General features: G+C 67.6%; 55 protein-coding genes and 2 tRNA genes (2 of these 57 cut by a window edge). 30 read left to right on the forward strand and 27 right to left on the reverse strand.

Features of this window, described 5'->3' with window-relative positions; translation table 11 throughout:
- Together ACSHSS_RS00850 and ACSHSS_RS00855 are read left to right on the forward strand one after the other, a co-directional pair.
- Window positions 1-967: the 3' portion of an AmpG family muropeptide MFS transporter gene (locus ACSHSS_RS00850; RefSeq protein WP_105779154.1), read on the forward strand. Its footprint begins 455 nt before the window's first position; the window shows 967 of its 1,422 coding nt (coding positions 456-1,422); its start codon lies beyond the left edge, outside the window; the stop codon is at window positions 965-967.
- Window positions 957-2,006, forward strand: coding sequence for a M48 family metallopeptidase (locus ACSHSS_RS00855; protein WP_212160619.1), 1,050 nt, complete (start codon window positions 957-959; stop codon window positions 2,004-2,006). The genes ACSHSS_RS00850 and ACSHSS_RS00855 overlap by 11 nt, the downstream gene beginning before the upstream one ends.
- 13 nt (window positions 2,007-2,019) lie before the next feature.
- Here ACSHSS_RS00855 and ACSHSS_RS00860 read toward each other — a convergent pair whose 3' ends face one another.
- Window positions 2,020-2,961, reverse strand: a complete 942-nt coding sequence (locus ACSHSS_RS00860) for an AraC family transcriptional regulator (protein WP_105778350.1) — start codon at window positions 2,959-2,961, stop codon at window positions 2,020-2,022.
- Window positions 2,962-3,190: 229 nt separating this feature from the next.
- Between ACSHSS_RS00860 and ACSHSS_RS00865 the strand changes: the two genes are divergently transcribed.
- Window positions 3,191-4,243, forward strand: coding sequence for an NAD(P)-dependent alcohol dehydrogenase (locus tag ACSHSS_RS00865; RefSeq protein WP_006417238.1), 1,053 nt, complete (start codon window positions 3,191-3,193; stop codon window positions 4,241-4,243).
- 101 nt (window positions 4,244-4,344) lie between these two features.
- On the opposite strand, the gene ACSHSS_RS00870 is transcribed toward ACSHSS_RS00865, so the two are convergent.
- The 5 genes from ACSHSS_RS00870 to gatC all read right to left on the reverse strand — a co-directional run bounded on the left by ACSHSS_RS00870 (window position 4,345) and on the right by gatC (window position 9,527).
- Window positions 4,345-5,115: an exodeoxyribonuclease III gene (locus ACSHSS_RS00870; protein WP_445544474.1), complete on the reverse strand. Its 771-nt coding sequence runs from the start codon at window positions 5,113-5,115 to the stop codon at window positions 4,345-4,347.
- 37 nt (window positions 5,116-5,152) lie between these two features.
- Complete coding sequence (locus tag ACSHSS_RS00875) at window positions 5,153-5,992, reverse strand: polyphosphate kinase 2 family protein (protein ID WP_105810367.1); 840 nt, start codon at window positions 5,990-5,992, stop codon at window positions 5,153-5,155.
- Window positions 5,993-6,107: 115 nt separating this feature from the next.
- Window positions 6,108-7,583 (reverse strand): Asp-tRNA(Asn)/Glu-tRNA(Gln) amidotransferase subunit GatB, encoded by a 1,476-nt coding sequence (gatB, locus tag ACSHSS_RS00880; RefSeq protein WP_035953358.1) that lies wholly within the window; start codon window positions 7,581-7,583, stop codon window positions 6,108-6,110.
- Window positions 7,584-7,585: 2 nt separating this feature from the next.
- Window positions 7,586-9,157 carry an Asp-tRNA(Asn)/Glu-tRNA(Gln) amidotransferase subunit GatA gene (gene gatA, locus ACSHSS_RS00885; protein ID WP_212160613.1) on the reverse strand — a complete coding sequence of 524 codons (1,572 nt, stop codon included), beginning with the start codon at window positions 9,155-9,157 and terminating at the stop codon, window positions 7,586-7,588.
- A 70-nt stretch (window positions 9,158-9,227) separates the two neighbouring features.
- Window positions 9,228-9,527 carry an Asp-tRNA(Asn)/Glu-tRNA(Gln) amidotransferase subunit GatC gene (gene gatC / locus ACSHSS_RS00890; RefSeq protein WP_006407213.1) on the reverse strand — a complete coding sequence of 100 codons (300 nt, stop codon included), beginning with the start codon at window positions 9,525-9,527 and terminating at the stop codon, window positions 9,228-9,230.
- A gap of 364 nt (window positions 9,528-9,891) precedes the next feature.
- Between gatC and ACSHSS_RS00895 the strand changes: the two genes are divergently transcribed.
- From ACSHSS_RS00895 to rodA, 5 genes are all read left to right on the forward strand, one after another.
- The gene (locus ACSHSS_RS00895; protein WP_004189550.1) at window positions 9,892-10,935 is read left to right on the forward strand and encodes a rod shape-determining protein; all 1,044 of its coding nucleotides are present in this window, start codon (window positions 9,892-9,894) and stop codon (window positions 10,933-10,935) included.
- Window positions 10,936-11,060: 125 nt separating this feature from the next.
- Window positions 11,061-12,167: a rod shape-determining protein MreC gene (gene mreC, locus ACSHSS_RS00900; RefSeq protein ID WP_212160599.1), complete on the forward strand. Its 1,107-nt coding sequence runs from the start codon at window positions 11,061-11,063 to the stop codon at window positions 12,165-12,167.
- Complete coding sequence (gene mreD, locus ACSHSS_RS00905; RefSeq protein WP_006401859.1) at window positions 12,164-12,676, forward strand: rod shape-determining protein MreD; 513 nt, start codon at window positions 12,164-12,166, stop codon at window positions 12,674-12,676. The genes mreC and mreD overlap by 4 nt, the downstream gene beginning before the upstream one ends.
- Window positions 12,677-12,778: 102 nt before the next feature.
- Window positions 12,779-15,094, forward strand: a complete 2,316-nt coding sequence (gene mrdA / locus ACSHSS_RS00910; RefSeq protein WP_212160588.1) for a penicillin-binding protein 2 — start codon at window positions 12,779-12,781, stop codon at window positions 15,092-15,094.
- Between the two features lie 11 nt (window positions 15,095-15,105).
- On the forward strand, window positions 15,106-16,254 hold the full coding sequence (gene rodA / locus ACSHSS_RS00915; protein ID WP_006401857.1) for a rod shape-determining protein RodA: 1,149 nt from the start codon (window positions 15,106-15,108) through the stop codon (window positions 16,252-16,254).
- A 42-nt stretch (window positions 16,255-16,296) separates the two neighbouring features.
- Here the strand turns inward: rodA and ACSHSS_RS00920 are convergent, their stop codons facing one another.
- The 14 genes from ACSHSS_RS00920 to def form a co-directional block, all read right to left on the reverse strand.
- The gene (locus tag ACSHSS_RS00920) at window positions 16,297-17,070 is read right to left on the reverse strand and encodes a tetratricopeptide repeat protein (RefSeq protein WP_060111062.1); all 774 of its coding nucleotides are present in this window, start codon (window positions 17,068-17,070) and stop codon (window positions 16,297-16,299) included.
- On the reverse strand, window positions 17,067-17,852 hold the full coding sequence (locus ACSHSS_RS00925; RefSeq protein WP_006401855.1) for an HpcH/HpaI aldolase family protein: 786 nt from the start codon (window positions 17,850-17,852) through the stop codon (window positions 17,067-17,069). The genes ACSHSS_RS00920 and ACSHSS_RS00925 overlap by 4 nt, the downstream gene beginning before the upstream one ends.
- Window positions 17,853-18,072: 220 nt before the next feature.
- Window positions 18,073-18,525, reverse strand: a complete 453-nt coding sequence (gene queD, locus ACSHSS_RS00930) for a 6-carboxytetrahydropterin synthase QueD (protein ID WP_060042330.1) — start codon at window positions 18,523-18,525, stop codon at window positions 18,073-18,075.
- A gap of 19 nt (window positions 18,526-18,544) precedes the next feature.
- Window positions 18,545-19,177 (reverse strand): 7-carboxy-7-deazaguanine synthase, encoded by a 633-nt coding sequence (gene queE / locus ACSHSS_RS00935; RefSeq protein ID WP_006401853.1) that lies wholly within the window; start codon window positions 19,175-19,177, stop codon window positions 18,545-18,547.
- A 74-nt stretch (window positions 19,178-19,251) separates the two neighbouring features.
- Window positions 19,252-19,986 carry a 7-cyano-7-deazaguanine synthase QueC gene (queC, locus tag ACSHSS_RS00940; RefSeq protein WP_006401852.1) on the reverse strand — a complete coding sequence of 245 codons (735 nt, stop codon included), beginning with the start codon at window positions 19,984-19,986 and terminating at the stop codon, window positions 19,252-19,254.
- A 325-nt stretch (window positions 19,987-20,311) separates the two neighbouring features.
- Window positions 20,312-20,387: transfer RNA gene (locus tag ACSHSS_RS00945), tRNA-Phe, on the reverse strand.
- A gap of 62 nt (window positions 20,388-20,449) precedes the next feature.
- A complete protein-coding gene (esaR, locus tag ACSHSS_RS00950) occupies window positions 20,450-21,151 on the reverse strand; it encodes a response regulator transcription factor EsaR (RefSeq protein ID WP_006401851.1) in 702 nt (233 codons plus the stop codon).
- Window positions 21,152-23,605, reverse strand: a complete 2,454-nt coding sequence (esaS, locus tag ACSHSS_RS00955; protein WP_012214364.1) for a sensor histidine kinase EsaS — start codon at window positions 23,603-23,605, stop codon at window positions 21,152-21,154.
- On the reverse strand, window positions 23,595-24,185 hold the full coding sequence (locus ACSHSS_RS00960) for a DUF4390 domain-containing protein (RefSeq protein ID WP_006401849.1): 591 nt from the start codon (window positions 24,183-24,185) through the stop codon (window positions 23,595-23,597). The genes esaS and ACSHSS_RS00960 overlap by 11 nt, the downstream gene beginning before the upstream one ends.
- Window positions 24,182-25,585 (reverse strand): 16S rRNA (cytosine(967)-C(5))-methyltransferase RsmB, encoded by a 1,404-nt coding sequence (gene rsmB, locus ACSHSS_RS00965; protein ID WP_212160583.1) that lies wholly within the window; start codon window positions 25,583-25,585, stop codon window positions 24,182-24,184. The genes ACSHSS_RS00960 and rsmB overlap by 4 nt, the downstream gene beginning before the upstream one ends.
- Before the next feature lie 183 nt (window positions 25,586-25,768).
- Window positions 25,769-26,626: a zinc metalloprotease HtpX gene (gene htpX / locus ACSHSS_RS00970; protein ID WP_006401847.1), complete on the reverse strand. Its 858-nt coding sequence runs from the start codon at window positions 26,624-26,626 to the stop codon at window positions 25,769-25,771.
- A 99-nt stretch (window positions 26,627-26,725) separates the two neighbouring features.
- Window positions 26,726-27,367, reverse strand: a complete 642-nt coding sequence (locus ACSHSS_RS00975; RefSeq protein ID WP_212160578.1) for a LysE family translocator — start codon at window positions 27,365-27,367, stop codon at window positions 26,726-26,728.
- A gap of 121 nt (window positions 27,368-27,488) precedes the next feature.
- Window positions 27,489-28,472 carry a methionyl-tRNA formyltransferase gene (gene fmt / locus ACSHSS_RS00980; RefSeq protein ID WP_212160577.1) on the reverse strand — a complete coding sequence of 328 codons (984 nt, stop codon included), beginning with the start codon at window positions 28,470-28,472 and terminating at the stop codon, window positions 27,489-27,491.
- A gap of 34 nt (window positions 28,473-28,506) precedes the next feature.
- On the reverse strand, window positions 28,507-29,010 hold the full coding sequence (gene def / locus ACSHSS_RS00985; RefSeq protein WP_006410713.1) for a peptide deformylase: 504 nt from the start codon (window positions 29,008-29,010) through the stop codon (window positions 28,507-28,509).
- Window positions 29,011-29,196: 186 nt separating this feature from the next.
- Between def and dprA the strand changes: the two genes are divergently transcribed.
- From dprA to ACSHSS_RS01000, 3 genes are all read left to right on the forward strand, one after another.
- Window positions 29,197-30,519 carry a DNA-processing protein DprA gene (gene dprA / locus ACSHSS_RS00990; protein ID WP_212160576.1) on the forward strand — a complete coding sequence of 441 codons (1,323 nt, stop codon included), beginning with the start codon at window positions 29,197-29,199 and terminating at the stop codon, window positions 30,517-30,519.
- A gap of 37 nt (window positions 30,520-30,556) precedes the next feature.
- Window positions 30,557-30,937, forward strand: coding sequence for a thioredoxin family protein (locus ACSHSS_RS00995; protein ID WP_212160575.1), 381 nt, complete (start codon window positions 30,557-30,559; stop codon window positions 30,935-30,937).
- A gap of 203 nt (window positions 30,938-31,140) precedes the next feature.
- Window positions 31,141-33,738 carry a DNA topoisomerase III gene (locus ACSHSS_RS01000; protein ID WP_006401840.1) on the forward strand — a complete coding sequence of 866 codons (2,598 nt, stop codon included), beginning with the start codon at window positions 31,141-31,143 and terminating at the stop codon, window positions 33,736-33,738.
- 139 nt (window positions 33,739-33,877) lie between these two features.
- Here the strand turns inward: ACSHSS_RS01000 and ACSHSS_RS01005 are convergent, their stop codons facing one another.
- A complete protein-coding gene (locus tag ACSHSS_RS01005; RefSeq protein WP_212160574.1) occupies window positions 33,878-34,927 on the reverse strand; it encodes a LysR family transcriptional regulator in 1,050 nt (349 codons plus the stop codon).
- Window positions 34,928-35,350: 423 nt separating this feature from the next.
- On the opposite strand from ACSHSS_RS01005, the gene ACSHSS_RS01010 reads away from it, so the two are divergent.
- On the forward strand, window positions 35,351-36,364 hold the full coding sequence (locus tag ACSHSS_RS01010; protein ID WP_006401838.1) for a D-2-hydroxyacid dehydrogenase family protein: 1,014 nt from the start codon (window positions 35,351-35,353) through the stop codon (window positions 36,362-36,364).
- Between the two features lie 19 nt (window positions 36,365-36,383).
- Here ACSHSS_RS01010 and ACSHSS_RS01015 read toward each other — a convergent pair whose 3' ends face one another.
- Together ACSHSS_RS01015 and ACSHSS_RS01020 are read right to left on the reverse strand one after the other, a co-directional pair.
- Window positions 36,384-37,250: a patatin-like phospholipase family protein gene (locus ACSHSS_RS01015; protein ID WP_006401837.1), complete on the reverse strand. Its 867-nt coding sequence runs from the start codon at window positions 37,248-37,250 to the stop codon at window positions 36,384-36,386.
- Between the two features lie 8 nt (window positions 37,251-37,258).
- Window positions 37,259-37,663 (reverse strand): PaaI family thioesterase, encoded by a 405-nt coding sequence (locus ACSHSS_RS01020; protein WP_054317191.1) that lies wholly within the window; start codon window positions 37,661-37,663, stop codon window positions 37,259-37,261.
- A 190-nt stretch (window positions 37,664-37,853) separates the two neighbouring features.
- Between ACSHSS_RS01020 and ACSHSS_RS01025 the strand changes: the two genes are divergently transcribed.
- From ACSHSS_RS01025 to ACSHSS_RS01035, 3 genes are all read left to right on the forward strand, one after another.
- A tRNA-Lys gene (locus ACSHSS_RS01025) sits at window positions 37,854-37,929 on the forward strand.
- 282 nt (window positions 37,930-38,211) lie between these two features.
- Window positions 38,212-38,790, forward strand: coding sequence for a hypothetical protein (locus tag ACSHSS_RS01030; RefSeq protein ID WP_257765258.1), 579 nt, complete (start codon window positions 38,212-38,214; stop codon window positions 38,788-38,790).
- Window positions 38,791-38,811: 21 nt separating this feature from the next.
- Window positions 38,812-39,048, forward strand: coding sequence for a helix-turn-helix domain-containing protein (locus tag ACSHSS_RS01035; protein WP_257765259.1), 237 nt, complete (start codon window positions 38,812-38,814; stop codon window positions 39,046-39,048).
- Window positions 39,049-39,080: 32 nt separating this feature from the next.
- On the opposite strand, the gene ACSHSS_RS01040 is transcribed toward ACSHSS_RS01035, so the two are convergent.
- The 3 genes from ACSHSS_RS01040 to ACSHSS_RS01050 all read right to left on the reverse strand — a co-directional run bounded on the left by ACSHSS_RS01040 (window position 39,081) and on the right by ACSHSS_RS01050 (window position 47,128).
- Window positions 39,081-44,051, reverse strand: a complete 4,971-nt coding sequence (locus ACSHSS_RS01040) for an AAA family ATPase (RefSeq protein WP_257765260.1) — start codon at window positions 44,049-44,051, stop codon at window positions 39,081-39,083.
- A 142-nt stretch (window positions 44,052-44,193) separates the two neighbouring features.
- Window positions 44,194-46,749: a type IV secretion system DNA-binding domain-containing protein gene (locus ACSHSS_RS01045; RefSeq protein ID WP_257765261.1), complete on the reverse strand. Its 2,556-nt coding sequence runs from the start codon at window positions 46,747-46,749 to the stop codon at window positions 44,194-44,196.
- A 16-nt stretch (window positions 46,750-46,765) separates the two neighbouring features.
- Window positions 46,766-47,128 (reverse strand): hypothetical protein, encoded by a 363-nt coding sequence (locus tag ACSHSS_RS01050; RefSeq protein WP_257765262.1) that lies wholly within the window; start codon window positions 47,126-47,128, stop codon window positions 46,766-46,768.
- A 301-nt stretch (window positions 47,129-47,429) separates the two neighbouring features.
- On the opposite strand from ACSHSS_RS01050, the gene ACSHSS_RS01055 reads away from it, so the two are divergent.
- From ACSHSS_RS01055 to ACSHSS_RS01115, 13 genes are all read left to right on the forward strand, one after another.
- Window positions 47,430-47,777, forward strand: coding sequence for a hypothetical protein (locus ACSHSS_RS01055; RefSeq protein ID WP_257765263.1), 348 nt, complete (start codon window positions 47,430-47,432; stop codon window positions 47,775-47,777).
- A 117-nt stretch (window positions 47,778-47,894) separates the two neighbouring features.
- Window positions 47,895-48,044, forward strand: a complete 150-nt coding sequence (locus ACSHSS_RS01060; protein WP_257765264.1) for a hypothetical protein — start codon at window positions 47,895-47,897, stop codon at window positions 48,042-48,044.
- 132 nt (window positions 48,045-48,176) lie between these two features.
- On the forward strand, window positions 48,177-48,641 hold the full coding sequence (locus ACSHSS_RS01065) for a hypothetical protein (protein ID WP_257765265.1): 465 nt from the start codon (window positions 48,177-48,179) through the stop codon (window positions 48,639-48,641).
- Window positions 48,638-48,934, forward strand: coding sequence for a hypothetical protein (locus tag ACSHSS_RS01070; RefSeq protein ID WP_257765266.1), 297 nt, complete (start codon window positions 48,638-48,640; stop codon window positions 48,932-48,934). The genes ACSHSS_RS01065 and ACSHSS_RS01070 overlap by 4 nt, the downstream gene beginning before the upstream one ends.
- Before the next feature lie 62 nt (window positions 48,935-48,996).
- Entirely contained in the window at window positions 48,997-49,869 is an 873-nt protein-coding gene (locus ACSHSS_RS01075; RefSeq protein WP_257765267.1) for a hypothetical protein, read from the forward strand.
- A gap of 14 nt (window positions 49,870-49,883) precedes the next feature.
- Window positions 49,884-50,447, forward strand: coding sequence for a hypothetical protein (locus ACSHSS_RS01080; protein ID WP_310495760.1), 564 nt, complete (start codon window positions 49,884-49,886; stop codon window positions 50,445-50,447).
- A gap of 142 nt (window positions 50,448-50,589) precedes the next feature.
- On the forward strand, window positions 50,590-50,856 hold the full coding sequence (locus ACSHSS_RS01085) for a hypothetical protein (RefSeq protein WP_060043521.1): 267 nt from the start codon (window positions 50,590-50,592) through the stop codon (window positions 50,854-50,856).
- Between the two features lies 1 nt (window position 50,857).
- Window positions 50,858-51,247, forward strand: a complete 390-nt coding sequence (locus ACSHSS_RS01090) for a hypothetical protein (protein ID WP_059890118.1) — start codon at window positions 50,858-50,860, stop codon at window positions 51,245-51,247.
- Entirely contained in the window at window positions 51,244-51,480 is a 237-nt protein-coding gene (locus ACSHSS_RS01095) for a hypothetical protein (protein WP_155632163.1), read from the forward strand. Before ACSHSS_RS01090 ends, ACSHSS_RS01095 begins: the two co-directional genes overlap by 4 nt.
- A gap of 14 nt (window positions 51,481-51,494) precedes the next feature.
- Entirely contained in the window at window positions 51,495-51,812 is a 318-nt protein-coding gene (locus ACSHSS_RS01100) for a hypothetical protein (protein ID WP_257765270.1), read from the forward strand.
- On the forward strand, window positions 51,809-51,943 hold the full coding sequence (locus ACSHSS_RS01105; protein ID WP_257724553.1) for a hypothetical protein: 135 nt from the start codon (window positions 51,809-51,811) through the stop codon (window positions 51,941-51,943). Before ACSHSS_RS01100 ends, ACSHSS_RS01105 begins: the two co-directional genes overlap by 4 nt.
- A 65-nt stretch (window positions 51,944-52,008) precedes the next feature.
- Complete coding sequence (locus tag ACSHSS_RS01110; protein ID WP_257765271.1) at window positions 52,009-52,662, forward strand: ankyrin repeat domain-containing protein; 654 nt, start codon at window positions 52,009-52,011, stop codon at window positions 52,660-52,662.
- A complete protein-coding gene (locus ACSHSS_RS01115; protein ID WP_310495761.1) occupies window positions 52,659-53,348 on the forward strand; it encodes a hypothetical protein in 690 nt (229 codons plus the stop codon). The genes ACSHSS_RS01110 and ACSHSS_RS01115 overlap by 4 nt, the downstream gene beginning before the upstream one ends.
- Window positions 53,349-53,362: 14 nt before the next feature.
- On the opposite strand, the gene ACSHSS_RS01120 is transcribed toward ACSHSS_RS01115, so the two are convergent.
- On the reverse strand, window positions 53,363-53,758 hold the full coding sequence (locus ACSHSS_RS01120; RefSeq protein ID WP_257765274.1) for a helix-turn-helix domain-containing protein: 396 nt from the start codon (window positions 53,756-53,758) through the stop codon (window positions 53,363-53,365).
- A 109-nt stretch (window positions 53,759-53,867) separates the two neighbouring features.
- On the opposite strand from ACSHSS_RS01120, the gene ACSHSS_RS01125 reads away from it, so the two are divergent.
- Window positions 53,868-55,115, forward strand: coding sequence for a hypothetical protein (locus ACSHSS_RS01125; RefSeq protein WP_257765275.1), 1,248 nt, complete (start codon window positions 53,868-53,870; stop codon window positions 55,113-55,115).
- Window positions 55,116-55,192: 77 nt separating this feature from the next.
- Window positions 55,193-55,800 carry the 5' portion of a hypothetical protein gene (locus ACSHSS_RS01130; RefSeq protein WP_258898190.1) on the forward strand. The gene runs 142 nt beyond the window's last position, so the window shows 608 of its 750 coding nt (coding positions 1-608); its start codon is at window positions 55,193-55,195; its stop codon lies off the right edge, out of view.

The raw sequence follows: 55,800 nt of genomic DNA on the forward strand, positions 1-55,800 counted from the left end.
ACTGCTGCGCGACACCGAACAGGGGCTCGGCAATGCGGTGCACGTGAACGCCTACAAGATCGCCGCGCTGATTCCCGGCTCGCTGTCGCTGATCCTCTCCGATCATCTGCCGTGGGACGTCGTGTTCGCGGTCACCGGCGCGTTCATGCTGCCCGGCATCCTGATGACGCTCGTCGTGCGCGAGCCCGACGTGGTCGGCTCGCCGCCGCGCAGCCTGCGCGACGCGATCGTGCTGCCGTTTCGCGAATTCATCCAGCGCGACGGCTGGGCCGGCGCGCTGCTCGTGATCGCGTTCATCTTCCTGTTCAAGGTCGGCGATACGATGGCCACGACGCTGTCGACGTCGTTCTTCCTCGACGTCGGCTTCACGCGGACCGAAATCGGCATCGTCGCGAAAACGACCGCACTCGTCGCGAGCGTGGCCGGCGGCATCATCGGCGGCGTATGGCTCGTGAAGATCGGGATCGGCCGCGGGCTGTGGATCTTCGGCGTGCTGCAGATGGTGTCGACGCTCGGCTTCGCCTGGCTCGCGCAGCTCGGCCCCGGTTCGCCGGTGCTCGCGGTGCTCTACGACTTCACGGTCGCGGCGAGCCATGCGATCGCGTCGGGGCTGTCGATATTCGGCATCGCCGTCACGCCGCAGTTCAGCCCGATGACGGTCGCGCTCGCGATCGTCTACGGCGCGGAGACGTTCGCGACGGGCCTGACGATGGCCGCGTTCGTCGCGTATATCGCGAGCACGACCGATCCGCGCTACACGGCGACGCAGTTCGCGCTGTTCACGAGCCTCGCATCGGTGCCGCGCACGCTCGCGTCGGCCGCGAGCGGCTTCATCGTCGCGAAGATCGGCTGGTTCGACTACTTCCTCGTCTGCACCGCGCTCGGCATCCCCGGCATGCTGCTGCTGTTCTGGATAGCGCCGTGGAACGGCACCGCACGCAACGGCGAGGCCAGCCGTGCGCAATGATCGGCTGCGCGCGCTCGCGCGTCTCGTCGCGTCGCTGAGCGTCGGCGCGGCTGCGCTCGGCGTACCGGCCGCGCAGGCGAGCGACACGGCCGGCAACGCAACGGGCAATGCAACCGGTGCGGCACCGTCCGCCGCACCGGCGCCCGCCGCGGCCACGCCCGCACCGCCGCTCGCGGCCGACGCGACACAGCCGAGCGGCGCGGCGGCGTCCGCGAAGGCGTATACGCCGGCGCCGCAGCAGGTGCGTCTCGGCAACGCGATCGCGTTTCGCTCGCTGATTCCGTCGCCGCTGCTCGAACAGCTCACCGCGAGCGAATACGCGCAGATCGTGCAGACGGCCGCCGACGAGAAACGGCTGCTGCCCGCGAGCCAGCCGCGGATGAAACGGCTGCATGCGATCGTCGCGAAGCTCGCGCCGTACTCGGTCAAATGGAACGATCGCGTGAAGGGCTGGACCTGGGACGTCAACGCGATCCGCTCGCGCGAGATCCGCCTCACGTGTCTGCCGGGCGGCAAGATCCTCGTGTATACGGGCCTGCTCGACCGCGTGCGCCTGAACGACGACGAGCTCGGCGTGCTGATCGCACACGGCATCGCGCACGCGCTGCGCGAACATGCGCGCGGCAACTTCGGCGCGACGTCGCAGACGTCGCTGCGCGCGGCGACGCTGCCGCCGCTGTTCGGCGTCGGCGATCCGCTGCCGCAGTCGCTGCATCTCGGCGAACGTCTGCAGACGCTGCGCTACGATCCGACCGACGAGACCGAGGCCGACGTGATCGGCGGCGACATCGCCGCGCGCGCCGGCTTCGATCCGCGCGCGGCGATCACGCTGTGGGACAAGCTCGCGGCCGCCACGCGCGCGAACAAGACGGCCGGCTTCATCTATACGCATCCGTACGGCGCATCGCGCCGCCAGGATCTGCTGAACCGGCTGCCGGACCTGATGCCGCTCTACGCGAAGGCGATCGGCAAGCGCGTCGATGCGCTGCCCGACTACGCGGGCATCAGCGCGCAGCGGCGCAAGGTCGTGCGGCGCTGAGCGGCGCGCGCGCCTATCGCTGCGCCGCGGCGGCCGCGCGATCGCTGCTGTCGCGCATCGCGCGCACCTCGTCGCCGGGGCTGCGGCCGAACAGCCGCTTGAACTCGCGGCTGAACTGCGACGCACTGGCATAGCCGACGCGCGCGGCCGCGGCGCCCGCGCCAAGACCGTTCTGCACCATCATCAGCCGCGCCTGATGCAGCCGCGCGGTCTTCACGTACTGCATCGGCGACGTCGCCGTCACGTGCTTGAACTGCGCATGGAACACCGCGAGGCTCATTCCGGCCTCGCGGGCGAGCGTCTCGACGTCGAGGTCGGCCCGCAGGTCCGCATGAATGCGCCGCAGCGCCTTTGCGATCCGGCCGAAGTGATGCTGCTGGACGAGCGCCGCGCGAATCGCGTCGCCCTGCGCGCCGGTCAGCACGCGATACGCGATCTCGCGCATGATCGACGGCCCGAGCACGCGCGTGTCGTGCGGCGACGCGAGCGTCTCGAGCAGCCGCAGCACCGCGTCCGCGAGCGGCGCGTCGAGCGGCGTCGAATAGACGCCGTGCGGTTCGCTGACGGCCGCGCCGAGCGTCTCGTCGAGCAGGATCGCGAGCTCGGCGATCACGGCGAGATCGACGCGGATCGAGATCGCGAGGAACGGCTCGTCGGCGCTCGCGTGCGTCTCGCATTCGAACGGCAGCGGCACCGACAGCACGAGGTACTGCTGCGCGTCGTACACGAACGAACGCTCGCCGAGATAACCGAGCTTGCGACCCTGACAGACGACGACGATGCTCGGCTCGTAGAGCACCGGCAAGCGCGGCGCCGGCCGGCTCACGCGGATGAAGCGCACGCCGTCGATCGCGGCCGGCGTGTCGCCCTCGTCCGGCGCGAGGCGCGTATGCAGCTCGATCATGCGGCGCCGCACGCGGTCGGCCGAATCGGCAAAAAGGGGCTGGAAACTCATCGGCAAGTTCCTGTACTGCAAGAGAATCTGGCTCGCAATTTAGCACCGTGTCGGCGTTTCCACGGCCTTTCGCGAGAAATTCAAGAGGAATAGGCAAAGGTTCGAGACCTTCGTGTATTTCATCGCGGCGCCGCGCTCCTTACGATGGGGACCTGTCTCGCCGCGTCGCCACACCGCGCGGCGTGCCGTCCGTTTTGCCGGATGTTTAACCGGACAAGGAGCCTTACGCATGAGCACCACCTATGCCTACGCGGCGACCGACGCGCAATCGCCGCTCGCCCCGTTCGAATTTCAGCGCCGCGCGCTGCGCGACCTCGACGTGCAGATCGAGATCCTCTACTGCGGCGTCTGCCATTCCGACCTCCATCAGGCGCGCAACGAATGGCGCAACACGATCTATCCGGTCGTCCCGGGCCACGAGATCGTCGGGCGCGTAACGGCAACCGGGCCGCAGGTCTCGCGCTTCAAGGTCGGCGAGCTGGTCGGCGTCGGCTGTCTCGTCGATTCGTGCCGCACTTGCGCAAGCTGCGCGGAAGGCCTCGAGCAGTATTGCGAGAACGGCTTCGTCGGCACCTACAACGGCCAGGATCGCGTGACGGGCGACATCACGTACGGCGGCTACTCGACGCAGATCGTCGTCGACGAAGCGTTCGTGCTGCGCGTACCCGACACGCTCGACGCGGCCGGCGCCGCGCCGCTGCTCTGCGCGGGGATCACCACGTATTCGCCGCTGCGTCAGTGGAACGTCGGGCCCGGCAAGAAGGTCGGCATCGTCGGCCTCGGCGGGCTCGGCCACATGGGCGTGAAGCTCGCTCGCGCGATGGGCGCGCACGTCGTGCTGTTCACGACGTCGCCGTCGAAGATCGAGGACGGCAAGCGCCTGGGCGCGCATGAAGTCGTCGTGTCGAAGGACGAAGCGCAGATGAACGCGCACCTGAACAGCTTCGACTTCATCCTGAACACGGTCGCTGCGCAGCACGACCTGAATCCGTTCCTGCATCTGCTCAAGCGCGACGGCACGATGACGCTCGTCGGCGCGCCCGAGCACGATCACCCGTCGCCGCAGGTGTTCAACCTGATCTTCAAGCGCCGCCGCCTCGCCGGCTCGCTGATCGGCGGGATCGCGGAAACGCAGGAAATGCTCGACTTCTGCGCGCAGCACGGCATCACGTCCGATATCGAAATCATTCCGATGCAGCAGATCAACGCCGCGTACGAGCGGATGCTGAAGAGCGACGTGAAGTACCGGTTCGTGATCGACATGGCGTCGATCAAGCAGTAAGCCGCACCGGCGAAACGAGACGGGCCGCATGTGCGACATGCGGCCCGTTTTTCGTTGCTACGATGCGGCGCGATCGAGCGCGCGCCGCACGGCGCGAGCCGTCACGCGTAGTCGTAATCCACCGTCAGCGGCGCGTGGTCGCTGAACTTGATGTCCTTGAAGATCGACGTGCTTTTCGCGGTCGACGCCACGCCCGGCGTCGCGATCTGGTAATCGATCCGCCACCCGACGTTCTTCGCATACGCCTGCCCGCGGTTGCTCCACCACGTGTACTGCTCGGGCCGCGGATCGAGCGTGCGGAACACGTCGACGTAGCCGACGTCGTCGAACAGCTTCGAGAGCCACGCGCGCTCTTCGGGCAGGCACCCGGAGTTCTTCTCGTTGCTCTTCCAGTTCTTGATGTCGATCTCCTTGTGGACGATGTTCACGTCGCCGCAGAGGATCACCTCGCGCGTCTTCTTCAGCTCCGCGAGATGCGGCATGAATTCGTCCATGAAGCGGTACTTCGCCTGCTGGCGCTCGTCGCCGCTCGAGCCGGACGGCACGTACACCGACACGACCGACAGCTTGCCGTAGCGCGCCTCGACGTAACGCCCTTCGGGATCGAATTCGCTGCTGCCGAAGCCGATGATCACGTCGTCGGGCTCGCGGCGGCTGTACAGGCCCGCGCCGCTGTAGCCCTTCTTCGCGGCATGGTGGAAATAGCTCTTCAGGCCGTGCGGCGCGACGAATTCGGCCGGCAGATCGTCGGCCGACACCTTGATTTCCTGCACGCAGACGCAATCGGCGTTCTGTTCGCCGAGCCAGTCGAAGAAGCCCTTCTTCGCGGCCGAGCGGATGCCGTTCAGGTTGGCGGTAATCACACGCATCATGTCGGGTTCCGTTTCAGTTCAGTATTCGGGTGGCGGCTCAGCGGACTTTCACGCCCTCGAGCTCCGGTTTCGGCGGCGGATATTGCAGCTTCATCTCGGTCATCGCGCGCAGCAGCAGTTCGGCGATCATCACGTTGCGATGCGTCTTCGAGTTCGCCGGAATCACATACCACGGCGCATGCTCGGCCGACGTCGCGGCGAGCGCGTCGCGGTACGCGGCCTGGTATGCATCCCAGTGCTTGCGCGCGTCGAGATCGGCAATGTCGAACTTCCAGTGCTTGGTCGGATCGTCGATGCGCGCCTGCAGCCGCTCGCGCTGCTCGTCCTTCGAGATGTGCAGGAAGCATTTGACGATCGTCGTGCCGTTCTCCGCGAGCATCGTCTCGAAATCGCGGATCTGCCGGTAGCGGCGCTCGCATTCCTTGTCGTCGATCGTGCCGAGCACGCGCGGCACCAGCACGTCCTCGTAATGGCTGCGATTGAAAATCGCGAGCTCGCCTGCGGCCGGCACCTGCGCGTGCACGCGCCAGAGGAAGTCGTGCGCGGCCTCGATCGGCGTCGGCGCCTTGAACGGCACGATGCGCAGCCCGAGCGGATCGACGTCGCGGAACACCGCGCGCACGGTGCCGTCCTTGCCGCTCGTGTCCATCCCCTGCAGCACGAGCAGCACGCGCTTTTTCTGCTGCGTGTGCAGCCGCTCCTGCTGCACGTCGAGCTCGGTCGATACGATCGACAGCCGGTCGCGGTCGGCATCCTTCGAGCCCGACGAAAACGGCTTCGCCGACGGATCGAACGCGTCGAGCCGGAATGCGGCGGCATCCTTGCCGTGCTTGAAGTACGGCACGCGGAAATCGTCGAGCGACGGTTGTTTCGCCATTCGTTCCTCCTTGTACGACGCGGCGCGCGGGCGCTCGCATCGAAACGCGACGGGCCGCGCCGAACAGGTTCGGCAGCGGCCCGTCGTCAGGCGCGGTTCAGGCGCGCGGTCATGTTCAGCCGAGCTTCTTCTTCAGCAGTTCGTTGACCTGCTGCGGATTGGCCTTGCCCTTGGTCGCCTTCATCGCCTGGCCGATCAGCGCGTTGAACGCCTTTTCCTTGCCCGCGCGGAATTCCTCGACCGACTTCGCGTTTGCCGCGAGCACCTCGTCGATGATCGCTTCCAGCGCGCCGGTGTCGGAGATCTGCTTCAGGCCCTTCGCGTCGATGATGCGATCGGCCGCGCCGTCGTCGCTCGCCTTCTCTTCCCACATCGTCGCGAACACTTCCTTCGCGATCTTGTTCGAGATCGTGCCGTCGGCGATACGCTGCAGCAGCAGCGCGAGCTGCGCGGCCGATACCGGAATCGCGTCGATCTCGATGCCGTCACGGTTCAGCTGCGACGACACGTCGCCCATCAGCCAGTTCGCGGCGATCTTCGCGTTCGCGGCGCCCGCCTTCGCGACGACGGCCTCGAAGTACGCGGCCATCGCCTTCGTCGACGTCAGCACGCCGGCGTCGTACGCGGACACGCCATATTGCTCGACGAAGCGCTGCTGCATCGCGGCCGGCAGCTCGGGCATCCCGGCCTGCACGCGCTCGACCCAGTCGCGGCCGATCACGAGCGGCATCAGGTCGGGATCGGGGAAGTAGCGGTAGTCGTGCGCGTCTTCCTTGCTGCGCATCGAGCGCGTTTCGCGCTTGTCCGGATCGTACAGACGCGTTTCCTGCACGACCTCGCCGCCGTCCTCGATCAGCTCGATCTGGCGACGCACTTCGTAGTTGATCGCTTCCTCGAGGAAGCGGAACGAGTTCAGGTTCTTGATCTCGGCGCGCGTGCCGAACTTTTCCTGACCGACCGGACGCACCGACACGTTCGCGTCGCAGCGGAACGAGCCTTCCTGCATGTTGCCGTCGCAGATGCCGAGCCACACGACGAGCGCGTGCAGCGCCTTCGCGTAGGCGACGGCTTCGGCCGCGCTGCGCATTTCCGGCTCGGTGACGATCTCGAGCAGCGGCGTGCCCGCGCGGTTCAGGTCGATGCCCGTCATGCCGGCGAAGTCTTCATGCAGCGACTTGCCTGCATCTTCCTCGAGGTGCGCGCGGGTCAGGTTGACGGTCTTCTCGTACGCCGGCTTGCCGGCCTTCTCGTTGGCCGGCACCTGGATCGTGATCGCGCCGCCCTGCACGACCGGAATCTCGTACTGGCTGATCTGATAGCCCTTCGGCAGATCGGGATAGAAATAATTCTTGCGCGCGAAGATGCTGCGCGGCGCGATGGTCGCGCCGATCGCGAGGCCGAAGCGGATCGCACGCTCGACCGCGCCGCGGTTCAGCACCGGCAGCACGCCGGGCAGCGCGAGATCGACGGGGCAGGCCTGCGTGTTCGGCTCGGCGCCGAACTGCGTCGAGGCGCCGGAGAAAATCTTCGAGACGGTCGACAGTTGCGCGTGCGTCTCGAGACCGATGACGACTTCCCATTGAGTAGACATGTTCATGCCTCCCGCCGAGCCGCCTCAAGGGAGGCATGCGCCCCCTCGGGGGGCAGCGAACAAAGTGAGCGTGGGGGCTCATTCCCCCCCCCTGCCGGAACTTGCTTGTGCCAGTCGGTCGCGCGCTGGAACGCGTCGGCGACCTGCAGCATCCGGGCTTCGTTGAAATAGTTGCCGATGATCTGCAGGCCGACCGGACGCTTCGCGTTCGCGCCCGCGCCGAAGCCGCACGGCACGCTCATGCCGGGCAGGCCGGCGAGGCTCACCGACAGCGTGTAGATATCGGCCAGATACATCTGCACCGGATCGTCGCCCTTCGCGCCGAGATCCCATGCGACCGTCGGCGACGCCGGGCCCATGATCACGTCGCAGGACTTGAATGCTTCCTGGAAGTCGTTCGCGATGATGCGGCGGATCTTCTGCGCCTGCAGGTAATACGCGTCGTAGTAGCCGTGCGACAGCACATACGTGCCGACGAGAATGCGGCGCTTCACTTCGGGCCCGAAGCCTTCGGCGCGCGACTTCTTGTACATGTCGAGCAGATCGCCGTACTGCGCGGCGCGATGGCCGAAGCGCACGCCGTCGAACCGCGACAGGTTCGACGAGGCCTCGGCCGGCGCGATCACGTAGTACACGGGAATCGACAGCTCCGTCTTCGGCAGCGACACCGGCACGAGCGTCGCGCCGAGCGCTTCATATTGCTTGAGTGCCGCGTCGATCGCCGCGCGCACGTCGTCGGCGAGACCGTCGCCGAAATACTCGTTCGGCAGGCCGATGCGCAGGCCGGCGAGCGGCTTGCCCGCGTCGTTGCCCGGCGCCCACGGCTGGCCGAGGTGGCGCGCGAAGTCTTCGTCGTCGCGCTCGAGGCTCGTCGAGTCGCGCTCGTCGAAGCCGGCCATCGCGTTGAGCAGCAGCGCGCAGTCGGACGCGCTCTGCGCCATCGGGCCGCCCTGGTCGAGCGACGACGCGAACGCGATCATGCCGTAGCGCGACACGCGGCCGTAGGTCGGCTTGATGCCGGTCACGCCCGCGAACGACGCCGGCTGGCGGATCGAGCCGCCGGTGTCGGTGCCGGTCGCGGCCGGCGCGAGACGCGCGGCCACCGCGGCCGAGCTGCCGCCCGAGCTGCCGCCCGGCACGGCGTTCGTGTCCCACGGGTTCTTCACCGCGCCGAACGCGGAATTCTCGTTCGACGAGCCCATCGCGAACTCGTCCATGTTGGTCTTGCCGAGCGTGACCATGCCGGCCGCCTGCAGGCGGGCGACGACCGTCGCGTCGAACGGGCTCTCGTAATTGGCGAGCATCTTCGAGCCGGCCGTCGAGCGCCAGCCGCGCGTGACGAACACGTCCTTGTGCGCGATCGGCAGGCCCGTCAGCGGGCCGCCCGCGCCGCGCGCGAGTTCGGCATCGGCGGCCTTCGCCTGCGCGAGGGTGAGTTCGGGCTCGACGTGGACGAACGCGTTCAGGTCGCGTGCGGCGTCGATCCGTTTCAGATAGTGCTGCGCGAGCTCGACGGCCGAGCATTCCTTGGCGGCGAGCGCGGCGCGCAGTTCGGTCAGGCTTTTTGCGTGCATGAGGGAGTCTTCCTGGGAATTCTGGGTCGCGCGCGGCGCCGTGCGGGCCGGCGCGCTTGTCGTCGAGCGTTTACTCGATCACCTTCGGCACGAGATAGAGGCCGTCCTGGACGGCCGGCGCCGGACGCTGGTTGTCGTCGCGGTTCACGACTTCCGTGACGGCGTCGTCCCGCAGCCGCTGCGCGACTTCCTGGATCTGTTCGATCGGGTGCGCGAGCGGCGCGATGCCGGCGGTGTCGACCGCCTGCATCTGCTCGACGAGGCCGAAGAATTCGTTGAGCTGGCCGAGCGTGTGCTCGGCGTCGGCGTCGGCCATTTCGAGTCGCGCGAGGTGGGCGATGCGTTTCACATCGGTCAGGGTCAGGGCCATGCGATCACCGGAAAAACAAGGCTGCGCGGCGCGCGAAAGCGGCGCCGCGGCGGGGGTTGAAGGGTGCGATCCCACCCTCAAAAATCGGGGCCGAAGCGGCAAAAATACCGCCCGTTTCGATTCAAATACCGCGAAATTATAAGGTATCATTACGCGTTCGACCCAGACCCGGCAGCCTTTTCCCGCACCGTTTCGCCCCTGCTTTGGCAAGCCGTGCGTGCTTCGTGCGATTTCCGGTAAATATCACTTGCAGCTTCGAGCGCCGCGGCGGCCCGTTCCGCCACGATCCGAGGCTGTTATTTTTTCCGCTGCCGCCCTGAGACCCGTGACGCAGGGCCGGCCCCAGAGCGAGACAGGATTCTGAATGTTCGGTTTTTTGCGCAGCTATTTCTCCAACGATCTGGCGATCGATCTCGGCACCGCAAACACCCTGATCTACATGCGCGGCAAAGGCATCGTGCTCGATGAGCCGTCCGTCGTGTCGATTCGCCAGGAAGGCGGCCCCAACGGCAAGAAGACGATCCAGGCCGTCGGCAAGGAAGCCAAGCAGATGCTCGGCAAGGTGCCGGGCAACATCGAGGCGATCCGCCCGATGAAGGACGGCGTGATCGCCGACTTCACCGTCACCGAGCAGATGATCAAGCAGTTCATCAAGACGGCGCACGAGTCGCGCATGTTCTCGCCGTCGCCGCGCATCATCATCTGCGTGCCGTGCGGCTCGACGCAGGTCGAGCGCCGCGCGATCAAGGAAGCCGCGCACGGCGCCGGCGCCTCGCAGGTCTACCTGATCGAAGAACCGATGGCCGCCGCGATCGGCGCGGGCCTGCCGGTGTCGGAAGCGACGGGCTCGATGGTCGTCGACATCGGCGGCGGCACGACCGAAGTCGGCGTGATCTCGCTCGGTGGCATCGTCTACAAGGGCTCGGTGCGCGTCGGCGGCGACAAGTTCGACGAGGCGATCGTCAACTACATCCGCCGCAACTACGGGATGCTGATCGGCGAACAGACGGCCGAAGCGATCAAGAAGGAAATCGGCTCCGCGTTCCCGGGCTCCGAAGTGAAGGAAATGGAAGTGAAGGGCCGCAATCTGTCGGAAGGCATTCCGCGCAGCTTCACGATCTCGAGCAACGAAATCCTCGAAGCGCTGACCGATCCGCTGAACCAGATCGTGTCGTCGGTGAAGATCGCCCTCGAGCAGACGCCGCCGGAACTCGGCGCCGACATCGCCGAGCGCGGCATGATGCTGACGGGCGGCGGTGCGCTGCTGCGCGACCTCGATCGCCTGCTCGCGGAAGAAACCGGCCTGCCGGTGCTCGTCGCCGAAGATCCGCTCACCTGCGTCGTACGCGGTTCGGGCATGGCGCTCGAACGCATGGACAAGCTGGGCAGCATCTTCTCGTACGAGTGATCGTATAAGCCGTTTCTTGACATGACGCACGCGCGGCGTGGCCGGATCGCTCGTTCAGAACGAACCGCCGCGCCGTTTGCGCGTCTGAGCATCATTTGACCGGTCACCCGCGCCCGGCGCCGACCATGGAATACAGTCCGCCGCCCCTCTTCAAGCAAGGTCCGCCCGCGCTCGCGCGGCTCATCTTCTTCGTCGCCCTCGCCATCGCGCTCCTCGTATCGGACGCGCGCTTCAGCACGCTCGAAATCGTCCGCGGCGTGCTCGGTACCGTGCTCTATCCGCTGCAGCGCGCGGCGCTCGTGCCGCGCGACCTGTTCATGGGCGCCGCCGATCTCGCCGTCACCGGCGCGACGCTGCGCGGCGAGAACGAGCAGCTGCGCAAGCGCAACCTGCAACTGTCGACGCTTGCGAACCAGGCCGCGATCCTCACGCAGGAGAACGTGCATCTGCGCGCGCTGCTCGCGCTGCGCCAGCAGATCGCCGCGCAGTCGACGCCCGTCGAGATCCAGTACGACACCAGTGATCCGTTCACGCAGAAGATCGTGATCGGCCAAGGCTCGCAGCAGGGCATTCAGGACGGCGCGCCCGTCGTCAGCGAGGACGGCGTGGTCGGCCAGGTCACGCGCGTGTTCCCGCTGCAAGCCGAAGTCACGCTGATCACCGATCGCGATCTCGCGATCCCCGTGCAGGTGTTGCGCACCGGCCTGCGCAGCGTGATCTACGGCACGCCGAAGGGCGATTCGCTCGATCTGCGCTTCGTGCCGACCAGTGCCGATCTCGTCGCCGGCGACGAACTCGTGACGAGCGGCCTCGACGGCGTCTATCCGCCGGGCCTGCCGGTCGCGAAGGTCGTACGCGTCGACAAGCTCGCCGATACCGCGTTCGCGCGCGTCACCTGCGCGCCGGTCGCCGCCGTGCGCGGTGCGCGGCAGATGCTCGTGCTGCATTACCAGAACGACATTCCGCCGCGTCCGGCCGATCCCGAGCCGGCCGCGGAGAAGAACGCGAAAGGCAAGAAGGCGGCGAAGGCGGCCGCCGCGAAGGGCGAGAAGGGCGACGCGAACGCGAAGCCCGCCGACGCGAGCGCGAAGCCCGCCGACGCAGCCAAGCAGCCGGCCGATGCCGCGCCGCCGGCCGGTGCGAAACCCGCGCCCGTGAAACCGGCCGCGCCCGGCAAGCCGGCCGGCACCGCCGCGAAGCCGGCGACCGCGCCCTCAGGAGCCCAGCGATGAATCGCCCGCAATACATCCTGCAGCCGGTCAACCCGTACTTCATCGCGTTCAGCCTCGCCGCCGCGTTCCTGCTGAACCTGATGCCGTGGGGCCGCCTGCCCGGCGTGCCCGACTTCGTCGCGCTCGTGCTGCTGTTCTGGAACATCCACCAGCCGCGCAAGGTCGGGATGGGCGTCGCGTTCGCGCTCGGCATCCTGATGGACGTGCACGACGCAGGGCTGCTCGGCGAGCACGCGCTCGCCTACACGCTGCTGTCGTACGGTGCGATCACGATCCATCGCCGCGTGCTGTGGATGCCGATCGGCGTGCAGGTGCTGTACGTGACGCCGCTGCTGGTCGGCGCGCAGCTCGTGCCGTTCGTGATCCGGCTGATGATGGGCGCCGCGTTCCCGGGCTGGCGCTATCTGGTCGACGGCTTCGTCGAAGCCGCGCTGTGGCCGCTCGCCAGCCATCTGCTGCTGATGCCGCAACGCCGCCCGGTCGACCCGGACGATACGCGCCCGATCTGACGGACCGCACCTTGATGACCCGCCGCCTCCGCACCCGCCGCGCGCCGCGCCCCGGGGCGGCACCTCGCCCGTGCGCGCGCCGGGCCGACCGACCGTAATCGCATGACCGAATTCAACGACACCCAACAGCAGCTCTCGAAGTTCCGCCTGCGCGTCGCGGCGGCGGGCGTGTTCGTGTTCGTCTGCTTCGGGCTGCTCGCGAGCCGCTTCTTCTATCTGCAGCTGATGCAGCACGGCAAATATGCGCTGCAGGCCGAGGAAAACCGCATCTCCGTCGCGCCGATCGTGCCGAACCGCGGGATCATCACCGACCGCAACGGCGTGATCCTCGCGAAGAACTACTCGGCCTACACGCTCGAGATCACGCCGTCGAAGCTCGACGACACGCTCGAGAACACGATCGACAAGCTGTCGCAGATCATCCCGATCGACGCGCGCGACCGCCGCCGCTTCAAGAAGCTGCAGGAAGACTCGAAGAACTTCGAAAGCCTGCCGATCCGCACGCGGCTCACCGACGACGAAGTCGCGCGCTTCACCGCGCAGCGTTTCCGCTTTCCGGGCGTCGACGTGCGCGCGCGGCTGTTCCGCCAATATCCGCTCGGCACGACCGCCGCGCACGTGATCGGCTATATCGGCCGGATCTCGAAGCGCGACCAGGACCGGATCGACGCGATGAGCGACGAGAACGACAGCGACCAGGAAACCTACGATCCGCGGCGCGACGCGAACAACTACAAGGGCACCGACTACATCGGCAAGATCGGCGTCGAGCAGAGCTACGAAACGGAGCTGCACGGGCTGACGGGCTTCGAGGAAGTCGAGGTGACGGCCGGCGGCCGGCCGGTGCGCACGCTGTCGCGTACGCAGGCGACGCCCGGCGACAACCTCGTGCTGTCGCTCGACATCGGGCTGCAGCAGGTGGCCGAGCAGGCGTTCGCGGGCAAGCGCGGCGCGCTCGTCGCGATCGAGCCGAAGACGGGCGACGTGCTCGCGTTCGTGTCGTCGCCGAGCTTCGATCCGAATTCGTTCGTCGACGGCATCGACCAGCAGACCTGGGACGAGCTCAACAACTCGCCCGACAAGCCGCTCTTGAACCGTCCGCTGCACGGCACCTATCCGCCCGGCTCGACCTACAAGCCGTTCATGGCGCTCGCAGGCCTGACGCTCGGCAAGCGCACGCCGGGCTGGGGCTTCCAGGATCCCGGCTACTTCACGTTCGGCGGCCACACGTTCCGCAACGACGTGCGTTCGGGCCAGGGCTGGGTCGACATGAACAAGGCGATCATGGTGTCGAACGACACCTACTTCTACATGCTCGCGCGCGATCTCGGCGTGAACGCGATCGCGAACTTCATGAAGCCGTTCGGCTTCGGCCAGATCACCGGCATCGACATCCAGGGCGAGGCGCGCGGGATCCTGCCGTCGACCGACTGGAAGAAGAAGGCGTTCAAGAAGGCCGCGCAGCAGAAGTGGTTCGACGGCGAGACGATCAGCCTCGGCATCGGCCAGGGCTACAACTCGTTCACGATCCTGCAGCTCGCGCACGCGACCGCGACGCTCGCGAACAACGGCATCGTCATGAAGCCGCACCTCGTGAAGGAGATCGAGGATCCCATCACGCGCGCGCGCCATCTGACCGTGCCGAAGGAAAGCGGCGTGATCCCGCTGAAGCAGGCCGACATCGACGTCGTCAAGCGCGGGATGGAGAACGTGATCGAGAACCCGTCGGGCACCGCGTACAAGGTGTTCCGCGGCGCGCCGTATCTGGCGGCCGGCAAGACCGGTACCGCGCAGGTGTTCTCGCTGCAGGGCGGCAACTACAAGGGCCACCTGCTCGCCGAGCATCTGCGCGACCACGCGCTGTTCATCGCATATGCGCCGGTCGACCATCCGCAGATCGCGCTCGCGCTGATCGTCGAGAACGGCGGCTGGGGCGCGCAGTCGGCGGGCCCGATCGCGCGGCGCGTGCTCGACTTCTACCTCGTCGAGCGCCAGAACGCGCAGAACGAGGCGGCGGCGGTCGCGGCCGCCGCATCGGCGACGGAGCCCGTGAACGCGCCGGTGATCGGCGACGGATCGAAGCCCGTCACCGTCGCCGCGGGCTTCAAGCCGCTGCCGCAGCCGGTCGTGCCGAACGCGGCCAGTGCGGCGCAGGCGGCGTCCGGCGCGTCGGCAGCCGGCGCATCGGACACGCCCGGCGCCGCTGCGAGCGCCGCGCCGCCGGCCGACGCGAGCGCAGCGGCACCGCTTGCCGCGAGCCTGCCGCCGATGCGCCGCATGCACCGGCCGCACCGGCCGGCCGGCGACGATCCGCGCAAGCCGCCGCAGGACGGGCAGCCGTTCGCGGCCGGCCCGCGCGACGACCACTCTCGTGCCACGGCGGCCGCGGACGCGGCAAACGCCGGCACCGCTCATTAACGGAGAAAGGCATGCAATTCGACAAGCGCGCCTGGCTCGACAAGATCAAGCAGATGTTCGCGGGCTTCGACCGCCCGCTCGCCCTCATCGTGTTCCTGCTGCTGTGCGTCGGGATCGTCACGCTGTACAGCGCGAGCATCGACATGCCGGGCCGCGTCGAGGATCAGTTGCGCAACATCCTGCTGACGTTCGTACTGATGTGGGTGATCGCCAACATTCCGCCGACGACGCTGATGCGTTTCGCGGTCCCGCTCTATACGTTCGGCGTCGCGCTGCTCGTCGCGGTCGCGCTGTTCGGCATGACCAAGAAGGGCGCGAAACGCTGGCTGAACGTCGGCGTCGTGATCCAGCCGTCCGAGATTCTGAAGATCGCGACGCCGCTGATGCTCGCGTGGTACTACCAGCGCCGCGAAGGCGCACTGCGCTGGTACGACTTCGTCGCCGCGTTCGGGATCCTGCTCGTGCCGGTCGGCCTGATCGCGAAGCAGCCCGACCTCGGCACCGGCCTGCTCGTGTTCGCGGCCGGCTTCTTCGTGATCTATCTGGCCGGCCTGTCGTTCAAGCTGATCGTGCCGGTGCTCGTCGCGGGCGTGATCGCGGTCGGCTCGATCGCCGTGTTCGAGGAGCGCATCTGCCAGCCGGAAGTGCAGTGGCCGCTGATGCACGACTACCAGAAGCACCGCGTCTGCACGCTGCTCGATCCGACGTCCGACCCGCTCGGCAAGGGCTTCCATACGATCCAGGCGGTGATCGCGATCGGCTCCGGCGGCGTGCTCGGCAAGGGCTACCTGAAAGGCACGCAGGCGCACCTCGAATTCATTCCGGAAAAGCACACCGACTTCATCTTCGCGGTGTTCTCGGAGGAATGGGGGCTCGTCGGCGGCCTCGTGCTGCTCACGCTCTACATGGCGCTGATCGCGCGCGGGCTGTACATCGCCGCGCAGGGCGCGACGCTATTCGGACGGCTGCTCGCGGGCTCGCTGACGCTCGCGTTCTTCGTCTATGCGTTCGTGAACATCGGCATGGTCAGCGGCGTGCTGCCGGTGGTCGGCGTGCCGCTGCCGTTCATGAGCTACGGCGGCACCGCGCTCACGACGCTCGGCATCGCGATCGGGATGATCATGAGCGTCGGCCGCCAGCGCCGGCTGATGAAAAGCTGAGCGCAGGCGGCGCCGGCCGCCCGTGCGCGCAGCGCGCGCTCCTTACTGCGGCGCCGCGTGCGAATCGCCCTGCGCGCCGCCGCCCGCGCCCGGCCCCTGCGCCTTCAGCCGCGCGCTCAGTTCCTGGTATTTCAGTTCCGCCGTCTCGTCGCCTTGCGCGGCCGCCGCCGCGTAATAGGCGCGCGCGATGTTCAGATCGCGCGTGACGCCGTCGCCGCCGCGCTCGTAGAACGACGCGGTCACGTACTGCGCGGTCGGCTCGCCCGCATCGGCGGCCTGCTTGTACCAGAGGAACGCCTGCCGGTTGTCGCGCGGCGTGCCGCGCCCGTCGAGAAACTGGTTCGCGAGCGACAGCGCGGCCTGCACGTGCCCCTGCTTCGCCGCGCGCAGGAACCAGCGATGCGCTTCGGCCGGATTGCGCGCGACGAATTCGCCGTCGTCGAACATCCGCCCGTACACGTACTGCGCATGCGACATGTTCGCGTTCGCCGCGCGCTTCAGCCAGCGCAGCCCTTCGTCGACGTTCGCCGTCACGCCTTCGCCCGTCAGCAGCATCATCGCGTAGTTGAACTGCGCGAGGCGATTGCCGCGCTCGGCCGCGTCATGGAACTGGACGAGCGCCGCGCGATAGTCGCCCGCGTTGTAGTCGGCGATCGCGGACTGCGTCTCGCGCGCCGGTTCCGGCTGCGCATGCGGCGCACGCTGCGCGGCCGCCGCCGCGCATAGCGCGCCGAGGCCGAGCGCCGCCGCCAGCCGTGCGGCGCGCGGCGCCCTACGCGCGGCCCGCCCGCGACACGCGCCATCGGCCGCGCTCATGACCGCACCTCCTGCAGTGCCTGCCGCGTCGCGCGCAGCAGCCAGATCACGTCGGCCGACAGCGCGATCATCCGGTAGCCGGCGTCGCGGCACTGGCGTGCGCTCGCGCTGTCCGACGCGAAGATGCCGACCGCGACGCCCGCCTGCCGGCCGGCCGCGAGCACGCGCGCGATCGCGGATTCGACGTCCGGATGTCGGACGTCGCCGAGATGACCGAGGCTCGCCGCGAGATCGGCCGGCCCGACGAACACGCAGTCGACGCCGGGCGTCGCGGCGATCCGTTCGACCTCGTCGATGCCGCGCGCGGATTCGATCTGCACGATCACCGCGATCTGCGCGTTCGCGGTCTGCACGTAGTCGCGCCGCATCCCGAACGCCGCCGCGCGCACCATGCCGGCCACGCCGCGCACACCGTCCGGCGACTCGGGCGACGGAAAGCGCGTGAGGCGCACCGCGTGCGCGGCATCGTCGGCCGTCTCGATGCACGGAAACATCAGCGTGCGCGCGCCGGCGTCGAGCGCGCGCTTCACGAGCCACGGCTCGCGGGCCGGCACGCGCACGACGGGCTCGGTCGGCAGGCGTGCGGCAGCCATCGCGCGCAGCTGCGAGGCGACGTCGCGGCTGTCGTTCGGCGCGTGCTCCATGTCGATGCAGAGCCAGTCGTAGCCCGCGTGCGCGAGCGCTTCCGCCGCCGTGTCGCTCGCGAGCGTGAGCCACAGCCCGTACAGCGGCTCGTCGCCGTCGTGCAGACGTTGTTTCAGGGAATTGGTCAGCGTGCTCATCGATACGGCCTCCCGGCGGACAGGCAATCGAACGGGACAAGCAACGGCAGGGGTGTCGGTCGCGCGCGACGGCGCGACGGGCAGCGCTTCGCCGCCTCACGCAGCGATCATAGCGCGGCGTCGGGCGGAATGCGGGTAGGAAAACGCGGAGGGAGGCGCCGCGCGCGCTGCGGCGGCCGGACGCGCCGGCCAGCGTGCCGGCGGCCCGATGCGGCGCAGATCAGCGGGCTGCGTCGCGCTCGACGTCGGCCCAGCAGTTCGGCGTCTCGTAGAGCCGCACGCGCTCGAGGCGCAGGTTCACGCCGTAATGCGCGTCGTAGACGCTCGCGAGGATGTCGAACGCGATCGCGGCGAGGTTTTCGACGGTCGGAATGCGGTCGAGCACGACCGTCTTGTGATCGGCCATCTGCTCGAGGAACGAACGCACGACTTCGTCGCGCGCGTAGACGAGGAACGCGTGATCCCACTTGCTGACGAGGTGCTCGACCGCGAGCGCCTTCACGTCGGCGAAATCCATCACCATGCCGCGATCGGGCGCCCCCTCGGTATCGACGAGATCGCCGCGCAGCGTGATTTCGAGCACATAGCGATGGCCGTGCAGGTTCCGGCACTGGCTGCGGTGATCGGGAATGCGGTGGCCCGCGTCGAATTCGAGTTTTCGGGTAATCAGCACGATGTCAAAAAGCCGTGGCTCAGGGAATGTTCAGATATTTGTGCGTCTGCATCGACAGGCGCCACTGCGGATGCCGCTTGCACCAGTCGATCGCGAGCTTCGTGTTCAGGTCGCGCGACGGGCCGTCCATCGGCTGCACCAGAAAATACTCGAAGTCGAGCTTCGCGTAATCGGCGAGCCGCTGATTGTCCTGCGGGATCACGACCTTCAGCTCGTTACCCTTCGTGACGACGAGCGGCGCATCGGCCTTCGGGCTCACGCAGATCCAGTCGATCGATTCGAGCACCGGCAGCGAGCCGTTCGTCTCGATCGCGATCTCGAAGCCGGCCGCGTGCAGCGCGTCGACGAGCGGCTGGTCGAGCTGCAGCATCGGCTCGCCGCCCGTGCAGACGACGAAGCGGTGCGCTTCGCCGTCCGGCCACAGGCCCGCGATCGTCGCGACGAGCGCGTCGGCATCCTTGAACTTGCCGCCGTTCTCGCCGTCGGTGCCGACGAAGTCGGTATCGCAGAAGCGGCAGACGGCCTGCGCACGGTCCTCTTCGCGGCCCGACCACAGATTGCAGCCGGCGAACCGGCAGAACACGGCCGGCCGGCCCGCGTTCGCGCCCTCGCCCTGCAACGTGTAGAAAATTTCCTTGACCGCGTAAGTCATCGTCCTTCGTCCGGCTTGCGCCGCTCGTTGTCGATCAGAATCCGTTCATCGGCCCGCGCCGCCCGCACGCCGCGTCACAGCGGCGCTTCGGTCACCCGCTCGCCCTTCAGATACGCTTCGTAGCCGCGCTTGCGCAGCTTGCATGCCGGGCATTCGCCGCAGCCGAAACCCCAGTCGTGCAGTTCCGCACGCTCGCCGACGTAGCAGGTATGCGTCTCGACGCGAATCAGCTCGACGAGCGCCTGGCCGCCGAGCTGCTCGGCGAGCTGCCAAGTCTGCGCCTTGTCGAGCCACATCAGCGGCGTCTCGAGCACGATGCGCGTGTCCATCCCGAGGTTCAGCGCGACCTGAAGCGCCTTCATCGTGTCGTCGCGGCAGTCCGGGTAGCCCGAAAAATCGGTCTCGCACATCCCGCCGACCAGCACGCGCAGCCCGCGACGATACGCGATTGCCGCGGCGATCGTCATGAACAGCAGGTTGCGGCCCGGCACGAACGTGTTCGGCAGGCCGTTCGCAGCCGTCTCGATCTCGATCGCGCGCGTCATCGCGGTATCGCTGATCGCGCCGAGCACCGACAGATCGATCATGTGATCGTCGCCGAGCCGGTCCGCCCACGCGGGGAACTGCCGCTTCAGCGCTTCGCGCACGCCTTCGCGGCACTCGAGTTCGACGCGATGGCGCTGGCCGTAGTCGAAGCCGAGCGTTTCGACCGTCTGGTAGCGTTCGAGGGCCCACGCCACGCACGTGGCCGAGTCCTGCCCGCCGGAAAACAGCACGAGCGCGCCGTCTTTAGCGTCTGTCCGAATCACCGTGATACTCCGTGAATGTATAGGCTCGCGTCGCACTGCGCCCGATGGCCGGCTGCCGCCGAACGGCCCGACGCGTGCCGGCCTGCGCCGGCGCGACCAGTATAGGCAGCGCCGCAGCCCGTCAACGCGGTACGGCGCTTATACCGCCCATCGCGCGGCATCGCGGCGCGGACATTCGACCGATTGCGCCGGATGCAGAGGGCGGTGCGCTAAGTCATTGAGCGGGCACGGATTTTATCACGCCGCCGCCAATGCTGCCGGGCACGCGAGACCCGCCCCAAACGAAAAACCCCAAGAACCTGACGATTCTTGGGGTTGGAACTGCTGGTGGCCTGGGGCGGAATCGAACCACCGACACGCGGATTTTCAATCCGCTGCTCTACCAACTGAGCTACCGGGCCAACGAAGAAACGAGAGTATAGCGACCTCTTTTGAACTGTACAAGCCCTTTTCGTGAAATTTTTTACGCCGCGCCTTCGGACGGCTTCTTGCCGAGTTCGACGCCGAGCTGCTTGAGCTTGCGATACAGGTGCGTGCGTTCGAGGCCGGTCTTTTCCGCGACGCGCGTCATGCTGCCGTTCTCGCGCGCGAGGTGGTATTCGAAGTACGCGCGTTCGAACGCATCGCGCGCTTCGCGCAGCGGAATGTCGAACGGAATCGCGGCCGTCTGGCCCGCGAGGCCGAGCGCCGCTGCGACGTCGTCGCCGAGCGTCGGCAGCGCGGCCGCCGACGCGACTGCCGCGGGCCCCGCCGCCTGCCCCGCGCCGGCCTTCGCCGCCGCATTCGCAGACACCGGCGCCGCGCCGCGCGCGAGCCCGTGCTCGACGGCCTTCAGCAGCTTCTGCAGCGCGATCGGCTTCTCGAGGAAATCGAGCGCGCCGATCTTCGTCGCCTCGACGGCCGTGTCGATCGTCGCGTGCCCGGACATCATGATGACCGGCATCGTCAGCAGGCCCTGAGCCGCCCATTCCTTGAGCAGCGTGACGCCGTCGGTATCCGGCATCCAGATATCGAGCAGCACGAGATCGGGCGCCTGATTCAGCCGGTATTCCCGCGCAGCCTGCGCGTTCTCCGCCGCCTCGACGACGTGTCCTTCGTCGCTGAGGATCTCCGAGAGCAATTCCCGGATGCCCATTTCATCATCTACCACCAGGATGGTTGCCATTTACGCTGCCTTTGTCTGCTCACTTGCTTTTGTCTTCGTCGAGGCCGACCGTCCGGCGGCCGGCTTGCCGGCGGCCGACGCCGCCGCGGGCGCCGCTCCGTCGGGCCCCGCATTCGGCGCATCGCTCGCCATCTGCAGGAACAGGATCGACACCTGCGCACCTTCGACGGTCTCGCCGTGCATGCGATTGCGCAGATCGATCCGCGCGCCATGCTCGTCGACGATCTTCTTGACCGTGGCCAACCCGAGCCCCGTACCCTTCGCCTTCGTCGTCACGTAAGGCTCGAACGCGCGCGTCAGGATGCGCGCCGGGAAACCGGGCCCGTTGTCGGACACGGTAAGACGAACCGCGACGCGCGTTTTGCCCTCGGCGTCGGGGTCGCCATATTCTACTGTCTTGGTTTCGATCAACACACGCGGATGCTCGGACTCCGCGACCGAATCCTGCGCGTTCTGCAGCAGGTTGTGTATCACCTGACGCAGTTGCGTCGCATCGCCGCGAATCACCGGCAGCGACGGCGCGAGCTCGACGACGATCGGATTCTTGCCTTCGCCGACGCCGTACAGCCCCAACACTTCGCTCACCAGATCGTTCAACTGCAGGTTCGCGAGCACGGCCGGCGGCGTGCGTGCGTATTCGCGGAAGTCGTCGACCATCCGCTTCATCGCGGCCACCTGGTTGACGATCATCGTCGCGCCGCGCTTGAGCACGTCCGCGTCGTGCGGCGCGAGCTTGTCCGACAGCTTCATCTGCAGCCGTTCGGCCGACAGCTGGATCGGCGTCAGCGGGTTCTTGATCTCGTGCGCGAGCCGGCGCGCCACCTCGCCCCATGCGACCGAGCGCTGCGCGGAAATCACGTCGGAGATGTCGTCGAACACGACGACGTAACCCGACGTCTGCGGATCGTCGGCCTGCCCTTCGACCGTCGACACGAGCCGCGTGCCGCGCACGAGCAGCGTCAGCGGATCGGTCTCGCCCGGCACTTCGACCGCGAACTGCTGCTGCCAGTGGCCGGTATCGCCGCTGCCGCTGTCGGACGCCGCCTCGCGATCCGCGAACGCCTTGCGCACCATCGCGCCGAACCCGGCGACGACGCCGATCTGGTCGAGCGTCGTACCGATCAGCGAATTGAACGGCTGCCGGAAGATCCGCTCGGCGCCGCGGTTGGCCGTCGTCAGCCGGAACTGGCGATCGAGCACGAACACGCCGGCCGTCAGGTTCGCCAGAATGCTTTCGAGATAGGCCTTCGAATGCTCGAGCGCGATCCGGTTCTTCTCGACCGCGAGCCGCGCCTCGGACAACTGGCGCGTCATCGCGTTGAACGACTGCGTGAGGAAGCCGAGCTCGTCGCGCGTCTTGATCTCGCGCTTCGGCGTGTAGTCGCCTTCGGCGACTTCCTTCGTGCCCTGCGCGAGCAGGAACAGCGGCCGCGCAAGCTGCTGGCCGAGCGCGAGCGCAAGCATCATCGCGATGAAGGTCGCGAGGAACAGCGCGAGCGTCAGCGTGCCGATGTACATCTTGCGCAGCCCCGTGCGGCCGAGCGATTTCTCCTGATACTCGCGATAGGCGCGCTGGACGGCGTCCGCGTTGTGCGCGAGCGTCGGCGGCACGGGCTGCGTGAGCTGCAGGAAGCGTTCGGCCGGCTGCAGCATCGACGTCGTCGCGTCCGGAATCGGCCGCACGACGCGCAGCCGCAGCGCGCCCTTCGCGCCGTGCGCACGCGGATCGCCGTCGACTTCGCCCTCGATCGCCGCATATGCGCCGTGCTCGCGGGCCTGGCTCAGCATCAGCGGCGTCGGCAGATCGTCCGGAATCAGCGCCGCGAAATTGCCCGACGCCTGCGCGACGATATGCAGATCCGGCGACGCACCCGAACCGCCGCGGCTCGGCTCGACGATCGTCGCGTCCTGCACGCCGAACTGGTCGCGCAGACGCAGCAGCGTGAGCGTCGTGCCGTTCGTGTTCGCATCGACGCTCGCGAGCTGATCGGACATCAAGCGCGCCTTCGTCTGCAGATCGGACAGCGACGCGTCGAGCATGCCGCGGCCGAGGTTCAGGCCGGCCGTCAGCGCGGTTTCGACGTTCACGTCGAACCACGACTCGATGCTGCGCGACACGAACTGGTACGACACGATGTAGATGATGCCGCCCGGCACGACGCCGACGAGCGCGAAGAAGATCGCGAGCTTCGCGAGCAGCCGCGTGCCGAACTTGCCCTTCCTCAGGCGTACGACGATCATCCCGATCAGCCCGAGCACGACGAGCAGGAACACGAGCGCGACGATGATGTTCGCCGCGTACAGCCACGAGTAGTAGCGATCGAAGAATTCGGTGTTCGCGCTCGCGGCCGCGAGCAGCACGAGCAGCAGCAGCGCGGTGATCGCGACGGTCGACACGATCACGCGTATGAGGAGGCTCTTTCCGCTCGTCGCGCGGCGCACTTTATTTAGCACGTTCGGCCACCGTGAACGTAAAGCGCTTCCAGTCCGAGGCGAGCGTCCAGTCGCGGTTGTTCACCGCGTCGACCTGGAACGGCTTCGGCATCAGCGCCGTGTCGAGCTGCATCCGCACCGACGCCGTGTACGTCTCGCCGGCACGCACCTGGTTGCGGTCGATCACGTGCCACGACGTGATGTGCTTGACCACCGCGAGCGCGTCCTTCAGCGTGCCGAAGCCGAGCTGCAGGCCGCCCGTCGACACGCGGTACTCGCGCGTGAGCGGCTGGAACGACAGGCGGATCGTCTGCGACACCGACACCGGCTGCTCGTCGAACCAGTACCAGCGCGCGCGGCTCAATTCGAAGTCGGTCGTGAAATAAAGCGGGATGCCCTTGTTCACGGCATCCTCGAGGTTCGGGTTCAGTTCGAAATCGAAGCGGGCGTCGAGGCTCCAGCCGTTTCCGTCGGCCTGCAGCGAGGCGCGCTGCACGGCAATCGATTCGGCGTGCGCCGGCCGCACGATGGCCACGCACAGCGTCAACGCGACCAGCAGGACGGCCGCGAGCCGAAGTGGAAAAAGGTGTTTGATCGTCACCGTTTCTGAAACCGCGCGTAGAAAAATCCGTCGTGATCGGTGGTCGGGTCGGGCACGCCGGCGGCGCCTTCGCTGCCCGCTCCGCCCGAAGCGGCACGCGGCAGCAGCTGGCCGGGCGCGTCCAATCGTACCGCATCTTCGCAGGCCGCTTCAAACCAGCGCGCCTGCTGCTCGCCTTCTTCGGGGAAGAGCGAGCACGTGACGTACAGCAGTTCGCCGCCCGGCTTCACGAGCGGCCACAGCGCCGAGAGGATGCGCCGCTGTTCGGCTACGAGCGCCGGGATGTCGGCTTCGCGGCGCAGCCAGCGGATGTCCGGATGGCGTCGCACGATCCCGGACGCCGAGCACGGCACGTCGGCCAGGATCCGGTCGAACGGACGGCCGTCGTACCAGGCGTCGGGCGCGCCCGCATCGCCGACGCGCACGTCGGCCGCGAGCGACAGCCGCGCGAGGTTCTCGCCGATGCGCGTCGCGCGGCTCGCGTCGCTTTCGAGCGCAACGACTTCCGCGTCGGCGAGTTCGAGGATATGGCCGGTCTTGCCGCCCGGTGCCGCGCAGGCATCGAGCACGCGCATGCCGTCGCGCGCGCCGAGCCATTCGGCCGCGAGCTGGGCGCCCGCATCCTGCACCGACACGATGCCGTCGGCGAAACCCGGAATGCGCTCGACCGGCAGCGCCGACGCGAGCCGCACCGCATGCCGGCCGATCGCGGCGGCCTCGATTCCGTTATCGCGCAGCGTGCCGAGATACGCGTCGACGCTCGCGCGACGCGCGTTCACGCGCAAGGTCAGCGGACCCTGGCGGTCGCCGGCCGCGAGTATTGCCTGCCAGGCGTCGGGCCATGCGCGCTTCACGGCGTCGATCCACCATGCGCGGTAGTTCCATTGCGCGACCGGATCGGCATGCATCGCGGCGACGAGCGTGTCGCGTTCGCGCAGGAAGCGTCGCAGCACGGCGTTTACCATCCCCTTCGCAAACGCATATTCGCGCCGCGCGCCGATCGTGGTCACGGCCTGATCGACGACCGTGAACGGCGGATACGCCGCTTCGCCGTCCGCGTCGAGCAGCAGCGCGAGCGCACCGGCGAGCACCGCATGCACGTGCGCGGGCGGCGCCTTGCCGACGAGGCGCGCGATCACCCAGTCGACGCTGCCGAGACGGCGCATCGTGCGATACGCGACGTCCTGCGTCGCACCGCGCGCGAGCGCCTGCGCGCCCGATGCCATCTGCGCGAACACCGCGGAGAGCGCGGCCGGCAACGCAGTGCCGCGCCGCACCGCATCGACCGCCTGCGCGGCCGCGTCGAGCGCGAAGCCGAGCGAGTCGGGCGCGACGCGCAATGCCGACAGGCGTGCGGCGCGGCCGGAGGAAGACGGGGAAGCGGAACGGGTTCGTGTCATCGGAGCGAAATCGGCAAGCGGAGCGGGAGCCGCGCGACGCCGACGCCGCGCCGATCCCAAACCGCGCATTGTAGCGTGCGACCGGATGGGGCCCGGACGACGCGCAAATGAATCACCCCGCAGCGCGACGCATGCGGGGTGATCGGGGAAGGGCCGCGGAACAGGCGCCGCGGACGGGCGCCGTCAGTCGAAGCGGCCGGTGCGCGCCATTTCCATCAGCCGCGCGATGCGCTCCTCGGTAGCCGGGTGCGTCGAGAACAGATTCTGCAGACCGCCGCCGTGAAGCGGGTTCATGATCATCATCTGCGCGGTGGCCGGATGCGCTTCGGCCGCCTGGAACGGGATACCCGCCGCATAGCGATGAATCTTGTCGAGCGCGCTCGCGAGCGCTTGCGGGTCGCCGGAGATCTGCGCACCGCCGCGGTCGGCCTCGAACTCGCGCGCACGCGAGATCGCCATCTGGATCAGCGCGCCCGCGATCGGCGCGAGCAACGCGACCGCGATGCCTGCGATCGGATTGACCGGCCGGCCGTTTTCATCGCGCCCGCCGAAGAACATCGCGAAGTTCGCGATCGCCGAGATCGCACCGGCCATCGTCGCGGTGATCGTCGAGATCAGGATGTCGCGGTGCTTCACGTGCGCAAGCTCGTGCGCCATCACGCCGCGCATCTCGCGCTCGGACAGCACGCGCAGGATACCGGTAGTCGCCGCCACGGCCGCATGCTCGGGGTTGCGGCCCGTCGCAAACGCGTTCGGCGCATCCTCGTTGATCAGATAGACACGCGGCATCGGCAGGTTCGCGCGCGTGGCCAGCTCGCGGACCATCCGGTAGAACTGCGGCGCCGTGTTCTCGTCGACCTCCTGCGCGTTGTACATGCGCAGCACCATCTTGTCGGAGAACCAGTACGAGAAGAAATTCATGCCGAGCGCGAACAGCAGGGCGATCGTCATGCCGCGCGAGCCGCCGATCATGCCGCCGATCACGATGAACAGGGCCGTGATCGCGGCCATCAGCATCGCCGTTTTGACCCAATTGAACATACCCACTCCTTATCCGTCGGGGAAACCCGCCGTCACGACTGTGCGGCGGGAAATTGTAAGCGATCTGTTAGATAAGGGCTCGCCGGAAAAATTCAAATTTCAGCGCTGTGCCGTCGCGAGCCGCAGCCCCAGCCCGACGAACGCGCTGCCGACCGTGCGATCGAGCCATTTCTTGACGCCGGGCTTGCCGGAAAAGTGCTGCGTGACGCTGCCCGCAACCCACGCGACCAGGCCGCTCCAGATCGTGCTCATCGTGACGAACACCGCGCCGAGGGTCAGAAAAGCGAGCGTCTTGTGCGGGCTGTCGGCCGCCACGAATTGCGGGAAGAACGACACGAAAAACAGCACGACCTTCGGATTCAGCACGTTCGTCCAGAAGCCCTGCAGGAAAAGCTGGCGCAGCGGCTTCGCGGGCGACGCGGACGCGGTGCCGGCGGCCGGCGCCGCGGCGGCGGGCTTCGCGAGCACCATGCGCACGCCGAGATAGATCAGATAGGCGGCGCCCACCAGCTTGATGACGGTGAACGCGGCCGCCGATGCCGCGAGCAGCGCGGTCAGCCCGAACGCGCATGCGAGCACGTGCACGCAGCAGCCGGCCGAAATGCCGAGCGCCGACATCAGGCCCGCGCGGCGGCCCTGCGCAACGCTGCGGCCGACGATGTACGCGGTATCGGGGCCGGGCGTGACGTTCAGCAGGAACACCGCTGGCAGAAAGAAACCGAAATGGACGATGCCGAACATGAAAGCCTCGCAACAGGGAATGCCGGGAAATTCTACGCGCGCCGGACAGGCCGCGCGACTCGGCCGTTCGGCCGATTGCGCGCGGTCCGCGCAGCGTGTCGAATGGCGTCTCGCCGGCTGCTCAGCCCGCGTCGGGCAATGCGAAACGCTGGCCTGCGGCGAGTGGCGAGCCGGCGAGGAATTCGCGTGCCGGCAGGCGCTTGCCGCCCGGCTTCTGCAACTGCGTCACGCGCAGCGCGCCGGTGCCGCACGCCACGATGACGCCGTCCGGCGCCGCTTCGACGATCGTGCCGGGCGTCGCGTCGCCGCGCCCGGTGGCGGGCTCGGCCGCCCAGATCTTGATCGCGGCGCCGTCGAGCGTCGCGACGCCGCCGGGGAACGGATCGAACGCGCGCACCTGGCGCGCCAGCACGTCCGCGGGCCTGCGCCAGTCGAGCGCGGCTTCGTGCTTGCCGATCTTTTCCGCGTAGGTCACGCCGTCGGCCGGCTGCGGCGTCGCCGCGAGCGTGCCGTCGAGTTCGAGCCGCGCGAGCGCGTCGACGATGAGCCGCGCGCCGTCGGCCGCTAGCCGGTCGTGCAGCGTCGCCGTCGTATCGTCGGGCGCAATCGCGATGCGCGATTCCTGGATCATCGCGCCCGTGTCGAGCCCGGCGTCCATCTGCATCAGCGTGACGCCCGTTTCGGCGTCGCCGGCCTCGATCGCACGATGGATCGGCGCGGCGCCGCGCCAGCGCGGCAGCAGCGACGCATGGATGTTGATGCAGCCGTGGCGCGGAATATCGAGCACTTCCTGCGGCAGCAGCAGCCCGTATGCGGCGACGACCATCACGTCGTGCGGCGTCGCGCGCAGCAGCTCGATCGCCTCAACGGCCTCGGCCGGATACTTGCCGGCGCGGCGCAGCGACGGCGGCTGCGCGACGGGCAGCCCGTGCTCGAGCGCGTAGCGCTTCACGGCGCTCGCCTGCAGCTTCATGCCGCGCCCGGCGGGCCGGTCGGGCTGCGTGAGCACGAGCGGCACCGCGAAACCGGCGTCGTGGATCGCGGCCAGCGCGGCCGCGGCGAATTCCGGCGTGCCGGCAAAAATCACGCGCAACGTATGGGTCATGACAGCGTTCGGGGTCGGTCTCGGCGAACGCGCGTCACATCGCGCGTTCGAGTTTCTTCATCTTCGTCTTGATCCGGCTCTGCTTGAGCGGCGACAGGTATTCGACGAACACGCGGCCCATCAGGTGATCCATTTCGTGCTGGATGCATACGGCGAGCAGGCCTTCGCAGTCGAGCTCGAACGTCTCGCCCTGCTCGTTGAGCGCGCGCACGCGCACGCGGTCCGGGCGCTCGACTTCATCGTAGATGCCGGGCACCGACAGACAGCCTTCTTCGTAGACCTGCTTGCCGTCGCTCGACCAGATGATCTCGGGGTTGATGAAGGCGCGCAGCTCGTTCTTGTCTTCGGACACGTCGATCACGATCACGCGTTCGTGCACGTCGACCTGCGTCGCCGCGAGGCCGATGCCGGGCGCCGCGTACATCGTCTCGGCCATGTCGGCAACGAGCTTGCGGATGCGGTCGTCGACCTTGTCGACGGGCTTCGCGACCTTGTGCAGCCGCTTGTCGGGGTAATGAAGAATGTTCAGCAAAGCCATGGTCTTTCGGTATTCGGTGAAGCGGTGTGCCGCATCGGCCATCCGGCCGGCTGGCGCTGCCGCCGGGATGCAATGAAGATGAGGCGGATGCGCGGCGAATCAATGCCGCGGATCGCGCCTCCTGCATTCGGCCGCGCGCCTGCGCACGCGGCCTCGTCGAGTATTTCGGATGATGAAAATTTTATCATGGCGTCACGCCGTTCGCTGGCCGCTTCCGTCGAGGGAAATCTCATGTCGCCGCAAGCGCTGACGCGTGCCGGGCTGCGCGCGTGGCTGCGGCTCGCGCACGCGCCGTCGCTGCCGCCGGCCGTGCTGCGCGCACTGCTCGACGCATTCGGGTCGGCCGACGCACTGCTGCGCGCGCCGGACGATGCGATCGCCGCGGCGAGCAGCCCGACCGCCGTGCGCGCCGTGCGCGCGAGCGAGCGCGCCGATCTCGACGCGCGCACCGATGCCGCACTCGCGTGGCTCGACGTGCGTGGCAACGCGATCGTCACGCTCGACGATCCGGCCTATCCGCCACGCCTGCGCGATCTGCACGATCCGCCGCCGCTGCTATATGTAAAGGGGCGGCTCGACCTGCTGCACGCGCGCGGCATCGCGGTGGTCGGCAGCCGGCATGCGACGCCGCAGGGGCTCGCGGACGCCGCGCGCTTCGCGCGTGCGTTGTCGGATGCGGGGCTCACGGTCGTGTCGGGGCTCGCGCTCGGCATCGATGCAGCCGCCCACCAGGGCGCGCTCGACGGCCCGTCGAGCACGATCGCGGTAATCGCGACGGGCGCCGACCTCGTCTATCCGGCGCGCCACCATGCGCTCGCGCATGCGATCGCCGCGCACGGTGCGATCGTGTCCGAATGGCCGCTCGGCACGCCGGCCCGCGCGTCGCACTTTCCGCAGCGCAACCGTCTGATCGCGGCGCTCGCGCTCGGTGCGCTCGTCGTCGAAGCCGCGCCGCGCTCCGGCTCGCTGATCACCGCGCGACTGGCGAACGAACTGGGCCGCGACGTATTTGCGATGCCGGGCTCGATTCACGCGCCGCTCGCACAGGGCTGCCACGCGCTGATCCGCGACGGCGCGAAGCTCACCGCGACGCCGCTCGACATCCTCGAGGAATACGGGCTCGGCGAGCCTGCGGCGCGCGGCGCGCACACGAGCGTCGAACCGGCCGCCGGCGATGCGCGTGCGGACGTCGGCGTGGCAGACCTCAACAACGTGACCGCTGCCGCAGCGTCTCCGCCCGCCGCCGCCCCGGACGCCGCCACGCCGGGTGCGGCCCACGAACTGCCCGCCTGCCCGGCCGAGCAGGCCGTGCTGACGGCGCTCGGATATGGCCCTGTCACATACGAATGGCTCGCCGAGCGCTGCGGGCTGCCGGACGATGCACTGCACCGCGCGCTGCTCGCGCTCGAGCTGGCCGGTCGCGTCGCGCCGCTGCCCGGCGGCCGCTACGGTCGGCTCGACGGGCCGCCCAACCCTGCTGCACGCGGCGTGCTACATTCCCCCGCATAGCGGCGGCCGTGCCGCCGACGACATTCGAAGGAAACTCATGCCCGCGCTGAATCTCGACACCGACGCCGATCGGATCGCCGAGCGTCTCGCCGATCCCGCCACGCTGCTCGTCGCCTGCCTGTGCGCCGAATGGTGCGGCACCTGCCGCGACTACCGCGCGCTGTTCGACCAGCTGGCCGACGCGCATCCGAACGCGTGCTTCACCTGGATCGACATCGAAACCCACGCCGATCGGCTCGACGATCTCGACGTCGAGAACTTCCCGACGATCCTGATCGAGGACGCCCATACGGCCCGCTTTTTCGGTACGGTGCTGCCGCACGCGGCGATCGTCGAACGCATGCTGTCCGACCTGAGCGCCGTGCCCGGCACGCCGCACGCACCGAAATTGCGCAACGTGCTGACGGTCGAGGCCTGAGCGCGGCCGGCCGCGCGCATTTTTCACGAGTCGGCGTTCGCGCGTTTGGCCTCGCGCCGTACCGGGCGCTTGCCGCCGCTGCGCCCCCCCTCTATGATGGGCCGCTTTTTACACGTCCGGCCGCCGTCGCGGCGGCGTGTGCTATAAAGCCGTCGTAAAAGGGACCCACACCGGCGAACCCGGTCTACCAACACACATCTGTCATGTCCAAAGCACTGATCATTGCGGAAAAGCCTTCTGTCGCGAACGACATCGCGCGCGCTTTGGGCGGCTTTACCAAGCATGACGAATACTTCGAAAGCGACGAATACGTGCTTTCGTCCGCTGTCGGCCACCTGCTGGAAATCGCCGCTCCGGAAGAGTACGAGGTCAAGCGCGGCAAATGGAGCTTCGCGCATCTGCCCGTCATCCCCCCGCATTTCGACCTGAATCCGATCGCAAAGAGCGAGTCGCGCCTGAAAGTGCTGACGAAGCTGATGAAGCGCAAGGACGTCGATCGCCTGATCAACGCATGCGACGCGGGGCGCGAGGGCGAGCTGATTTTCCGCCTGATCGTGCAACACGCGAAGGCGAAGCAGCCGGTCCAGCGCCTGTGGCTGCAATCGATGACGCCGCAGGCGATCCGCGACGGTTTCGCGCATCTGCGCAGCGACGCCGACATGCAGCCGCTCGCCGACGCCGCGCGCTGCCGTTCCGAAGCCGACTGGCTCGTCGGCATCAACGGCACGCGGGCGATGACGGCCTTCAACAGCAAGGGCGGCGGCTTCTTCCTGACGACCGTCGGGCGCGTGCAGACGCCGACCTTGTCGATCGTCGTCGAACGCGAAGAGAAAATCCGCCGTTTCGTCCCGCGCGACTACTGGGAAGTGAAGGCGGAATTCGCGTGCGCGGCCGGCTTCTACGAAGGCAAGTGGTTCGACCCGAAATTCAAGCGCGACGAATTCGATCCGGAGAAGCGCGATTCGCGGCTCTGGAGCCTGCCGGCCGCCGAAACGATCGTCGCCGCGTGTCGCGACCAGGTCGGCACGGTCAGCGAGGAATCGAAGCCGTCGACGCAGCTGTCGCCGCTGCTGTTCGATCTGACGAGCCTGCAGCGCGAAGCGAACAGCCGTTTCGGCTTCTCCGCGAAGAACACGCTGGGCCTCGCACAGGCGCTGTATGAAAAGCACAAGGTGCTGACCTACCCGCGTACCGATGCGCGCGCGCTGCCGGAGGACTATATCGGCACGGTGAAGTCGACGCTCGAGATGCTCAAGGAGAGCCACAACTACCTGCCGCACGCGAAGCAGGTGCTCGACAAGGGCTGGGTCAAGCCGAACAAGCGGATCTTCGACAATTCGAAGATCAGCGATCACTTTGCGATCATCCCGACGCTGCAGGCGCCGAAATCGCTGTCCGAGCCCGAGCAGAAGCTTTACGACATGGTCGTGAAGCGCTTCCTCGCCGTGTTCTTCCCGGCCGCCGAATACCGCGTGACGACGCGCATCACCGAAGTCGCCGGCCATCATTTCAAGACCGAAGGCAAGGTGCTCGTCGAGCCGGGCTGGCTGCAGGTCTACGGGCGCGACGCCGAAGGCGCCGACGCGAACCTCGTGCAGGTACAGAAGGACGAGAAGGTGAAGACGGACGAGATCGCCGCCGTCGCGCTCGTCACGAAGCCGCCCGCACGCTACTCGGAAGCGACGCTGCTGTCGGCGATGGAAGGCGCGGGCAAGCTCGTCGAGGACGACGAATTGCGCGAGGCGATGGCCGCGAAGGGCCTCGGCACGCCGGCCACGCGCGCGGCGATCATCGAAGGCCTGCTCGGCGAGAAATATCTCGTGCGCGAAGGCCGCGAACTGATCCCGACCGCGAAGGCATTCCAGCTGATGACGCTGCTGCGCGGGCTCGGCGTGAAGGAACTGACCGCACCCGAGCTCACGGGCGAATGGGAATACAAGCTGTCGCAGATGGAGCGCGGCAACCTCGGACGCGACGCATTCATGCAGGAAATCGCGCGCATGACGCAGCAGATCGTCAAGCGCGCGAAGGAATACGATTCCGACACGATTCCCGGCGATTACGCGACGCTCGAAACGCCGTGCCCGAACTGCGGCGGCCAGGTGAAGGAGAACTACCGGCGCTTCGCGTGCACGAAGTGCGACTTCTCGATCTCGAAGATTCCGGGCAGCCGGCAGTTCGAGATCGCCGAAGTCGAGGAGCTGCTGCAGAAGAAGGAGATCGGTCCGCTGTCGGGCTTCCGCAGCAAGATGGGCCGTCCGTTCTCGGCGATCCTGAAGCTGACGTTCGACGACGAAATCAAGAACTACAAGCTGGAGTTCGATTTCGGGCAGGATCAGGGCGGCGACGAAGGCGAAGCGCCCGACTTCTCGGCGCAGGAGCCGGTCGGCACGTGCCCGAAGTGCAAGGGCCGCGTGTTCGAGCACGGGATGAGCTATGTGTGCGAGCACTCGGTCGCGAACCCGAAGACGTGCGACTTCCGCTCCGGCAAGGTGATCCTGCAGCAGGAAATCACGCGCGAGCAGATGGCCAAGCTGCTTGCGGACGGCCGCACCGATCTGCTGCCGAACTTCAAGTCGTCGCGCACGGGCCGCAACTTCAAGGCGTATCTCGTGAAGCAGCCGGACGGCAAGATCGGCTTCGAGTTCGAGAAGAAGGAGCCGAAGGCGGCCGCCGCGAAGAAGACGGCGAAATCGGCGACGAAGGACGCGGAGACCGTCACCGAAGGCGCCGACGAGAAGCCGGCACCGGCACGCAAGACCGCCGCACGCAAGACGACGACGCGCAAGACGGGCTCGTAACGAGCGGCGCCGCGAGCCGCCCGCGCATCGCGGCGGCCCGCCGGCGCGCCGGCTTCGTCGGGCAAACAAAAAACGCGGATCGATCGCTCGATCCGCGTTTTCTTTTTGGCGCGCCCGTTCGGGCGCCCGCGCGTCGCCGTTACAGCGGCGACGGCGCCGAGACGCGCTGACGGCCCGCGCGCGGCAGCCGCGGCGACAGGTTCGGGGCCGCCGGTTCCGGCTGCTCCGCACGCGTTTCGACGCCGATCGGCGGGAGCGTCGCGCCCTGCGCGGCCCACTGCTCGCCCATCGTCGCGTCGGTCGACTTGCTGAAGTACTCGACGAGGTGATCGATGAACGTGCGCACCTTCGCCGGCAGATGGCGCCGGCTCGGATAGGCGATGTTGATCTCGACCTGCGGCAGCTTGAAATCGGGCAGCAGCCGCACCAGCGCACCGCGCGCGATGTCGCCGCCGATCAGGTAGCTCGGCAGGATCGCGACGCCCATTCCGAGCAGCGCGAACTGCCGCAGCATCGCGGTGTTGTTCGCGACGATCACGTTGGTCGGACGCACGCGCACTTCGCCGTCCGGCCCCGTAAACACGCGCTCGTCGCCCCAGTATTCGGTCGGCAGACTCAGGCTCGGATGCTCGGCGAGCTGCTCCGGATGCGTCGGCACGCCGTGCTTTTCCAGATAGCTCGGCGTCGCGCATACCGTCATGCAGCCCGTGGTCAGACGCCGCGTGACGATGCTCGCACTGCGCATCTGTCGCGTGACGACGATGCCGACGTCGAAGCCTTCCTCGACGAGATCGACCTGCCGATCGACGAGCGTCAGATCCGGCACCACTTTCGGGAACTGTTCGGTGTACGACTGCAGCACCGGTGCGAGGTTATGCAGGCCGAACACGACGGGCGCGACGATGCGCAGCGTGCCGACCGGCTCGTGATTGCGCGCGACGACCATCTGCTCGACGTCCTCGAGCTCGTCCAGAATCTGGCGCGCACGCTCCAGATAGACCTGCCCCGATTCCGTCAGCGAAAGGCTGCGCGTCGTGCGATTCAGCAGCCGCGTGCCGAGCCGGCCTTCGAGATCGGCGACATGGCGCGTCGCGACCGCGTTCGAGATATCCATTGCACTCGCGGCCCGCGCGAAACTGCCGAGATCCGCAACCTTGACGAACACGCGCATCGACTGCAAATGATCCATAAACGACTCCTGCCGCTGTTACAACTTCAAAAAGATGAAGCAAATGCGTAATTCTCCTACGACAGCGGAAAAGATGCAGAGTTGCCTATCGCGTCCGCGAATCGAGATAAAAACCATCAAACATCCTTGGTCTGCGCGGATAATTGATCCAATTATTCTGATTGGAGCAACAATTGGGTGAATCTCGTCCGCCAGGCGGCCGAATCAGGAAGGACGTGTTTGATGCGACACAACATCGCACCCCGGCGGTCGACGTTGCGCGGCGGCGGGACGGCTGCGGCCGATTGCGGCGGAGCGTAACAACCTGTTAAAAAGGCCCCACGGGCGCGGCCGGCGTAGCATCATGTCGGCCCCGGCCGCGCGGGACGGGCGCGCTGTGCGCCGCCGCTGCCGGATTCAACGCGCAACACCACCCCGCTCACCATGAAAATTGCCATCCTCGACGACTACCAGGACGCCGTCCGCAAGCTGAACTGCTTCGAGATGCTCGCCGACCACGACGTGAAGGTCTTCAACAACACGGTGCGCGGGCTGGGGCAACTCGCGAGCCGCCTCGCGGAAGTCGAGGCGCTCGTGCTGATTCGCGAACGCACGCCGATCTCCTCGCAACTGCTCGCCAAATTGCCGAATCTGCGCATGATCAGCCAGACCGGGCGTATTTCGAGCCACATCGATCTCGACGCGTGTACCGACCGCGGGATCGCGGTGCTCGAAGGCACCGGCTCGCCGATCGCGCCGGCCGAACTGACGTGGGCGCTCGTGATGGCCGCGCAGCGCCGCATTCCGCAATACGTCGCGAACCTGAAGCAGGGCGCGTGGCAGCAGTCGGGGCTGAAGACGTCGGCGCTGCCGCCGAACTTCGGTCTCGGCCAGGTACTGCGCGGGCAGACGCTCGGCATCTGGGGTTACGGCAAGATCGGCCGGCTCGTCGCCGGCTACGGCAAGGCGTTCGGAATGAACGTGATGATCTGGGGCCGCGAACATTCGCTCGAGGCCGCGCGCGCCGACGGCTACACCGCCGCCGAGAGCCGCGAAGCGCTGTTCGAGCAGAGCGACGTGCTGTCGCTGCACCTGCGACTGCATGACGACACGCGCGGGATCGTCAAGCAGGAAGACCTGATGCGGATGAAGCCGACGTCGCTGCTCGTCAACACGAGCCGCGCCGAACTGCTCGAGGAAAACGCGCTCGTCAACGCGCTGTCGCACAACCGGCCGGGGATGGTCGCGATCGACGTGTACGAAAGCGAGCCGATCCTGCAGGGCTACAGCCTGCTGCGGATGGAAAACGTGATCTGCACGCCGCACATCGGCTACGTCGAACGCGAAAGCTACGAGCTGTATTTCAGCGCCGCGTTCAAGAACATCCTCGCGTTCGACCAGGGCGACACGTCGAGCGTCGTCAATCCGGAAGCGCTGCTGCCGGTCCGCAAGCGCTGATCGCTCGCCGCGCGCCGCTTCACGCGGCGACGCGGCCGTCCGTCATCGCGCCGACGCGCGTGAGGAAATGTTCGCCGTCGCGGCGCCCGAGATCGTATGCGTGCTGCATCTGCGACGGGCTCGTGTAATCCCAGCTGGAAATCGGCACCTTGGTCGACGGCTGCACGTATAGCCGACGCTGATCGCCGTGCGCGACCGTGAACATCTGCGGACGCGGATACCGCCGCGTGACGAGCACCAGCACGTCGCCCGGCGAGGCGTCGAGCGCGCCGACCGGCACGTTGTCGACCATCCCGCCGTCGAGCACGGGCCGGCCGCCGCGCCGCAGCACCGGCGTAAACGGCGGCGTACACGACGACTGCAGGATCAGGTCGGCCAGCTCGTCGACGTGCGCGCAATCCTGCGCGCGCACGAATTCGGGACGAAAACCCAGTGTGCGGCCGAGCGTCGGATGCAGCGTCTTGCGCAGGTACTTTTCGATGTTGTACGCGACGAGGCCCGCGGCCACGGCGCTGCGCGCGCCGAGCCAGCGCGGCACGTGCGACACGCCGATACGGATCTCCGGCGCGCTCGCGAGCTGCGCGAACGGTTCGCCGTAGATGTCGAGCAGCGCCTGCCGGTAGATCCGGTAGTGCGGAAACACCGGCTCGCGGCCGAACAGATTGCGCCAGTACACGTTCTTCCGGTTCTCGCGCAGCGCCTCTTCGTAATAGCGCATCACCCACGCGGCATCGCGCGTGTACAGCATGCAGGCCGTCGCCGCGCCGGCCGAAATGCCGGCGATCACGCGCGGGCGCAGGCCGAGCGCCGGCTGCGCGACGTCCCAGAAACCGGCCTGCCACCAGCAGCGATTGCCGCCGCCCGCGAAAACGATCTGGTCGAACATCGCGCCGCTCAGTTCGTCAGCGCGTAGGTCGACGTCGCGTGGACGGCCATCTTGCCGTCCTCGTCGAACAGTTCGACTTCGCCGAATACGAGGTTGCGGCCCATTCGCAGCACGCGCGCGGTCACGAGCACGTCGCCCTTGCGCACCGGACGCATGAAGTTCGTGTTCAGCGAGACGGTCGTCATCGGCCGGAACTCGCCGAGCGCGGCCGAGATGGCGACGACCATCGCGGTGTCGGCGGCGGCCGTGAATACCTGACCGCAGATCACGCCGCCCGAATGGCGGAATTCGCCGGAAAACGGCAGGCGCAGCGTGACGCTGTCGTCGCCGATCGATACGGGGACCAGATCGAGCGAGCGGACCCACGGGGCCAGCAGGCGATCGAGCAATTCGCGGACTGCGTTCTCGTCCATCTTCGAATGTCCAGAAAACGTTGCGCGACCGCCGCGCAACAGGTTGGACGTCATCATACCGGGAGCGCGGAAACTGCGATGGCTCGTTATCCCGCCGTCAGGTCGCGTTGTCGTGACGAAATATTTTCGGGAAATATGCAGAAAGGGCTTGCCATGTCCAGAAAAGCCATGCATAATTTCGCTTCTGTCGGGGGCGTTAGCTCAGTTGGTAGAGCAGCGGACTCTTAATCCGTAGGTCGAGTGTTCGAGTCACTCACGCCCCACCACCCAACATCGCAAAAAGGCCCGGTTCTCCGGGCCTTTTTCATTTCCGCCAAATCCTTGTCCAGCAAGGCTTTGCGCCCGACGGCCTCGCCGAACCTCCCGCCTTTTTCAACGCTTCCGCCGTGGCTCCCGGCTTGGTTCCCTGTCGGCAGTTTTTGGTTTTGGCTCCCTCTTGGCTACCTGCTGAACCCGGCTTTTCCCCGTCGTTCCCCGTCCTGGCTCCTTTGGCTCCCGGGTGCGGTACCATTTCGGGCACGCAACAACAGGACGCACTGGACACGACCGTGGCAAAAAAGAACGACGAACTCACCAAGGTGGACTTGCTTTTGATCGCGAGCCTCGAAGACCGTAAAACCGTATCGGACGAGATGTGGATCTCGCCGCAGCAGGTCGCGATGCTGACGAACCGGTCGTACGAGCAGGTCGAGGACGACCGCAAGGCTGGGACCGGTCCGAAGTGGCAGAAGCCGTACGGCGAGCGCGGTGCGGTGCGTTACCGCATGGGGGCGGTGCGCGACTTCATGTTCGGTCAACGGGAGTTTTCCACGCTGCTGGAACAACAGGCCGTGCTCGGCTCGCTGTCGTTCGGCGAGTTCCTGGACACTGCCGGCCTCGACGACACGTGGCCGTTCTTGATCCATCAGGGCGTGCCGGTGGACTTCTTCCGGTCGCTCACGCTGGGCGAGGCGCTGTCGGACGACGACCGCGCCGTGGTACTGTCGCTCGACGAGTACCTGACGCAACGCAAGGCGGCGGCGATCGAGCGCAAGGTGGGCGAAGACCGTACGGCCCTGGGCGCGGCGGCCGATGAGGCCACCGCCGAACCGCTGCCGGCGCACCAGCGCAAGCGCAGCACGCCTTGACCACACAAAAACGGGGAAACCATGAGCAACGCATTGAACGACGCCACCGTGCTGGCTGAACTGCTGAAGAGCGGGGCCGACGACCTGATGTTGACCACCGACCAGGCGGCGAAACTGCTGGGCCGCTCGGTCGCTGAACTGTCCGCCGATCGCAAGGAAGGGCGCGGCCCCAGATGGGTGCTGCCGTTCGGCCCGGACGGCGTGGTGCATTACAGACTCGGCGATCTGCGGGCCTTTCTGAACGCTCCGGCGGCGTAAGAGAAACGGGGCCTCACGGCCCCGTTGTCGTTTTAGGTTCGGCCGCCGCGCTGCTGGCCGTCCCGCTCGACCTCCCGCACCCGGCCCCGTTGCTGCTGCCGCTGTTGCTCCTGCTGCTGCCGTTCGACGGCTTGGCGCTTCTCCGCGACGGCCTCGGCCACGGCTTTCAGGTCGGCGTCGCGCCGGGCTTGCGCCTGGGCTTCGGCCAATGCCTTCTGCGCCTGCTCGGCGGCTCGGGTCTGCTCGACCGCCTGCTGCTTCTGCTGCTCGACCTGCCGGAGCGCGTGGTCGCGATCCTGGCCGACACGGCCCTGCATCGACGCGGCCCGGTCCAGCGCCTCGGCGGCCACGCGCTGCGCGCCGTCGATCTTCCCGGTCAGGCCCTGCACGTCGCGCGTGGTGCCGTACACCGTGCCGCGCGCCGGGTTCGTCAGAACGTTGGTCACGGCCTGCGGCTTGTCCTTGTCCGTGACGAACGCCAGCACCTCGGCCCGGTTCAGGGCTGCAGCCTTCTCGTGCGTCGTGGCGTACGCGTGGGTCATGTACGCCAGCGCCCGGTCGTTGACCGTGAACGTCCGGCCATCGTCCGTCGGGTTCGGACTCTCGACCTGCAACACCGCCGACACGCCCTGGTCACGGGCCGCTTCGATCCCGCGCACGCGGTACGTGGCTTGGGCCGGTGCTTCCAGCCGCTCGGCCAGGTTGAACGCTGACGCGCCTTTCTCGCTGCGCAACACCAGGCGCTCGCCGTCGGCGAGGGCCAGCGGGCTCTTGGTGCGCGGGTTCACCACCACGTCCTGCTCGCCCAGCAGGTTGGCCTCGCGCAGCGCTTCGCGCACGGCCTGGTTGACCAGGCGCACACCGCCGACGTTGCCCGCGGTGGCGATCTTGTCGCGGTCGTGCACGGCGCTCTCGACGTACGCCCGGCCCAGCGCTTTCAACGCCTCGGGCTTGCGCTCGTCGTGCACCACCTGAACCGGGGCGCGGTCGCCGCGATCGGTGAGGGAATACAGGGCCGCTTGCGCGCGCTCGGTCGTGTCGGTGCGGTCGTGCAAGGTCTTGCCGATCGTCGTGGCGGTGGCGCTGAACGCCTGGCCGGTGCCCCGTACCGTCACGGCGTCGGCCCCGGCCTGCACCTTGCGCAACGCGTCCAGGTCAACCCGGCCGTCCTCGGCGGCCATGACCTGCACCGTCTTGCCGGCGGCCAGTTTCTCGGCCCGGAAGAGCGGCACGGCGTGCGCGTGCTCGACGCCCGCGCCGTGGGTCAAGGTCAGTTCCCGGCCGTGGTCCGGGTGCTGCTCGGTCGTACCGATCACGCGGGCGCGGATTTCCGGCTGCTCGCCGCCTTTGACGTTCAGGACGGCCAGGCGAACGTTCGCCGGGTCGGTCAGGCCGTGCGTCACGGCCGCGGCCTTCGGGCTGTTGAACGCGAGCACGTCGCCCTCGGCCACGGCCAGGGACAGGGTCTTGACCTCGGCGCCCTTTGTGGCCTCGGCGCCGCGCGTGACGGTCAGGGCCACCTCGTCGCCGCGCACGCGCCCGTCCTGCTTCAGGCGCTCACGGATCGCCGCGTTGACCGCCTGGGCGTCGCCCGGGTTCGCCACGGCGGTGAGCGCGTTGGGTTCGCCGGCCCGTTTGGCGTGCTCGTCGGCCATCGACGCGATCACGTCGCGGCGAGCGTCGTGCACGGTGGCCCGCACCGGCAGGTTGAACGTCGCCAGCGTCGCCTCGGCGTGCGCGGCCACGGTGTCGCGCTGCGCCTGGTCGGCGGCCTGCTGGTCGGCGAGCCGTTGCTGGGTGCCCGCGTTCAGCACGGTCTTGTCGCGCAGCACGTCCTCCGACAGTTTTTTGAGGCTGTCCGTTTCGATCGCTTTCACCAGGCCGTCGATCGCTTGCTCGTCGCCCACGATGGTCATGCGGTCCTTGTGGCGCGTGAGCGCCGGCACGAGTTTCTGGTGGTCGGCCATGCCGGCGGCGTAGACGAACGCGGCCTCCTTCGATTGGCCTTGGGCGCTGAAGTTGGTGCCCGCGTAGCCCAGTTGAAACCGGTTGTAATCGCGGGTCGACAGGTCGACCGTGCGGCGTTCGCCGCGGGCGTTGATGTCGTCGGGCAGGTCCGACAGGATTTCGAGCGTCATGATTTTCTCGCCCGCGTGCTTCGGGTCGTCGCGCTCGGCGCGGATGACCGCCTTGGTACCGTTCTGCACGCCCAGTTCGCTCAATCGGAACTTCAACGCGTCGTCGTCGCGCTGCTTCGTCAGTTTCGCCACCTCGGCAGGGTTGCCGGCCGCGTCGCGGATCTTCCGGCTGAAGTACTGTTGCAACCGCTGGTGCTTCGCGTGCTCGTCCGGCGTGTGCTGGAACTGCTGCGCCTGGAGTCGCACGTCGCGCTCCTGGAACGCCTTCTCGGCGGCCAGGCGCTTGGCGTCGAGCGCCGCGGCCTTCTCGTGCTGGCCCGCCTTCTCGGCGGCCTTGATCTGGCGCTTGGCGGCCAGATTGGCGGCCTCGTAAGCGGCCCGGTCCGCCGCGCGCTGGTCCTTGATCGCCTTGCGGGTCGGGTCGTTCAGGTCGTACACCGCCGTCACCTTGCCCAGCCGCAGCAGGTCGCCCACGCCCATCGTGATCTGCTGCTGGTCCTTCTTGTTGTTGTTCTTGTAAGCGAACACCGTGAAGTCGGCGCCCACCTCGCCGCGTTGCTGCCGCAGGCCGCGCACGGCCTGGTTCAGCGCGTCGGCGTCGGCGTTCTCGCCGGCCAGCATGACCTTGCCGTGCAACGGCAACGGCACCGCCTTGCCCTGTGCGTCGGTCACGGTCTGCCCGGTCTTCCAGTCGATTTTTTTCGCGTCCACGTACCGCTGGGCGAGCGTGGCGATTTCGACCTGGTAGCCCTTATCGACCACCTCGATCATGCCCTCGTCCCTCAACGCTTCCAGCGCGGCCTTGCCTTTCTTGGCGTACAGCAGGTTGGAAATGCTCTTGTGGCTGCGGACCTCGCGGCCGGCGGCGTCGGTGCCGACGACGCGGCCGGCGCGCTGCCGGTTGATGTTGGTCATCTCGGCCATCGGGGCGCCGGAGCGGACCGCGGCGTTCTGGGCACCGCCCACGCCGATCGCCTGCTGCTGGTGCTCGTCGTCGCCCATCAGCACGAACTTGCCGCCCACGGCGTCCACCGCCGCCTGAAGTTTGCGGCCGGTGATCACGTCGAGCGTGCCGCCCTCGTCCACGAGCACGACGGCGCCCGGCTTCAGCTCGACCTTGCCCTGTTCGAGTTTCGCCAGAAACGAGGCGACCGACATGCCTTTGACGCCGGACTCGCTTTCGAGCATCGTGGCGGCGGTCCATGCCTGGCCCAGGCCGTACACCTCGCGTCCTTCGGACTTCCAGGCATCGGTCATCGCGCCGATCGAAAAACTCTTGCCGGTGCCCGCCCAGCCGCGCAGCACCACCGTGCCGCCGGGGCCGGCGAGCATACGGGCGGCGGCCTTCTGCTCGTCCGTCATCTGGATCGGGTCGATGTCGCGGCCTTCCTTGCGGCTGATTTCGGCGGTTTTCTTGGCCTCGTAAGCCGCCATGTAGGCGTCGATGTCGCCGGTGAGCGCGGTGCTCCGATCGCCCGCGCGCTCGCGCACGCTCTGCATGTACGCCTGTTCCTGGTTGACGTACCAGCCCGACGAGTACGTGAGCAGGCCGGCGCGCTCGACGGCGGTGTAGCGGGCCAGGTCGTTGCGCTCGATGAAGCGATCGACCAGTGCCTCCTGCTCGCGGGCGGTGGCCGGGAACAGCGGGCCGTGCTCCTTGGCGAGTTCGCCCATCATGTCCACGCGCGAGAAGTTGATGCCGAACCGGCCGTGCAGGTTTTTGATGATGGTCTCGTCGTCCCGCGGCCCCAGGCCGATGTGCTCACGCTGGCGCAGCAGGTCGGCGGGGCTGACCATGTGGCCGCCGGCCACCAGCCCGCCGATCTGGCGCTCCCACAAGCCGCCGGGCGCCGTCAGTTCCGCATACGTCGGCTCGTTGTCCTTGCCCGCGCGGGTCTGGTAGAACGCATCGCTGAGTTTCATGCCTTTCTCGGCCGCGCGCTTCAACGCCTCGGCCTGGCGGTCGGACGAGAGGTCGAGCGCCATCTGCGAAAAGCCGACGATGCGGTAGTCGATCTGGCCCGTCTCGTTACCGTCCACGTCGCGCTCGATGACCTTCTCGTAACGGAACAGGTCCATCAGTTCGCGCGCCGTGGTCGCCTTGTAGACCATATCGGCGGCGTATTGCAGGTTCCGGTTGTACAGGTCGCGGTCGTTGAGCGCCGTCACCTTGCCCTCGGGCGTGCCGTCATCGACCAGGGCCGCGTTGAGCAGCATGATGTGAACGTGCAGGTTGGCCTGATGCTCGCCGTAGATTTTCTGAACGCCGGCCGCGATCGGCGTCAGCGCCGGGTCTTGCCCGTCCCTGGCTTCCTTGCCCAGCACCGGGCGCGCGGTCCAGTGCTGGTGCGTCGTGTAGAGCAGGCCGCGCGTCTCGGCGGGCTTGTTGCCGATGCGGCCGTCGGTGTACCGGCGGATCAGGTCCATCGCGTCGTGCACGCCTTTGTCGCTGGCGTCGAGCATCCGGGCGCGGACGTGCTCGGGCGAGGCGGCGTAAGCCAGGCTGAAGTCCTTGCCGTTCGACAGCACCATCGCGTGCCCGACCTTGTGCGCGGGCGTCGTCACCTTGCCGTTCGCGTCCGTCACGTCGTCGAGCACGCCCGCGTTGGGTACGTCGTTCAGGCCGTTGCCCATGAAACCCTGCGCGTGCTTCCACAAGGTTTCGCGATCGACCGGCTGGCCCTCGATGCCGAGCGCCTTGGCGAGGTCGCCGCGCCAGGCGCTCGTGTCGTGCTCGGTGCCGTCGAGCAGGTAGCCGGGCTGGTGCTCGTGCTCCTCGAAAATGTAGTCGATCATGTTGACGCCGGGCTTGCCGCGCTTGCCCTTGGTGGCGCCACGGCTGTCGAGCGGTTCGCTGACGAACATGGGTGTCCTCGTAAACGAAAAAAAGCCCGTGGGATCACGGGCTCGAACGGTTGGCGTTAGCACTAACGCCAGTCCATCGTCGCTCCAGAACGGTGCGATGTCCAGCCAACGCCCCCTCTATATATAGAAGGGGCGTTGCCGATCACCGGCCGCGGATGGTGGTGATGGTCTGCTTGGTCGTCGGCCCGGTCGGCGTCTTGCTCTCGTGGTACATGTCCACGAGTTTCGCCACGTCGAGCAGACCGCCCAGCCCGGGCACGTGGAGCGCTTCGCCGACCGCATCGGCCGCGTAGTCCTGCGCAACCTCGCTGGCGACCTCGCCCAGGTCGGCGCCCACGGTCTCCTTCGGTTCCTCGCTTGCGAGTTTCGCGGCGGCCACGGGATCGGGCACGTCGTGGGTGATGACGCTGACGACCTGCTGCCGGTCGGCGGACCCGTCGTCGAGCGGTTCGCCCGGCTCGATCGCGGCCGTCGCCTCGGCGACCGGCTCGGCCGGCGCCTGGGGCTCGGTCGGTTCGATCGCCTGCACCAGGCCACCGCCCTCGTCGGCGTCGTCGTCCATCGGATCGGCCACGTCGTCGAGCAGGCCCATCAGGTCGTCGGGGTCGCCGTCGTCGGGACCGCCTTCGCTGGTGCTCGCGGTCTCGGGGCCGGCCTCGTCGGCCGGGTTGTCGTCGTCGGCGGTGGCGCTCGCCGTGGCATCGTCCTGACCGCCTTCGCAGCTGGTCGCGGTGGCCGTGGCCGTGTCCTCGGATTCCGGCGAGCCGGCGGGCGGCGGGGGCTCGTCCGTTTCCGTCGTCGGCAACGGCGACAGCGGGCCGGTGATCGGCAGCGCCCATTCCGCCTCGTCATCGACCGGGCGCTTGATGCGCGCGTCCGTGTCGTGGCCGGGCCACGTGAGGCGCAACGCGTCCTTGCCCATCGACAGGATCGCGCGCACGACGAACCCGGCCGGCGCGTCCTCGCTTTTCGGGACTTTGCGCGGCCCCATCACGTCGGCGTCGGTGAGTTCGTGCGGCGGCACGGTGGTACGCGTTTCCTCGTGCTGGCTGCTCGTGACGCTCGCCTTGCCCTGCCCGGGCGTCTCGCTGCTGCTCTTGTTCGTGATCAGCACCCGCTGCTTGCCGAGCGCGTCCGACAGTTTGTCGGCCGTCTCGCCGGCCGAGACCTGGCAAATGATCTTCGAGCCGATGGTCGAGAGAATGGTTTTCTGCGTCTCCGCGCCGTACTTCTCGGTGATCTGGCTCGCGTCCTGGAACCCCAGGATCACGCAGCAGCCTTTGGAACGGCCCTTGTCGATCAGCGGCATGATTTCGAGTTTGCCGGGCGCGGTGAACTCGTCGCACACCATGAACAGGTTGCGGCCCTTGCTGTCGGGCAGGTCCATGATCCGCGGCGTGAGCATGTTGAACAGCGCCGCGATGAACGCCTCGGTCAACGGGTTGCCGCTCTTGCCGCGCAGGATGATGTGGCGCGGTCCTTTCCAGTCGTCGCGCGCCCAGCCCCGGCACGAGAAACGCGGGCGCTCGTCGTTCGGCACGGTGGTCGGCCAGGCCATCGCCAGGTCGGTGAGCATGGCCGCGCCGTTCGACAGCGTGGACAGCACGCTGTCCACGGCCTGCCCCGGGTTCTTCACGTCGTTGTACGCCATCTCGATGTACGGATCGACCTTGGCGAACGGCTCGAACAACTCGGCCAGGCCCTTCTGGCCCAGCCGGTGGCGTGCGGCCAGTTCGGTGAACCCGTAGTTGTTGCCGTGGGTGTGGTGCAGCGTTCGGACGATCGCCACCATCACCTTCTGCGCGGCCTCGTCGAAGAACTTCCCGCTGCCGCCGCTGACCGGCAACATGCACGCCGCGAACTTCTTGACCGACGACACGTCGGCCAGGTCGGCGGCGATGTCCCACACGCCCGTTCGTTTGTCCCACGGGTTGAGGATCATCGCCCGCTTGAAGAACGACGTGAAATCGCCCTTGGCGTCGAGGATGATGCTCTTGGCCCGGTTCTTCGCGCCGGCCAGGGTCTTGGCGAGCACGATCTGGTCGAGGATGTGCAGCAGGATCATCGTTTTGCCCGACCCGATCTTGCCCACGATGATGAGGTGCTTGGTCCACCACGTCCGGCTGAACATGCCGGTCGAAGGGCACAACGACATGTAGGGGTCGTTCTTCGGCGGGTGGATCAGTTGCCGGAACGCGGCGATGAATCCCTCGCGGGTGAGCGTTTCGGAAACGCTGCGCCCCCGCGCCTCGCGAATGGCCGCTGCCACCGCCTCGTCGCCGTCGAGCAGGCGCGGACCGTCGAGGTACACCACGTTGTTGCGTGGGGTCATCATGTCGAGGTACAGGTACGTCGCCAGCGCGAGCGTCGGGAGTGCGGCCAGCCCCAGACGGGCCAGCACCGCCGCGCTGTGGTAGGTCCAGAGGCAACTGAAGTCGTACGCCTCGGCGGTGAAGAACCGGCCGTGCGTCGCGGCGTTGAGGAGCGCCCCGAACGCATCCCAAATCGCCACCAACGCGTTCATGCCCGGATCACCGGGGCAGAGCAGCCAGACCACCGGCAGGAAAATAACGTACAGCAGCAGCGAGGGCAGCGCGTCCTTGATGGCAGTGGCCCGCACCGCGTATTTTTGCGAGGGCGCAATGTTGGGCGGTGGTGCGAACCAGTACACCATGCCGTCGTTGGCTTTCTTGCTCATGGGATGCTCCAGGCCGTCAGGCGTTAGCGACCTGGCCCGCGCGAGGGCGGGACGCGTCGGGGCGGGTGGATGCCGTCGATGCGGCGTGGGTGGCCGGGGCCGATGCGGTCGGTTTCTGCCCGGTCAGGCGCTCGGCCACCAACGCCATGACGGCCGCGAGTTCCTGGTGCCGTTGCCTGTCCTGCGCGGCCACGTCGCGCTGAAAATCGCGCAACGCTTCAGCAAAGCCGCGCTGAATGCCGGCGACGGCGGACATGCCGGCGATGCGATCGCGCACGGCCTGGCGGCACCACTCGGTGATGCTCACGCCGTCGGCCTGGGCGAGGTCTTTGACGCGTTGAAGGTCGCCGTCGGGCAGGCGGCAGTTGAAACTGTTCATGGCGAGGGTTCCTGTCGAGCGCCGCGTGCGGCGGATGTTTCAGTACTCGCTCCAGGCCGTCCTAAAGTCAAAGAATCACGAGGTTCACCGCGATATGGCGAACGCATAAAAACGTGAACCTCACTGCACGCTTTGCTGGTCGGGCGTTTCGCCGGTTTTCGTGGTCGGTCGAGGTTCACCGGGCGCGAAAAACGTGTACTGCGAGGTTCACGCCTGGACGCCTTGCTGCACATACAGCGCCGCAGGCGAACAGCCGCGCCGCAGGCGCGGAATGGGTACCGCGCGGAGCGCTGTATGTGCTGTGGAAGTCGGCGCCTTTGCTTCTGCCGACACCGACACCGCTGCGTTTCATGCTTTCACCCCGCCTTTCCACCACCGACGGGTTTGGGTGTTTCATGCCTTTGACGTTGCCGTTGCCTCGGACGACACGCCTTTGTTTCATGTGTCGTCCCCGCCTTTGCCGTTGCCGTTGCTTCTGGTGTTTCATGCCTTTGCTGTTGCTCTTGCCCTCATCGACGCCCCTTTGTTTCATGCGTCGCCCCCTGGTTTCGTCGTCGCTTCTGGTCCCGTTGTTTCATGCCTTACCTCTGCTCTGTTTCATGCCTTGCTGACGGTGCCGTTCGTGGGTGCGCGGTGGTCTGTTTCATGACCTGCTGCCCCCGCCGTTTCATGCCTTGCCCGCATCCCGTTTCATGCCTTGCGATCCTTCAGACCGTGCCGTTCGTGGTGCCCGTTTCATGACTTGAACGTGAGAACGGTGCGTGCGATGGGGCCGTACATCGCCGCCCGTTTCATGAACAAGGCCAGCGAGCGCAGCAAGCAACAAAACGGGCAAAACAGGCGTTTTTCGACGGGTGAGCGATCGGGCCGCGTTCGCCCGAAAAACAAAACCGGCGACCGGGCGCGCGCCCGGTGAGCGGCAGACCATCGGTCGGACGCGTCGCGATGGTGCTGTGGGACGTACCGGAGCGTGAGGGGTTGACGGCCCGGCAACGCCTGGTAGTACTGAAGTCGTGGTGTTTCATGACTTGCTAACCGGAGGCCCGCCGTGACCGACCCCGTAGTGAAAAGTACCGCCCGCGTGAACGCGAACCGCGCAAGGTGGGCGTCCCGTCGTCGCCTCGTCAGCACGGTGATCGTGCGCGAGGTGTACGACGCGCACCTGAACGACTTCAAGGCGTACGTGGCCGAAGGCCAGGGCGCCGACGGCGCAGCGCCCGCCGGCAAGAAAACCGGCAAGGCCGACGGATCGGCGAAGCCGCGCCGGGTCCGCATGGCGGACTACCTCGGCGCGGCGCTGCTGGCGTTTCGTGAGCAGCCGATGAAAAACCGCGTCCGTGCCGTTCAGCGGTACCAGGAACTCGCCGCGGTTCAGCCGGACGACGCGGTGCCGGTGCCCGCCACCGCGTCGATCGAGGCGCCCGATGAACAGCAGGCGCCCCATGACGCGCACGACGGACCGTCGTTCGACTTCAGCAGCCTGGCGGCCATGAACGACGAGGCCACGTCATGACCAGCCCCGGCACCGTCCGCGCTCGCGCCTCACGCGCTCGCCGGCAGGCGACGCGGCAAGCCGTTGGTACGTCGATCGTCCGCAAAGTCTACGCGGACGTGAAGGCTCTGGTGCCCGCGCACGCGGCCTGGGTCGAGAAAAGCCACGGCTTGACCGGGCCGGAACAGGCGACCGCCACCGCCCGCGTGAGCGATCACCTGGGCGCGGCGCTGCTCGCCTGGTTGTCCTTACCGGACCGTGAACGTGCGCTGTACCTGAAGCACTACATGCGGCTGGCCCGCGCCCCGGCCTGACCCTTCCCTGTTGTTCAACGTTCGAGCCCGTGACGCACGGGCTTTTTTATTGGAGCCCCGCCATGCCCACGGTACAGCAGTGTTTCAACGTGCTGCTCATCGCCTTCGGCGTGCTCGCGGCCTTCGGCCTGGTCCGCTTGCCGGTCGCCCTCACCAACTGGCTGGTGGCGCGGCAGGGCCGGACGTTCGCACGGTCGCCGACGATCGACGTTCCCGAAACCTCGCCGAAGGCGTTCTACCAAGAACCGCCGCCGGTCCGGGCATTGCCCGGGTTTGACCCGGCCCCGCCGACCGCCGATGAACTGGAACAGCGCGGGCCGCACTGGGCGGCGTTGCAAGTGCGGGACGCGTTGCTTGCCGACGGCAGGTTTGCCGTGAACCGGAACGACGACCTGTTCCTGCTCGTGGGCGACGAATGGGTGAGGGTCACGCGTGAATCACTGCTCGATGCGTACGACGCGGCCTGGGCCGTCTGCGGTCTGGCGGACAACGCCCGACCGGCCACGATCACCACGTTGTCGATCCTCACGTGGGGGGTGCCGGTGCTGTGGGCGGTGCGCAACGCGGTGCTGTGGGCCGATCTGCAAAACGGCCGGCTGCGTGCGTTCCCGTGCAAATGGTTCTACCGCCAAGGTCTGAACCCGGCTCCTCGCGAGATCGACCTGTCCGATGTGGACGCGGCCGGTAACTACCAGCCCGCCGTGCATCGCGATGATCAAAACGACGGGGAGTTGGGCGTCGTGCGCGCCCTGCTGTTCAACGTAACCCACTGGTCGCCCGCGAACCCTGCGGATCGCCATGACGTTCGTTACAACCGGTTTCGCGAAGCGGCGCATGTGGCGTACGAGGCCCGCGCGCTGCGCCAGGCCGCCGACGTGCAACCCGAACCGGTCGCCGACCAGCCCGCATCCGCGCCCACGCGCAAGCGCCTTTGATCCTGGAGACCACCGTGAAAGAAACCCGCACCGTCTTTAAAGGCATCCGGTTCAGCGAGCGCGAGGTGGCGACCGTTCAGCGGGCCGCCGACGCCGCCGGCCTGAAACTGGCCGAGTACGTCCACGACACCGCCCTGCGCGCGGCCAACGGCCAGGCAGAAACGGAGCGCGTGCTGGAGCAGCAGCGCGCCCTGTACGACGACATGGAGTCGTCGATCCGGCGCCAGGTGGCCGCCGCCGCGGCCAAGGTTTTCGACGACGCGCTGGCCGACGTGGCGACGCGCATGGACCGGGCGAACGTGCGGGTTGTGGCGCACATGAAAGAGCAAACCGACAGCCAGTTCAACGTGCTGAAGCACGACATCGACCGGCTCACCTCGACGTTGCAGGGGCTGCTCGACGCGTTGAAGCCGTCGGCCTCGGCCGAACCGGCCACGCCGGCATCGGCCGCGCCGCTCTGCCCGAAGTGCGGCGAGGGGCACATGCTCGCCCGCGCGGGCACCGGCACGAACGCGGGCCGGACGTACTACGCCTGCTCGACGTGCAAGCACACGAGTTGGTCGCCGGACGGCAAGTGACCGCCGCAGGCGACACCGCGCGAAGCGATCGGGGGCCTACGGCCCCCATCTTTTTTTGCGGTCGATGTTTGACTCGAGCCCTCTCTAGAGAGAGGGTGGGTTGTGGCGTTAGTGCTAACGCCTCCCCTTTTTGGAGCCCCGCATGTCCCTGTCGAAAAACGCACAACGCCAGCGATCCTGGCTCGCGCGTCACGCGGCCGACCGGTGGCGCACGACTCTGGCGCTGGTGCGCAGCGTCGGTGCGAACGTCGACCGGGAGCGTGAAGCCGTGGGCGTCACGCGCACCGCGTACATCGGCGCTGCCTTGCTCGCGATGGAAAGCCTCACGCCTGGCGAACGCCAGGCGTTCCTGCGCCGTTACGCCGACCTGCACGGCGAGTCGGCCAAACGCAACCAGTGGAGCCGCTGACATGAACACGGCTCGGCGCGCGACGGTGATGTTCGGACTTCATGGCTACGTGGCCCGCAAGGACCATTACAAGCACGAACGGGCCGCCGCCCAGGCGTCGCTCCGTCGCGTGTCGATCGCCTTCCGCGTGAGCGTGTCGGCCTCGGCCGCGTCGTTCTGCGTGACGCTCGGCGCGTTGCTCACGCTGGCCGCTGGCCGGCAACCCGCGGGCAACCTGTTGGTGTTCTGCGTCGTCGAGGCACTGCTCGCCCTCGGCTCGCTCACCGCCTCGCTCCTGCTGAACCGTCAAGCGGGCGTCGTCACCGCCCGGTTGAAACACGCGGACCGCCGCCTGGCCCGTGCCCGTCGCCGCCTTCTTGAACTTCAAACACTTTCTCTCCGGGAGATTTGACCATGACGTACGACCCTCGTTTCGTTGTTCCCAGCCTCTGGCCGCTCGCCATTGCGCTGGTGTTTTTCGCCGTCGGCGGTGCGACCGCGTTTTACGACCTTCCTCTGCTCACGCTGTCCGTGCTGTTCGTCGGCGTCGTGTTCTTCGTCGCGGGCGCCTGGCCGCTCATCGTCCGCCGCAAGCCCGCGCTCGACGCCGACTCGGAGCAGTCGTTCACCGCGGCCAACCGCTGAACCTGGAGATCGTCATGCGCAACCTGCTTAACCTGTTTCGCGATCACGGCGTGAACCTGCGCGGCGTCGCCCTCATGGCCCTGCTGTCCCTGGACGCGGTGTTGATCGGGGCCGGCGTCACGGCGCTGGCTCTGCGCGGCGTGCTGCCGCCGCTGGACGCGTGGGCGATGTTGCCGCTGACGCTGTGCGCCGCGTCGCTGCTGTCGAGCGACCTGTACCTCACCGACGAGGAACGGCTGGACCGGTGGCTGGGCCTGTCGTTCCACGGCGAGCATCGCGTGGCGTGCGCGAAAGCGTACGACGACCTGTGGGCGGACGAGGTGGACGCATGAACGACCGCAAATCGAAGCCGAAGAAAGCGAGCCGATCGAAGCAGACGAAGCGCCAGACGAACCGCGGGCAGCGTCACGCCCGGCAGGAACGGCTGTGGGCCGCGGTGCTGCACGAGCACGCGACCGATTGACCCGCGATCCTTCTCAACGTTCGAGCCCGTGATCCCGCGGGCTTTTTTGTTTTCAGGAGACGTTTATGGACCAGGACATTCCCCGCACCTTGCCGCCGCTGTTCGAGGCCATCCGCCGGCTCGACGACGACGAACTGACCGCGGCGATCGTCGCCGGTGAGGACGTGAACGCGCTGGACCCGAGCGACCCGCAACGGCGCACGGTGATGCACTTCGCCGCGATGTTCGGCCGGGCGCCCGCGATCAAGCGCCTGGCCGCCGCCGGGGCGAACGTGAACGCGCAGGACGCGGGCGGTAGCACGCCGCTGCTGCTCGCGATCATGGCGTCGGGTACCGGCAACGCACTTGTTTCGCCGCACGCGCTCAACAACGCCCAGGCGCTGCTCGACGCGGGCGCGACGATCGACCTGCCGCGCACGTGGGGCACGTTCACCACCTCGCCGCTGCACGAGGCCGCGAGGGTCGGCAACCTGGCCGCCGTCCGCTGGCTCGTTGAGCACGGGCACCCGGTCGATGCCGGTGGGTGGTTCGACGAACGGGTGGGCGTCGTCACGCCGTACCGGGCCGTCCGCCTGAACCTTGGCAAAACGTCCAAAGCTTACCCGGGCACCTCGTCCCGCGGCACGCGCAACGAGGTGCTGGCCCTGCTGGAGTCGCTGGGCGCCGACACGTCGCGCCCGTCGTTCAAATCGTGCTCGGCGAGCGGGGCGCGGTCATGAGCGACACGAAAGCACGGGCCTCGGCCCAGACGCTGCGGTTCGCCGCGACGCTGAAGGCGATCGAGGCCAGCGTGCGCCTCGGCTTCATCGACGCGTCCGACAACGGGTCGGCGAGCACGTACACCGCCGACTTGACGATGCTGGTCACGGTGTCCGGCACCGACCACGCGGTGCGGTATGGCCGGAGCGCTGAAGGCGCGCTGTCGATCGGCCTGGCCGACGATTGCGGCCTGCTGCCGCTGTACCGGGCGCTCGCGGCCCTGCACGACGAACCGGAACCGACGGACGCCTTCCTGCGTAACTGGTACTACGGGGCCATGCCGCCGGACGTGAGGCCGTCGCCCGCGCGCACCTTCGCCGACGCGCTGCGCCGGCTACTCGACGACACGGCGGACGCCGAAATGGTCGCGTTCGGCGTCGAACGCGAGGCGTCGGCGCACCACGTCGTCATGCTGCACGTGCCGGCTGGTCGCTTCGCCGAGTTCGACGCGATGGCCGCGGACCACGGCCTGGGCCGCGAGGGCGCGTTGCGCCGGCTGATGTTCGCGGCGCTGCGCAACCCGTCGTTGCTCGAGGAGCGCGAGGTCGATGTGGGGTCGATGGACGATCTGGACGTGGGCGAGGAGCCAGCGCCGCCGGCTGAATCGCCGCCGGCCCATCGGAACGACGAGCGGGGCGGGTCATGAACGCGCCGGCCTGCTCAACGTTGCCGCTTGCCCTTGCTTTTGCGCAGCAGCGCGGCGAGGTTGAGCGCGTTGTTCAACACCAGGTCACGCTCGGCCGGGGGCAGGTCTTTCAACGATTTGATCAGCGCTCGGGCTTCGTCGCCCGGGTTTTCGGAGACTTGCAGCAGCAGTTCGTCCATCGGCAGGTCCAGCAGGTCGGTGAGTTGTGCGAGGCGTTCGAGCGAAATGGCGACCTTGCCGCTTTCCATCCTCGACATGGTTTCCTCGGCCACGCCAATCTTTTCCGCGATCACGGCCTGCGTCCACCCTAGCGCCTTGCGCCGCGCGGCCAGGCGTTGACCGATCCCGTCGATCAACGCGCGCCCGCTCTGCTGTTTCGTACCTTTTGCCACCACGATTTTCACCTGCATAAAACGTCTGATTTGACACACGATGCAAGTGTCAAGCCGTCCGTTACACATTAGAATGACGCCGAATGCAGGTTTGGTCGAACACTTGACGAATTTTGCAGGTTCAACGATGAACCGCACCACTCGGGGGTTTCACATGCGCAACACAACGCTGAAAACGCTGGCCGCCGCTGCGGCCGTTTCCCTGGCCCTGGCCGCCTGCGGCGGTGGTGGCGGTGGCTCGTCGGGCGGTGGTTCGTCCGGCGGCACGACCGGCACGGGCACCACGTCGCCCAGCACGCCGACGGCGAGCAACGGCGCGACGTTGCTAGCGCAGTACACCGTCCCGGCCAGCATCGCGGGCGCTGTGGTTACGAACTACGCCGGCCCAGCGTTCAGCGTGGGCAACAGCCCAATGCAGTCGAACTGCTCGAACACCGCCGTCACCTCGACCACGGTGGTCGATGCCCCGGACGTGATCGTCTTCTCGACCAATGGCGCGAGCCTCAAGGCCCAGGAGGTCGCGGCCGACCTGTTCGAGCAAGCGGTACCGCAAATCCGTGCGGCGCTGGGCTTGCCCGCGTCGGGTGTGGCGTTCGACGGAACGAACAAGGTGCAACTGTGCGTGGACACCGCCCTCGGCCAGAGCGCGGGCGAAACCGGCGGGAGCGTCACGGGCCAGACGGCCCAAGGTCCGGCCGGCGTGATCGTTCAACTGATGGCGGCGGACAGCGCCAACTTCGACGCCCGCTACCCCGGTGCCACGTCGTACACCGACGGCACACCGGGCCTGCGCTATTTCGACCTGTTCCGCCACGAAGGCACGCACGCGGCGCTCTACTCGCTCGCCGAGCCGTTCGGCGGGATGGAAGCCTGGTTCCAGGAAGGCATGGCGACGACCGTTTCGCAACTGCCGATGGGCAGCAAGGCCAGCGTCCTGGCCGCGGTGCAAGCGACCGACCTGTTGCCGGCGAACGGCACGGCGGCCGGCGACATGGGCACGTCGTACCCGGCGTACGAGGCCACGATCGGCCTGTTGACCAGCAGCGCGCCGGGCGGCCTCGGCTACGGCCTCACGAACATCCCGACGTTCATCGCCGCCTACAAGGCCGCCGCGATGGCCGCGTGTGCGCAACCGATTCCGAACGGCATCATCCCGCCGGCATCGCAGACGCAAGGCATGCCGTCGGGCGAATACAACGTCTGTGCGCCGAACGCGCCCGGTGCGCAGGACGGCCGCCTCGCGGTCGCGTTCGACACGGCGTTCAACAGCACGTTCAAGGACAGCAACGGGTCGCCCTTGCTGCTGCACACGGCCGACGGTGCGAACAGCCTGGAAGCCACGTTGTACCAACGGCTCTCGGCGTTCTTGCCCTGACCGGCTCACCTGTTTTTCGACGGCTCCGCAAGGGGCCGTTTTTCAGTTTCAGCACTCAACAACAAGCGGGGGAAACGATGAAACGACGTGCAACGTCCGTCGCGGCGGCGACGGTTCTGGTGGGGCTGCTGGCCGGCTGCGCGAACGGTGGCCCGGACATCAACGGATTCGTGTCTAAAGCGAACAACGCGGTCGAAGGCGCGATCAGCAGCGTGACCGGCGGATCGGGCGGTAGCGGCGGAGCCGCTACGGCTGGCCCGGTCTACACGCCGATCAGCGGTGGCAACACGTTGTCCGGGCTCTTCGCAGGGCAGAATCAGCAGAAAGCGAACTACGGGCAAATCGCTTACCCGCGCGTAGCCCTGGAATACCTGGCGTTCGGGGCCAACGAGCCGTGCTGGAAGGTGCGGGCGACGATCTGGCGGAGCGCCAAGCAGTCGCACGACGAGGTGTTCCAGGTCTGCGACGCGCCGGTGGTCATGCGCGACGCCACGGGCCAGGCCGGGACGATCAGCGACCAGGCGCTCGGGACGATCGCGTACAAACTCGATCAGACGCGCGCACCGATGAACGTCTCGAACACGGGCGAGCAGCGCACGCGCGGCCCGTTGCCGCCGGCCCGCCCGATGAACGTGGCGCTGATGTCGGCCAGCCCGGTCGGCGCGAACCCGTTGCAAGTGCGGCT

Source organism: Burkholderia sp. BC1 (assembly GCF_052683555.1).

Coding starts and splice junctions, on each gene's coding strand:
- ACSHSS_RS00860 (WP_105778350.1), bottom strand. CDS start 2,961: ATGAGTTTCCAGCCCCTTTTTGCCGATTCGGCCGACCGCGTGCGGCGC.
- mrdA (WP_212160588.1), top strand. CDS start 12,779: ATGACCGAATTCAACGACACCCAACAGCAGCTCTCGAAGTTCCGCCTG.
- htpX (WP_006401847.1), bottom strand. CDS start 26,626: ATGTTCAATTGGGTCAAAACGGCGATGCTGATGGCCGCGATCACGGCC.
- ACSHSS_RS01010 (WP_006401838.1), top strand. CDS start 35,351: ATGAAAATTGCCATCCTCGACGACTACCAGGACGCCGTCCGCAAGCTG.
- fmt (WP_212160577.1), bottom strand. CDS start 28,472: ATGACCCATACGTTGCGCGTGATTTTTGCCGGCACGCCGGAATTCGCC.
- rsmB (WP_212160583.1), bottom strand. CDS start 25,585: ATGACACGAACCCGTTCCGCTTCCCCGTCTTCCTCCGGCCGCGCCGCA.
- ACSHSS_RS01060 (WP_257765264.1), top strand. CDS start 47,895: ATGGGGCCGTACATCGCCGCCCGTTTCATGAACAAGGCCAGCGAGCGC.
- ACSHSS_RS01015 (WP_006401837.1), bottom strand. CDS start 37,250: ATGTTCGACCAGATCGTTTTCGCGGGCGGCGGCAATCGCTGCTGGTGG.
- ACSHSS_RS01040 (WP_257765260.1), bottom strand. CDS start 44,051: ATGTTCGTCAGCGAACCGCTCGACAGCCGTGGCGCCACCAAGGGCAAG.
- ACSHSS_RS01110 (WP_257765271.1), top strand. CDS start 52,009: ATGGACCAGGACATTCCCCGCACCTTGCCGCCGCTGTTCGAGGCCATC.
- ACSHSS_RS01045 (WP_257765261.1), bottom strand. CDS start 46,749: ATGAGCAAGAAAGCCAACGACGGCATGGTGTACTGGTTCGCACCACCG.
- ACSHSS_RS01020 (WP_054317191.1), bottom strand. CDS start 37,663: ATGGACGAGAACGCAGTCCGCGAATTGCTCGATCGCCTGCTGGCCCCG.
- gatA (WP_212160613.1), bottom strand. CDS start 9,157: ATGCACGCAAAAAGCCTGACCGAACTGCGCGCCGCGCTCGCCGCCAAG.
- ACSHSS_RS01125 (WP_257765275.1), top strand. CDS start 53,868: ATGAACCGCACCACTCGGGGGTTTCACATGCGCAACACAACGCTGAAA.
- ACSHSS_RS00875 (WP_105810367.1), bottom strand. CDS start 5,992: ATGGCGAAACAACCGTCGCTCGACGATTTCCGCGTGCCGTACTTCAAG.
- ACSHSS_RS01115 (WP_310495761.1), top strand. CDS start 52,659: ATGAGCGACACGAAAGCACGGGCCTCGGCCCAGACGCTGCGGTTCGCC.
- ACSHSS_RS01075 (WP_257765267.1), top strand. CDS start 48,997: ATGCCCACGGTACAGCAGTGTTTCAACGTGCTGCTCATCGCCTTCGGC.
- ACSHSS_RS01050 (WP_257765262.1), bottom strand. CDS start 47,128: ATGAACAGTTTCAACTGCCGCCTGCCCGACGGCGACCTTCAACGCGTC.
- ACSHSS_RS00925 (WP_006401855.1), bottom strand. CDS start 17,852: ATGAGCACGCTGACCAATTCCCTGAAACAACGTCTGCACGACGGCGAC.
- gatB (WP_035953358.1), bottom strand. CDS start 7,583: ATGTCTACTCAATGGGAAGTCGTCATCGGTCTCGAGACGCACGCGCAA.
- ACSHSS_RS00895 (WP_004189550.1), top strand. CDS start 9,892: ATGTTCGGTTTTTTGCGCAGCTATTTCTCCAACGATCTGGCGATCGAT.
- ACSHSS_RS01120 (WP_257765274.1), bottom strand. CDS start 53,758: ATGCAGGTGAAAATCGTGGTGGCAAAAGGTACGAAACAGCAGAGCGGG.
- ACSHSS_RS01005 (WP_212160574.1), bottom strand. CDS start 34,927: ATGGATCATTTGCAGTCGATGCGCGTGTTCGTCAAGGTTGCGGATCTC.
- ACSHSS_RS00975 (WP_212160578.1), bottom strand. CDS start 27,367: ATGTTCGGCATCGTCCATTTCGGTTTCTTTCTGCCAGCGGTGTTCCTG.
- ACSHSS_RS00995 (WP_212160575.1), top strand. CDS start 30,557: ATGCCCGCGCTGAATCTCGACACCGACGCCGATCGGATCGCCGAGCGT.
- ACSHSS_RS01090 (WP_059890118.1), top strand. CDS start 50,858: ATGAACACGGCTCGGCGCGCGACGGTGATGTTCGGACTTCATGGCTAC.
- ACSHSS_RS00920 (WP_060111062.1), bottom strand. CDS start 17,070: ATGAGCGCGGCCGATGGCGCGTGTCGCGGGCGGGCCGCGCGTAGGGCG.
- ACSHSS_RS01105 (WP_257724553.1), top strand. CDS start 51,809: ATGAACGACCGCAAATCGAAGCCGAAGAAAGCGAGCCGATCGAAGCAG.
- mreD (WP_006401859.1), top strand. CDS start 12,164: ATGAATCGCCCGCAATACATCCTGCAGCCGGTCAACCCGTACTTCATC.
- def (WP_006410713.1), bottom strand. CDS start 29,010: ATGGCTTTGCTGAACATTCTTCATTACCCCGACAAGCGGCTGCACAAG.
- ACSHSS_RS01085 (WP_060043521.1), top strand. CDS start 50,590: ATGTCCCTGTCGAAAAACGCACAACGCCAGCGATCCTGGCTCGCGCGT.
- ACSHSS_RS01035 (WP_257765259.1), top strand. CDS start 38,812: ATGAGCAACGCATTGAACGACGCCACCGTGCTGGCTGAACTGCTGAAG.
- ACSHSS_RS01070 (WP_257765266.1), top strand. CDS start 48,638: ATGACCAGCCCCGGCACCGTCCGCGCTCGCGCCTCACGCGCTCGCCGG.
- gatC (WP_006407213.1), bottom strand. CDS start 9,527: ATGGCCCTGACCCTGACCGATGTGAAACGCATCGCCCACCTCGCGCGA.
- ACSHSS_RS01000 (WP_006401840.1), top strand. CDS start 31,141: ATGTCCAAAGCACTGATCATTGCGGAAAAGCCTTCTGTCGCGAACGAC.
- rodA (WP_006401857.1), top strand. CDS start 15,106: ATGCAATTCGACAAGCGCGCCTGGCTCGACAAGATCAAGCAGATGTTC.
- mreC (WP_212160599.1), top strand. CDS start 11,061: ATGGAATACAGTCCGCCGCCCCTCTTCAAGCAAGGTCCGCCCGCGCTC.
- ACSHSS_RS00865 (WP_006417238.1), top strand. CDS start 3,191: ATGAGCACCACCTATGCCTACGCGGCGACCGACGCGCAATCGCCGCTC.
- queE (WP_006401853.1), bottom strand. CDS start 19,177: ATGACTTACGCGGTCAAGGAAATTTTCTACACGTTGCAGGGCGAGGGC.
- esaR (WP_006401851.1), bottom strand. CDS start 21,151: ATGGCAACCATCCTGGTGGTAGATGATGAAATGGGCATCCGGGAATTG.
- ACSHSS_RS00870 (WP_445544474.1), bottom strand. CDS start 5,115: ATGATGCGTGTGATTACCGCCAACCTGAACGGCATCCGCTCGGCCGCG.
- dprA (WP_212160576.1), top strand. CDS start 29,197: ATGGCGTCACGCCGTTCGCTGGCCGCTTCCGTCGAGGGAAATCTCATG.
- ACSHSS_RS01100 (WP_257765270.1), top strand. CDS start 51,495: ATGCGCAACCTGCTTAACCTGTTTCGCGATCACGGCGTGAACCTGCGC.